A 56676-nucleotide genomic window follows, 5' to 3' on the forward strand; every position below is an offset into this window, starting at 1 on the left:
ATCACGCAGGGCACCACGGCAGCGAAGAAAGCATCCGCTCAAAAGCGAGTGTGACTTTTGGAAAACGGACATTTTAACTTTGCTAAAAGCGGACATTTCTACTTTGCTGTTACACACCCTACGTTTCTCACTATTTGACTGGCATTGGGACATTGCCCGAAATTACCCTGCCCACCCTACGATTGACGAGCGACGCTCAAGTGACCGGCATTAACCAGGCGGCTCGCCTTTTTTCGCGCAAATGAAGACCAGCAGCGCAGACATGACGAACACCAAGCCCATATAGCTGAAGGCGCGCTCCGGCAGCAGCCAGACCGATGCGGCAACCAGCAGCACAAAATAGCCGCCGAAGACCAGCCAGCCCTGCCAGGTCTGCGGCAATCCCCAGCCCCACCCGTGCCCTGGTGGTTTGCGTGGAAACCAGTATTCCTGCTTCATGATCGTTATCCAGAATGCTCAGGGGTCTCCCAGGCCTTGGCATGCTCCACCGCCCTGCCCCAGCGCGCCATCAGTTCCAGGCGCCGGCCGGCATCCATCGCGGGCTCGAAACGCCTTTCGACCTGCCACTGGCCGGCAATACCTTCCACGGTGTCCCAGTAGCCGACCGCCAGTCCCGCCAGGTAGGCCGCGCCCAGCGCGGTCGTCTCCAGCACCTGTGGGCGCACCACCGGGATGCCGAGCAGGTCGGCCTGGAACTGCATCAGCATGTCATTGCGTGCAGCGCCACCATCGGCGCGCAGTTCCAGCACCGGGCAGCCCGCATCCTGCTGCATCGCCCCCAGCAGTTCGGCGCTCTGGTAGGCGATCGCTTCGACCGCGGCGCGGGCGATGTGGGCGGCGGTGGTCCCGCGCGTCATGCCGACGATGGCCCCGCGTGCATACGGGTCCCAGTGCGGCGCGCCAAGGCCGGTGAAGGCCGGCACCAGCATCACGCCGCCGCTGTCCGGCACACTCATGGCCAGCGGTTCGACATCGATGGATTGCCGGATGATGCCGAGGCCGTCGCGCAGCCATTGCACGGTGGCGCCGCCCATGAAGACGCTTCCTTCGAGCAGGTAGCTGGTCGCCCCATGGACCGTCCAGCCGACGGTGGACAGCAGGCGCTGGTGCGAGACTGGCGGCGTATCGCCGGCGTTCATCAGCATGAAACAGCCGGTGCCGTAGGTGTTCTTGACCAGGCCCTTGCGGTGGCAGGCCTGGCCGAAGGTGGCAGCCTGCTGGTCGCCGGCGATGCCGGCAATGGGGATCGGGTAGCCGAGCCATTCTTGCGCCGCCAGGCCAACCACTTCCGAGCTGCCAACGACCTCGGGCAGGACAGTTGCGGGAATGTCGAACAAGGCCAGCAATGCCTCGTCCCAGCGCAGCGTGTGGATGTTGAACAGCATCGTGCGCGAGGCATTGCTGGTGTCGGTGACGTGGCGTCCGCACAGGCGATACACCAGCCAGCTGTCGACCGTGCCGAAGGCCAGCTCGCCACGCTCCGCGCGTGCCCGCGCACCGGGCACGTGGTCCAGCAGCCATTGCAGCTTGGTGGCGGAAAAATAGGCGTCGAGTTCGAGGCCGGTGCGCGCCTGGATATCCGCCGCCCTGCCCTCCATCCGCAGGCGGTCGCAGGCATCGGCGGTGCGCCGGTCCTGCCAGACGATGGCGCGGGCCACCGGTTCGCCAGTGGCGCGGTCCCACAAGACCGTGGTCTCGCGCTGGTTGGCGATGCCGATGGCGGCGACCTGGGAGGCCTCGATGCGCGCTTCGCGTAATGCATCGCGGGCGCAGGCGAGCTGGGTATGCCAGATGTCGAGCGCATCGTGCTCGACCCATCCGGGCTGGGGGAAATGCTGGGGATATTCCTGCTGGCTGCAGGCGACCGGCCGGCCATGGTGGTCGAACACGATCGCGCGCGAACTGGTGGTGCCCTGGTCGAGGGCAAGGATGTATTTCTGCATCAATGACTCACCGGGGGCGCAGCCCGCGAGGGGCTGCAAAATTCAATGTAAAGCAGGCCGATAGGCCGGATTCTGTGTAGCGGTTTCCCTTGCGAGTCCCCGCCTGGACAGCCATTCCTCTAGGCGCTGGATTACTCCAGCGCTCAAGCTTCCTACCCGCACGCTCCGCGAGCAACATCAACGCGTGCCTATTTGGAATTGCTCCGAGTGGAGGTTACCGCGTTTCACCGTAACTTAATACGCTCGTCTCTGTGGCCCTATTCCTCGCCTTATACCACCCCGCTTGCGCTTGGCGGCTTTCAGCGGACGGCCGTTAACCGTCACCCTGCTCTATGGAGTCCGGACCTTCCTCCCGCCGACACCCGAAAGTGCCAGCCAGCGGCTGCCTGGCCTGCTTCACGGGGGGCATTGTAACCGATTGGGGGTGCTCACCACCCGGCTCAGGGCGATCTTATGGTCTGCCAGCAAAATTGGGTCTCCGCCTGCGCGGGGATGACGTGCAAAGGTAGCGGACTATAAAAGCGCTGGTAGCCTCCCGCCTGAAAAGCCGTCGCCTATCCCTCCGCTGCCCCCACCTTTTCTGAAATTTTGTGTCGCCATTTCAAAAGCCCCCGCCGACCGGCTCGCATAGAATCAAACGTTACCCAAACTGCAAGGATGACCGAACCATGACGCACCCTTCCCGCACCGGCGGCCAGATCCTGGTCGATGCACTCGCGATCCACGGCGTGGATACCGCCTTCGGCGTACCCGGCGAAAGCTATCTCGACGTGCTGGACGCGCTGCATGATTCGGATATCCGCTTCGTGATCAACCGCCAGGAAGGCGGCGCGGCCTTCATGGCCGAGGCCTACGGCAAACTCACCGGCAAGCCGGGTATCTGCTTCGTCACCCGCGGCCCGGGCGCCACCAATGCCTCGATCGGCGTGCACACCGCCTACCAGGATTCGACCCCGATGATCCTGTTCATCGGCCAGGTCGGCAATGACTTCATCGACCGCGAAGCCTTCCAGGAAATCGACTACCGCCGCATGTTCGGCGAGATGGCCAAGTGGGTCGCGCAGATCGACCGCGCCGACCGCATTCCCGAATACCTCGCGCGCGCCTTCCAGGTCGCAACCAGCGGCCGGCCCGGCCCGGTGGTGCTGGCACTACCGGAAGACATGCTGATCACCGAAGCCGCAGTCGCCGACACCCGCCGCTACCAACCAGTGCAGGCTTCGCCGTCGCAGGCGCAAATCGATACGCTGCGCGCAATGCTGGTGGAAGCCACGCGTCCGGTGCTGCTGCTCGGAGGCGGCACCTGGAACGAACAGGCTTGCGCCGACCTGGCGCGCTTCGCCGAAGCGAATCACCTGCCGGTGGGCTGCAGCTTCCGCTTCCAGGACCTGATGGACAACGCGCACCCGAACTACATCGGCGACGTCGGCATCGGCATCAACCCGAAGCTGGCCGCACGGGTGGCGGAAGCGGACCTGGTGATCGCCATCGGCCCGCGCCTGGGCGAGATGACCACCGGCGGCTATACGCTGCTGGCCTCCCCCGTGCCGCGCCAGCGCCTGGTGCATATCCATGCGGATGCCGAAGAACTGGGCAGCGTCTACCAGGCCGATCTGATGATCGCCAGCGGCGCGCCGCAGGCCTGCGCCATGCTGGCGGCGATGGCACCGGTCGATGCCGCGGCATGGGCCGGCAGCGTCCCTGAAGCGAAGCAGGAGCTGGCCGCCTTCCAGGCCCAGCCGCCGATCTTCCGCGAGGGCGGCGCGCCGCTCGATTTGTGGCAGGTGGTGCAGGACCTGATGGCCGTGCTGCCGCGCGACGCCATCATCACCAACGGCGCCGGCAACTATGCTTCGTGGGCGCACCGCTTCTACCGCTACGGCGGCATGCGCACCCAGCTCGCGCCGACCAATGGCGCCATGGGCTATGGCGTGCCGTCCGGCGTCGCGGCCAAGATCGTCCATCCGGAACGCGCAGTCGTGACCTTCGCCGGCGATGGCGAATTCATGATGACGGGCCAGGAACTTGCCACCGCAGTGCAGTACAAGGCAGGCGTGGTGATCCTGGTGTTTAACAACAGCATGTTCGGCACCATTCGCATGCACCAGGAAAAGACCTATCCGGGCCGTGTATCGGGTACCGAGCTTCACAATCCGGATTTCGCCGCATTGGCGCGCGCCTACGGCGGCCATGGCGAGGTGGTCGAGACGACCGAAGCATTCGCGCCCGCCCTGCAGCGCGCGCTGGCGCATGCAAAGGAGCAGCAACTGCCGGCCCTGATCGAACTGCGCTACGACGGCAATTTGATTACGCCGAACGCGACGCTGGAAACCATCCGCAAGGCGGCGGAAGCGGCCAAGGCTGGCCGCTGATTGCTGGCTGAGTGACCGCTGTTTCGGTTGGCGGCCAGCCAGGGAATCGTAGGGTGGGCGGATTCCGCCCACGCGTTCAAATCACGGTGACGCTGCCCGCACGGCTGTTCAAACCCTAACTATCACCGCGGGGGCAAGGTAGTTCAGGCCAGTGGCCTGAACTACGAATTGCCCACCCTACGGCTTAGCGACAGCTCTCAGTAGCCGGTATTAGCGACCAAACGTTTACTGCTGCTCCAGGCCCAGCTCGGCCGGCAGCGGGATCGGTTTATCGAAGAAACTGACCGGTTCGCCCGATGGGTTGGTCAGGAAGGTGGCGACGAGGGCGATGAAGGCCCACACAATAATATTGCGCAAGGTTGCGGCGCTGCCATCGGCGGCGTTGTCGCCGTAGATGAGCCGCTTCAGGAAGTTCGTGATTTTCACGGTGGCCCCGTTGTTCGTTATGGTTGGTTTTCTCTCTGCGCTCAATTTAACGCAACTCGCCAACGAATTCCAGAACCGCACTGTTGAGTAACCTATCGGTTTCATCAATAACGCAACAAGAAATTCCTTCGATGCATCTTTAAGTGTCGATCCAGAGCCTCGGAGGAAGAATCTTGCTGCTCTGGTAAAATATTCGCACCTTTTTTCATCGCCGGAATCCTCCGGCATGCGCGCAGGAATCGCTACCCCCACTATGTTTAGTTTCTTCAAAAGAAAGAAGCCGGAGACCCAGGTTCCCGAGCCGGCCATTGAAGCCGCGCCCGCACCTGCTCCGGTTGCTGTTCCCGCAGTGGTCGCAGCACCTTCCCCGGCCCCCGCACCCGCACCGATGTTCGTTCCCGGCGCGCTCGACACCCCCGCATTCGATGGCAGCCCATCCGACGTTGCCGAACTGTTCCCGGAAACCGCCGAGCGCCCGACCACCGAAGCCGAGAAAAAGCAGTCCTGGATGACGCGCCTGAAGGCCGGCCTGTCCAAGACCTCGAGCAACCTGTCGCTGCTGTTCGTCGGCGCGCGCATCGATGAAGACCTGTACGAGGAACTCGAATCGGCGCTGCTGATGTCGGATGCCGGCATGGACGCCACCGATTACCTGCTCACCTCCCTGCGCCGCAAGGTCAAGGAAGAGAAGCTGGTCGACGCCGCCGCCGTCAAGGTCGCGCTCAAGGAGCTGTTGATCGAGCTCTTGAAACCGCTGCAAAAGCCGCTGGAACTCGGCCGCCACGATCCGCTCGTGATGATGATCTCGGGCGTGAACGGCGCCGGCAAGACCACCACCATCGGCAAGCTGGCCAAGCACATGCAGCGCTTCGACCAGTCGGTGCTGCTGGCCGCGGGCGATACCTTCCGCGCCGCCGCCCGCGAGCAACTGATGGTCTGGGGCCAGCGCAACAACGTCACCGTGATCTCGCAGGCCTCGGGCGACCCGGCCGCCGTGGCCTTCGATGCGGTCCAGTCGGGCAAGGCGCGCGGAACGGATGTGGTCATGGTCGATACGGCCGGCCGCCTGCCGACCCAACTGCACCTGATGGAAGAACTCAAGAAGATCAAGCGCGTCATCGGCAAGGGCATGGATGGCGCCCCGCACGAGCTGCTGCTGGTCATCGACGGCAACACCGGCCAGAACGCGCTGGCGCAGGTGAAAGCCTTCGACGATGCGCTGCAGCTCACCGGCCTGGTGATCACCAAGCTCGATGGCACCGCCAAGGGCGGCGTGCTGGCCGCGATTGCGCGTACCCGCCCGGTGCCGGTATATTTCATCGGCGTGGGCGAGAAGCTGGACGACCTGCAGCCCTTCGATGCCGAAGAATTCGTCGAAGCGCTGTTGGGATAAGCTCAGATGATCGAATTCCAGTCCGTCTCCAAACAGTATTCCACCGATGCGTTCGCCCTGCGCGACGTCACCATCAACATCGCCAAGGGCGAGCTGGTCTACCTGGCAGGCCCGTCCGGCGCCGGCAAGTCGACCCTGATGAAAATGGTGGCCGCGGTCGAGCGTCCCACCAGTGGCACCGTGACCGTCAACGGCCAGGACATCGGCCGCATCCGCAAGGCCGGCATCCCGTTCTTGCGCCGTAACCTGGGACTGATCTTCCAGCACCAGCGCCTGCTCAACGACCGCAATATCCTGGCCAACGTGATGCTGCCGCTGCTGGTCACCGGCGCGCCCCGGGCCCAGGCCGAAGGCCGCGCCCGCGCGGCCCTCGACAAGGTCGGCCTGGCTGACCGCACCAAAGCGCTGCCGCTGGAATTATCCGGCGGCGAGCAGCAGCGCGTGGCGATCGCCCGCGCCATCGTCAACCGCCCGCAGATTATCCTGGCCGACGAACCGACCGCGAACCTCGACCGCGCCGCGGCCGACCGCGTGCTCGACGCGCTGCGTGCCTTCAACGCCGTCGGCGTGACCTGCGTGATCTCGACCCACGACGAGCAGGTGCTCGATACGGCGGGACGCGTGATCCGTCTCGAACACGGCATGCTGGCCTACGCCGGCCGCACCGGAGGTGCGGCATGAGCCCGTGGATCCGCCAGCACCGCTTCGCCCTGCGCGCGGCGCTGTCCAGCGTGCGCAAGGCGCCCGGCAGCTTCCTGTTCAACGTGCTGGTCGTCGCGCTTGCGCTGACCCTGCCCTTCGCCGGCATCACCCTGCTCGACAACGTGCGGCCGCTGTCCCAGCAGCTGTCGGTCGATCCGGAGATCAGCCTGTTCATGAAGCTCGACGCCCCGCGCCAGCAGGCCAGCGCGCTGGCGCCGCAGATCCGCAGCATCGCGGCCGGCGCCGGCAAGGCGAAGGTCGATTTCGTGGCGCGCGAGGATGCGCTGGTGTCGCTGAAACAGAAAAGCGGCTTGAGCGACGTGCTCGACACCCTGGGCGAGAACCCGCTGCCGGACAGCTATGTGCTCAAGCTCGAAGGTTTTACCGGCAGCGCCGCCGGCGGGGTCGATGCGATAGTCGAGCAGTTGCGCGCGCTGCCCGGCGTGGAAACCGTGCAGGTCGACTCGGCCTGGGTCAAGCGCCTGGCCGCCCTGCTGGCGATCCTGCGCCTGGCCCTGCTGCTGCTGGCCGTGACGCTCGGCATCGTGGTGATCGCGGTGGTGTTCAATACCATCCGCCTGCAGGTGCTGACCCAGAAGGAAGAGATCGCGGTCTCGAAACTGCTGGGCGCGACCGATAATTTCATCCACCGCCCCTTCTATTACACCGGCGCCCTGCTCGGCCTGTGCTCCGGCGCGGTGGCGCTTGGCGCGGTGATGCTGGGACTGGTGCCGCTGAACGGGGCGATTGCAGAATTCGCCCGGCTGTACGCGTCCGAATTCCAGCTGGCGCCGCTCGGCGGCCTGGAAATCGGCGGCCTGCTGGCCATCAGCGCCGGCCTGGGCCTGATCGGCGCCATGCTGTCGGTGCAGCGTCATCTGGCGCGCGTGCAGTAAGTTTGCTTTTGTGACGCGGGCGGGGTATCAGGCCAGTGGCCTATCGCCATTCACCAAGAGCCGCTAGCGACCCGTAGGGTGGGCAAGGTAATTCAGGGCATTGCCCTGAATTACCTTGCCCACGCGTTCAAATGACGGTGCTGCAGCCCGTGCGCCGGCTCATATTGCAACTATCACCGCGTGGGCGTTTGTCATTCCGGGCATTGCCCGAAATGACCCCGCCCACCCTACGATTTACGGCATAGCCGCCCATCCCTACGATGAGACGCGCCCTAATCCTACAGGCCTTGCCCGCCCTAAGTGCGCCATTCAACAGAAGCCTGCGCCAAGCCCTCTTACCCTGTCTTCTGGGACTTTCCAGCGCTTTCAAGCTTACTTTTGAGTTGCATCAATCAAATAGCAAGCGTGTGCTCTACAGTTGTAACATCACGATTTTTAATTCCTGCGAGCAATACTTTAGCCAAACTTAATCGACTCCGGCAAACCGATGGGTCGCCTAGCACTCGCCCCGGTAGAGTGCTAATATATGGCTTGAAGACTGTGAAAATCAAGTGAAGCATCCCCGTAACAGACAGTAAAGTTGGTGTCCCGCGACATGGGTCCGTGGCACATTGGGATGCAGCAAGACTACTACGAGGAAAAAATATGTCCGCACAATCCGCACTGGTTCCAGCTGGCAGTCGTGCCCTGAACCTGGGTTTTACCGGCAATCTTGGCAATATCGACGCCTATATCTCGGCCGTCAACCGCCTGCCGATGCTGACCCACGAGGAAGAACAATCGCTGGCAAAGCGGCTGCGCGACGACAATGACCTGGACGCCGCGCAAAAGCTGGTGCTGTCGCACCTGCGCCTGGTGGTCTCGATCGCACGCGGCTACCTCGGCTATGGCCTGCCGCACGCCGACCTGATCCAGGAAGGCAATATCGGCCTGATGAAAGCGGTCAAGCGTTTCGACCCGAACCAGGGTGTGCGTCTCGTGTCGTACGCGATGCACTGGATCAAGGCCGAGATGCACGAATACATCCTGAAGAACTGGCGCCTGGTGAAGGTCGCCACGACCAAGGCCCAGCGCAAGCTGTTCTTCAACCTGCGCAGCAACAAGGTCGGCCTCGATGCGATGACCCCGAGCCAGGTCGACGACCTGGCGAAGATGCTGGACGTCAAGCGTGAAGAAGTGATCGAGATGGAAACCCGCCTGTCGGGCCGCGACATCGCCCTCGAATCGCCGACCGACGACGATGACGACAAGTTCGCCCCGATCGCCTACCTGTCCTCGGACAAGCAGGAGCCGACCAAGGTGTTGGAAGCCGAGGCCGTCACCCGCCTGCAGTCCGAAGGCCTGGAATCGGCGCTTGGCAAACTCGATCCGCGTTCGCGCCGCATCATCGAAGCGCGCTGGCTGGCCAACGACGACGGTTCGGGCGCCACGCTGCACACGCTGGCCGAAGAGTTCGGCGTGTCGGCAGAGCGTATCCGCCAGATCGAATCGGCTGCGCTGAAGAAAATGAAAGGTGCGCTGGCGGCGTTTATCTAAGCCCTCGGTACCCGCAAAACAGAAACCCCGCTCCGGCGGGGTTTTTCATTGGTACGCCACGAAGCGCTAGCGCTGCGCCATCAGCGTGACGAATTCGCCAGGTAGCGCCGTGCTCGACAACATATTCGCCGCCATCGTCAAGGTGGCGTTGATCCGGTTGGACGAGGACGTCGTCGGATCCTCGATCGCAATCCGCATCTGCTCGTCGCGCGTCACGAACACATAGGGCGTGACGGCGACCAGCTGTACCCTGCCAATGCTGCCCACGCTGGCATACATGCGGTTGCCCCACATGCTCAGCTGCATGGACTGGCCGTTCGACAGGGTATAGCTTCCCTTGATGCCGTCGAACTCTTCCTGCCAGACGTTATGGCGCAGCGGCGGCAAGACGATGCGTTCCGCCGGCGGGGTGATCCGGACCTGTCCTGGCGGTGGTAGATCCTGCGCAATGGCGGCCCCCGACAGGGCGACGACCACTGCGGCAAATGCAATTGTCTTCATGATTGGCTCCTCATCACAGCCCACAATCCGTGGGCCGTCATTTGAGTATAGGAAGGGCCAAGGCAGAAGCGAGGATTATCTTGAACAACAGTTTGTCGGCTACAAGGGGTGCTGCTTACCTGCTGCCAGCAGCAGGTAAGCAGCACCCCGCTGGCTTCAGCCAGCGGAGTCTGCGCGGCCCGGCGTCAAGGCGTGGGTTACAGAAGCCGGAGGCTAAAGGGCTGGCATGGGCCTTGCTCAGGCACCGAAGGCGCCGTCAATCGTGTGCATCGCCCCAGTCACAAAGCCGGCCTCCGGCCCTGCCAGCCAGGCTACCATTGCTGCGACCTCGTCAGGGCGGCCGTGGCGCTTGATCGCCATGAAGCTGTGCATCAGGTCCTTCATCGGGCCGTCTGCCGGGTTCGCTTCGGTGTCGATCGGTCCCGGCTGCACGACGTTGATCGTGATGCCGCGTGGACCGAAATCGCGCGCCAGCCCGCGCGCCATGCCTTGCAATGCGGATTTGGTCAGGGCATACGACGCCAGGCCAGGCATGGGCATGCGGTCGCCGTTGACCGATCCGATCACGATGATCCGGCCGCCTTCCGGCATCTTGCGCACGGCTTCCACCGACGCGTGGTACGGCGCCTGGACATTGATGCGGAACATGCGGTCGACCGCATCAGGATCCTGTTCCAGTGCGTCGCCGAAGATGGCAATGCCAGAATTGACCACTAGCACATCCAATGGACCGCTATCGCGGACCCGGGCGATGACCGCGTCCCGGTCGGCACTGTCGGTCGAGAAAGCGGTGCTTCCCGTTTCCCTGGCGACAAGCTCGGCTGCTTCCGGAGAACCCGAGTAAGTGAACGCCACCTTCGCGCCATCCGCAGCAAAGCGCCGCACGATCGCCGCACCAATACCACGGCTACCACCCAGCACCAGCACCGATTTGTTGGAAAAATCTGTCATGACCACTCCTTTTCGATTAATGTAGCGCATGATACAATAAACTCCATCGCAGCTGTCAAGGACTTTTGTAGCCATGACTACAAATATAAAATCACAGCGTGGCCGACCGCGCCAGTTCAACCCGGATGAAGCAGTCGCCACCGCCCAACGTCTGTTCCATGAGAAAGGCTATGACGCCGTGAGCGTAGCGGACCTGACCAAGGCACTCGGCATCAACCCGCCCAGCTTCTACGCTGCCTTCGGCAGCAAGGCCGGCCTGTACGCACGAATCCTCGATCGCTACGCCGTCACTGGGGCGATTCCCTTGCGGCAGATCCTGGGGACGGCCCGGCCCCTGGCCGAAGCTTTGGCAGAAGTATTGGAGGAGGCAGCACGCTGCTATGCCGCGGATGCGAGCGCCACCGGTTGCATGGTGTTGGAGGGTACGCGCTGCAACGACCCGGAAGCGCGCGAGGCCGCCCACGGTTTCCATCTCGCTGCCCAGGCATTCATCCGTAACACCATCGCCGAACAGCATCCGCAGGAAGCGGATCGGGTGGCGGATTTCGTGTGCACCACCATGGCCGGACTCTCGGCCAGCGCGAGGCATGGGCAAGGGCTGGAGCGGCTGCTCGCGACTGCGCGCATGGCTGGCAAGGCGCTGGCGCAGGCCATTCCGGCCTGAATTGGCTGGCTGAAGCAGACCGCGAGAGGTGAGCTGTCATCGCTTAAAGCGTCGTGCAAGGTCATGCCCTACCGTTCGAGCGCGGGGCCATGGGCCGATTGCAGACCGATAACTGCATACCCCGTTCTCCAGCGCCAGGGCGGTGACGATACCGAGGACGGGAGCGCGGCGCTTTCCTCCTGGCGCTCCGGCAGATCCCGGTCGCCCCGGATAGAATGGTTCTTCCATCCGGCATAAAAAGGAAAACCCGATGACCGATCAATCGACCTACGTCCCGCCCAAGGTGTGGACGCCGCCGGCCGCTTCCGGCGGCACCTTCGCCAACATCAACCGCCCCGTCGCGGGTCCCACCCACGAGGCCGGACTGCCGGTCGGCAAGCATCCGCTGCAGCTGTATTCGCTGGGCACGCCGAACGGCGTGAAGGTGACCATCATGCTGGAAGAGCTGATCGCGCTCGGTTATGTGCAGGCCGAGTACGATGCCTGGCTCATCCGCATCAACGAGGGCGCGCAGTTCTCGAGCGGCTTCGTGGAGATCAACCCGAACTCGAAGATCCCGGCTCTGGTCGACCGCAGCGGGCCGCAGCCGGTGCGGGTGTTCGAATCGGGATCGATCCTGGTCTACCTGGCGGAGAAGTTCGGCGCCTTCTTGCCGAAGGAAGGCGTGGCGCGCGCCGAGACCATGAACTGGCTGTTCTGGCAGATGGGGTCGGCGCCTTTCGTGGGCGGCGGATTCGGCCATTTCTATGCCTATGCGCCGGAGAAACTGCAGTATCCGATCGACCGCTATGCGATGGAAACCAAGCGCCAGCTCGACGTGCTGGATCGGCAGCTGGCCGAGCACCCGTATGTCGCCGGCAGCGACTATACGATCGCCGACATGGCGATCTGGCCGTGGTACGGCGGCATGGTGCGCGGCGAGCTGTACGAGGCGGGCGAGTTCCTGGCGGTGCACGAGTACAAGCACGTGCGGCGCTGGGCGGACGAGATCGCGGCGCGTCCGGCTGTCATTCGTGGGTGCAAGGTGAACCGGGTGCGGGGCAAGCCGGAGGAACAGGTGGCGGAGCGGCACGACGCGGCTGACCTTGATTGATTACGGTACTGCAGCCCTTGCGGCTGTGCTTACTGCAACTATCACCGCGTGGGCGGAGGACCCGCCCACCCTACGGGTCTCGTAATCTGCGGCATGAGGGCATGTGTGACGATGTTCGAAAATTTCGACTGTATATCCACACATTATCCGTTTTTCAATCTTGCTGCTTCCGCACATAATGACTCCATCGAATCCCAACCGCCGCAGCCAGCGGCCACTACAAGGAGCATGTCATGAGCAATCCAAAACTCGAAGTCCTGACCCCGCATAACTCGCAGCTGATCATCATCGACCACCAGCCGCAGATGGCCTTCGGCGTGCAGTCGATCGACCGCCAGACCCTGAAGAACAACGTGGTCGGCCTGGCCAAGGCGGCCAAGGCCTTCGGCATCCCGACCATCATCACCACCGTCGAGACCGACTCGTTCTCGGGCAAGACCTACCCCGAAATCCTGGACGTGTTCCCCGGCCACCCGATCCTCGAGCGCACCTCGATGAATTCCTGGGACGACCAGAAAGTGCGCGACGCACTTGCAGCAAACGGCCGCAAGAAAATCATCGTGGCCGGGCTGTGGACGGAAGTGTGCAACACCACCTTCGCCCTTTGCGCGATGCTGGAGGGCGACTACGAGATCTACATGGTGGCCGACGCCTCGGGCGGCACCTCGAAGGACGCCCACGATTTCGCCATGCAGCGCATGGTGCAGGCCGGCGTGGTCCCGGTCACCTGGCAGCAGGTGCTGCTCGAATGGCAGCGCGACTGGAAGAACCGCGACACCTACGACGCCGTGATGAAGATCGTCACCGAGCATTCGGGCGCCTACGGCATGGGCGTCGACTACGCCTACACGATGGTGCACAAGGCCCCGGCCCGCAACCAGGGCAGCAACGAAGTGCTGGCTCCCGTCCCTGCGCCGGTCCGTTAAGCGAGGAGTCGACGCCATGCACGCACAGTCCACCGCAGCACCGCTTATCCTGGTCAACGGCGCTTTCGCCACCTTGGACAGCAAGCAGCCGCAAGCCAGCGCGGTTGCCATCCAGGACGGCCGCTTCCTGGCCGTCGGCGATACCGAACACGTGATGCGGCACCAGCAAGCAGGCAGCCAGGTCATCGACCTGAATGGCCGCACCGCGATCCCGGGCCTGAACGACTCGCACCTGCACCTGATCCGCGGTGGACTGAACTACAACCTCGAACTGCGCTGGGAAGGCGTGCCTTCCCTCGCCGATGCACTGCGCATGCTGAAGGAACAGGCCGAGCGCACCCCGAACCCGCAATGGGTGCGCGTAGTGGGGGGCTGGAACGAATTCCAGTTCGCGGAAAAGCGCATGCCGACGCTGGAAGAGATCAACGCCGCGGCGCCCGACACGCCGGTCTTCATCCTGCACCTGTACGACCGCGCCCTGCTCAACCGCGCCGCCCTGCGCGCCGTCGGCTACACCAAGGACACGCCGAACCCGCCCGGCGGCGAGATCCAGCGCGATGCTCTGGGGAACCCGACCGGCATGCTGATCGCGCGTCCCAACGCGATGATCCTGTACGCCACCCTGGCCAAGGGCCCGAGCCTGCCCTACGACTTGCAGGTGAATTCCACGCGCCAGTTCATGCGTGAGCTGAACCGCCTTGGCATCACCAGCGCAATCGATGCCGGCGGCGGCTTCCAGAATTATCCCGACGATTACGCCGTCGTCGAGGAACTCGACCGCAACAAGCAGCTGACCATCCGCATCGCCTACAACCTGTTCACCCAGAACAAGGGCGGCGAGCTGGAAGACTTCCAGCGCTGGACCGGCATGGTCACGCCGGGCCAGGGCAGCGACTACTACCGCCACAACGGCGCCGGCGAGATGCTGGTGTTCTCGGCGGCCGACTTCGAGGACTTCCTGGAGCCGCGTCCCGAGCTGGCCGCCGGCATGGAAGACGAGCTGGAAAAGGTGGTGCGCCACCTGGTGGAGAACCGCTGGCCCTTCCGCCTGCACGCCACCTATGACGAATCGATCACCCGCATGCTCGAGGTGTTCGAGAAGGTCGACCGCGAGATTCCCTTCAATGGCCTGCACTGGATGTTCGACCATTGCGAGACCATCAGCGAGCGCAATATCGAGCGCGTGAGGGCGCTGGGCGGCGGCATCGCCATCCAGCACCGCATGGCCTTCCAGGGCGAGTATTTCGTCGACCGCTACGGCGCGCAAGCCGCCAGCGCCACGCCGCCGGTGAAGCAGATGCTGGCGAGCGGCGTGCCGGTCGGCGCCGGCACCGACGCCACCCGCGTGGCCAGCTACAACCCGTGGACCGCGCTGTACTGGCTGGTAACCGGGCGCACCGTCGGCGGCCTGCCGCTGTACGGCGACAACGGCCTGCTGCCGCGCAGCGTGGCACTGGAACTGTGGACCGCGGGCAGCGCCTGGTTCTCGAACGAGCAGGGACGCAAAGGCCGCATCCAGGAAGGCATGCTGGCCGACCTGGCGGTGCTGTCGAACGACTTCTTCAGCGTGGACGACGAAGCCATCAAGTCGATCGAGTCGGTGCTGACCGTGGTCGGTGGCAAGGTGGTATTTGGCGCCGCCGAATTCACGAACTTGGGACCGCCGCCGATACCCGTGCTGCCCGAGTGGTCGCCGGTGAACAAGGTGCCCGGCCACTGGCGCCGTTCGGCACCCCAGCCGCAGCAACAGATCGCCCTGCCCCACCAGTGCGGCGGACCCTGCGGCGTGCACGCACACCAGCATGACCGCGCCCGCAAGTCGACGGTGCCGGTGGCGAACTTCGGCGGCTTCTGGGGCGCGCTCGGTTGCAGCTGCTTCGCATTCTGAGGGGATGAAGATGACGACGCTGACAAGTACCCCCATGACGACGCCGCAATTCCAGCGCCTGCAGGGTTCTACCATGGGTTTCATGGCCGGCTATGTCGACACGCTCGGCTTCATCGCCCTGTTCGGCCTGTTCACGGCCCACGTCACCGGCAACTTCGTGCTGATCGCGGTGTCGCTGGCCGACCCGGCGCAGACGCCTTCGCTGCTCAAGCTGCTCGCCTTCCCGGCCTTCATCTTGGGCGTGGCGGCGGCCCGGCTGCTGGTGGTGCGCTGCGAGCGGCGCGGCACGCCGGCCGTCAAGCCCTCCTACCTGCTGCAACTGGTGCTGCTGCTGGGCTTCATGGTCTGCGGCATGCTGGCCGAGCCGGTTGGCGACAGCGCCGGACCGCTGGCGATGGCGGCCGGCCTGCTGGGCGCCGCCGCGATGGGCGCGCATAGCGCGGCCAGCAAGCTGCTGCTGACCCACCTGGCGCCGACCTCGATGATGACCGGGAACGTCACCCAGCTCGTGATCGACACGGTCGACCGCCTGCGCGGCGCCGCCGACGCGGCGACCCGTGCGCGCTGCGCCAAGTTCTTCTGGCCCGTGCTGGCTTTTGCGTTGGGCTGCGCCGCCGCGGCCTTTGCCTATCTCGCCGTGGGCTTCGTGGCCTTGATGGCGCCGGTGGCGATCCTGTGCCTGCACCTGTGCCTGCCGGAGCCGGCAGCAGCATGACCCAGACCATGAGCAAAAACCGGCTGGAAGCCTTCAGCGACGGCGTGATTGCGATCATCATCACCATCATGGTGCTCGAACTGAAACCGCCGCATTCGACCGACGCCGCCGGCCTGGCCGACGTGCTGCCCGGCTGGCTGCGCTATGCGCTCAGCTTCGTGTACGTCGGGATCTACTGGATCAACCACCATGCGCTGCTCGACCGGGTAGCGAAAGTAGACGGCGCCGCCCTGTGGGCCAACCTGCACCTGCTGTTCTGGATGTCGCTGATTCCCTATGTGACGGCGTGGGCCGGCGAGCATCCGATGGCGCCGGCGCCGGTCGCGCTGTACGGCGTGGTGCTGCTGCTTTGTTCGATCTCGTTCATGCTGCTGTCATGGCGCCTCGATATCGACGCCGGCGGCCATGCGATGGCCTGGGGCAGCCGCAAGAACCGGGTCTCGATCGCCCTGTATGCGCTGGCGATCCTGCTGTCGCTGTGGTACGCGCCGCTCGGCGCCGTCATCCACGTGCTGCTGGCGCTGCTGTGGCTGATGCCGGAGGTGGGTGCGCCCCGCAGCGCGTGACTCAAACTGACCGTCAAGCCGACAGGTGTTCGATCAGGATGGTGGTGCCGACCAGGATCAGCACCACGCCCCCGACCCGCTCGGCATTGCGCCCGACCACGGCGCCCAGGCGCTGCCCGAGCAGCACACCGATGGTGACCATGACCGTGGTGGAGACGCCGATCGCCAGCGCCGCGTGCACGATCGAGACGTCGACGAAGGCCAGCCCTACCCCGACCGCCATCGCATCGATGCTGGTCGCCACCGCGGTGAGCACCAGCACCACCAGCTTCTGCGAGCCGGCGGCTTCTTCCTCTTCGTCTTCGCCGAACGACAGCCAGATCATGCGGCCGCCCAGTCCGAGCAGCAGCACGAAGGCAATCCAGTGGTCCCATTGGCGGATGGCGTCGGCGGCGAGCGAACCGAGCGCCCAGCCGATCACCGGAGTGATGGTCTCGATGCAGCCGAACAGCAGGCCGATGCGCAGCGCCTGCGGGAAGGTCGGCTTGCGCAGCGCGGCGCCCTTGGCGATCGCCGCGGCAAAGGCGTCGGTCGACATCGCGAGGGCGAGGAACAGGAGTGCGGTATAGGTCATGGGATTTTCGGTCGGGCGCACAGACGACGGCGCATCCGCGCGCCCGACAATGGCGCGGATGGGCCGATGGTCTCGCCAACCGCAAGGCGCCCGCGCCACGGTCCGGACGGACCGAGTATGTTGACACGGGCACTTCCGCGAGGCGCGGAAGCAGGCTACTCCCCAAAGGGTGCGGTCATTCTAGAAGGAAACCTTGATTGGCGCAACGTGCAAACCTTCCCGACGGTCGCGCAACATGTAGGGTGGTCGGCTTTGCCGAGCGCGCGTTCAAGCGGCGTGTGCATCGCCACTGAGCAGGCCGGACTTGAACGCGCGGTCGTTCGTAACTCAGGCCACTGGCCTGAGTTACCCCGACCACCCTACGTCAATTCACCCAGGCAGGGCTGCTGTGGCGCACGCTCCAGCAAAAAGCGCCGCCGCATCATCCCCATCATCTCGCCCGCCGGCACCGGCCGCGCAATGTAATAGCCCTGCACCTCGTTGCAGTCGAGTCCCTGCAGGATGGCCAGCTGCTCCGCGGTCTCGACGCCCTCGGCCACCACCGACATGCCCAGCGCGTGGGCCATCGAGACGATCGCCTGGAAGAACACCTTGCCCTCTTTCGAATTACCCAGCTCCATGGTGAAGGCGCGGTCGACCTTCAGCACGTCCATCTTCAGGCGCTGCAGCTGCGACAGCGACGAATAGCCGGTGCCGAAATCGTCGACGTGCAGCTTGACGCCGAGCGCGCGCAGCGAGGCCAGTTCGGCCAGGATGTCGTCCTGGTCGCCCATCATGGCCGACTCGGTGATCTCGACTTCGATCAGGCTGGCCGGCACGCGGTACTTCGACAGGGCGGCGCTGAGCTGGCGCACGACGCCGCCGTGCAGGAACTGCTTGGGCGAGACGTTGATCGACACCGGCACCAGCGCCACGCCGGCCGCGCGCCAGGCGGCCAGCTGGGCGCAGGCCTTGTCGATCACGACTTCGCCGATGCGTACGATCAGGCCAGTGCTTTCGGCCAGCGGGATGAATTCTCCCGGCGAGACCAGGCCCAGTTCCGGATGCCGCCAGCGGATCAGCGCCTCCATGCTCAGCAGCTCGCCGCTGCGGGCATCCACGCGCGGCTGGTAGAACAGCATGAACTGGTCGCGTTCGAGCGCTTCCAGCATGTGCTGTTTCAGGCGCGCGCGCGAACTGAGGGTGTTCGATAGCGCCGGATCGAAGAAGCGGTACTGGCCCTTGCCGTCGTTCTTCCCGGCGTACATGGCGATGTCGCTGTGGCGCACCAGGGTCTCGGCATCCAGGCCGTCGCGCGGGTACATGCTGATGCCGATCGATGCGCCCACCGCGTGCAGCTCATCACCCACCATGAAGGGCACGCCGAAGGCTTCGACGATGCGTGCGGCCACCGAGGCGGCCTGGCGCTCGCCATCCACCGGGTGCAGCAGCACCAGGAATTCGTCGCCGCCGAAGCGCGCGACCTTGTCCGTCGGGCGCAGCAGCGACAGCAGGCGCCCGGCCGCCGACTTGAGCAGTGCGTCGCCCACCGCATGGCCGTGCGAGTCGTTCACGTGCTTGAATTCGTCGAGGTCGATGAACAGCAGCGCCAGCCCGGCGCCAGTGTCCTGGGCCTGGGCCAGCATCGCCGGCATCGCGTTCAGGAAGGCGTGGCGGGTGGCCAGGCCGGTCAGGGCGTCGATGTTGGCCATGCGCTCGAGCTGCCCTTCGTGTTCCTTGCGCTCGCTGATGTCCTGCAGCGTCACTGCCAGGCCGTTGCCCACCCGGACCAGGCGCCGGTGGCCCCAGCTGATGTTCAGGCGGTTATCGCTCGGCATGCGGCGGTCGTCTTCGTAGAAGCCGGCCTCCATCGCCTTGCGGTAGGTTTCCATCAGCTGTTCGCCGAACAGCCCGGAATCGATCTGCGACAGGCTGCGTCCGACCAGGGCACTGCGGGTCATCCCGTAGAAGAAGGCGCCGCGCTCGTTGCAGTCGACGATGCGGAAGTCTTCGATGCGGCCATCGCGCCCGCGCACGGCAGCCGCCATATAAAAACCGTCCTTGCCGCTTTCGGTGGCGGTGCGGTAGGCGCGCTGCACTTCGTCCTGTTCGCGTTCGCGCAGCACGGCGCGGCGCGCCAGCACGGCCCCGAGCGCGCCGAGCAGCACCAGGCAGACGCTGGCGGCAATGGCGCGGTCGCGGCTCTCGCGCCAGTAGCTGCCCGCGGTGTCGAGCGCCGCGTGGTGCGACAATGCGACCAGTGCCACCAGCGGATAGGCCGCCGAATGGCGCCAGCCAAGTACGCGCGCCTGGCCGTCGCCGAAACCAGCCTGGCCTTGCACCAGCTGCACGCCGGGCTCGCCCGACCACAGGCTGCTGCCCGGCGGCAGCACCTTGCCGGCGCCCTCGAGCCAGGATGCCCCGCCGCTGCGCTGTTCGATCCGCAGCGGCCCGTCCAGGCCGGCCAGCGCCACCACGCCGTCCTCGCCCAGGGTCGCGGGACTGATGAAGGAGGTGAAATAGCGCGCATCGACCGCCATCAGCACGATGCCGTCGAATTCGTCGTCCCCGGTATCGAGGCGGCGCGTGAACAGCACCAGGTCGCCGCCGTCGCCGAGCTGCGGCGGCGCCGCATCGATGCGCAGCGCGGTCGAGATGTGGTGGCTGTGCTGGACGAAGTACGGGGTGCTTGAAAAGTCGCTGCCGATCAGCGCATGGCGGGTCGAGGCGCGCACGATGCCGCTGCGGTCGACCACGGCGACGGTGCCAAAGGCGCTGTCGGTGAACATGCCGTTGCGCCGCAGTGCATCGAGCAGGCCGGTGTCGCGCGCGCTGTCGCGCCCGTTCTCCCAGCTGAACTTGAGCTGCATGGTGATCTGGTCCATCTGCCCGACCGAGCGCGTGATGTACTGCTCATAGGCCTCGGCATAGGCGCTGGCGTCCTTGCGCGCCTGGGTATCGGCGCGTTCGTGCTCGGCGTTCGCGCGCACGACAGTGGCGATCCACAGGGCGGCGCACAGCAACAGGGCCAGGACCGGCCAGATAAAGACGAGGTAGCGGTTGGTGCGGGAGGGGGCGTGGCCAGGGTGGGAGCTCATGCAGGTTGTTTCATTTAAGCAATGTGCCGACAGTGTAGCTGGCAATCATGTCATTCCCGTGACAGGCCACCGCCAAAGGCGGTTCAGGCCGGGGACAGCATATAGCCCGCGCCGCGTACCGTCTTGATCACGGATTTGGCGCGTCCCAGCGCCTTGCGCAACCGCAGCACGTGCACGTCTACCGTGCGCTGGTCGAGCGTGTCGTGGGCATCCCACAGCTGCTCGATCAGCTGGGCGCGCGAAAATACCTGGCCCGGGTGGCAGAGCAGGAAGCGCAGCAGCCGGTATTCGGCGTGGCGTACCTCGACCTTGTGGTTGCCGACCCGGACGCTGCAGCTGAGCGGGTCGAGCACCAGGCGGCCGGAGCGCAGCAGGCGCTCTTCCAGCGCGTCGTCGGGCGGCTGGGGAATGAAGGCGGGTGGTGGCGGCAGCGCGGCGCGCTCTGCGTCGGCGCGCCCGGCGGCCAGCAGGATCACGGGACGCTCGCGCAGGCGGCGATCGCCGCGCAGGCGCGCCAGCATGCGCATGCCGCCGTCCTGGCGCAGCATCGATTCCTGGAGCAGCAGTTCGGGGCGTTCGCGCCCGATGAAATCCCAGGCATGCGCCAGGCTCGGGACGCTATGCCAGATCCACTCGTCTTCGTGCAGCGCGTACTTGAGCAGCTCGGCGATGGCCGGCTTGTCGTCGACCACGAGGACGATGGTGTTAGCCATGATAGGGGGAGTCCAAAGAAAATCCGGCAGCCAGGCTGCCGGAATCGTTACAGGTCGAACCGATTAGTAGATCGCCTTGCCCGATGCATCCTTGAGCTGGGCTTTCCAGTTGGCCTGGACCAGCTTGACAACCGATGCCGGCATCGGCACGTAGTCCAGTTCAGCGGCAGCCGGGGCGCCGTTCTTGAAGGCCCAGTCGAAGAACTTCAGGACTTCGGCGCCTTTGTTGCCGTCGGCCTGGGTGCGGTGCATCAGGATGTAGGACACGCCGGTGATCGGCCAGCTCTGCTTGCCTGCCTGGTCGGTCAGCACCACGCCGAAGCCCGGGGTCTTGGTCCACTCGGCGCCGGCGGCGGCGGCCTTGAAGGCGTCGTCGTCAGGCTGCAGGAAAACGCCGTCCTTGTTCTTCATCTGGGTGTGCGACAGCTTGTTCTTCTTGGCGTAGGCCCACTCGACATAGCCGATCGAACCCTTGATGCGCTGCACGTTGGCGGCGACGCCTTCGTTACCCTTGCCGCCCACGCCCACGGCCCACTTCACGCTGGTGCCGGCGCCGACGGTGCCCTTCCAGTCGGCGCTGGTCTTGGACAGGTAGTCGGTGAACAGGAAGGAGGTGCCCGAGCTGTCGGCGCGGTGCACGACGGTGATATCAAGGTCCGGCAGCTTCACGCCCGGGTTCAGCGCGGCGATCGGCTGCGCATTCCACTTGGTGATCTTGCCCAGGTAGATGTCGGCGATGACCGGGCCGGTCAGCTTCAGCTGGCCAGGGGTGACGCCCTCGACGTTGACCACGGTGACCACGCCACCCATGATCGCAGGGAATTGCATCAGGCCATCCGATTCCAGGTCTTCCGCCTTGAGCGGCATGTCCGATGCGCCGAAGTCCACGGTCTTGGCCTTGATCTGCTTGATGCCGGCACCCGAGCCGACCGATTGGTAGTTCAGGCCGTTGCCGGTGGCTGCCTTGTACGACTCGGCCCACTTGGCGTAGATCGGGTAGGGGAAGGTCGCGCCGGCGCCGGTCATGTCAGCGGCGTACGAGGTCGACATCGCGAACACGGCAGCAGTGGTGGCAGCTGCGGCAAGGATCTTCTTGAACATGGGCTTGTTATTCCTATTCCTGGTTGAGGGAGTGTGTCTTGGACCACGCAGCAAAGTCTAGACCCCGAATGTGACGGGTTTATGACTCGATCGACACGTCCGTGCGCGCCCTGCGCGCCGTGGTTTGCTATGATGGGCATTCCAAAAAAACAACTGGATGACTCGCATGCGCCCCCTGCTCCGTGTGTTCACCCTTGCCGCTTCCGTGGCCTGCCTCGGTTCGCTGCTCGGCGGCTGCGCCACCACCCACGATCGCCTGCCAGAGGCGCGCTACACCATGACCGAGCGCCAGACCCTGCCGCTGGCCGAGCGCCTCTCGATCACCTACGAAGGCGCCGAAGACAGCCGCTGCCCGGACAATGCGCGCTGCATCTGGCCGGGCCGCCTGAGCTACCGCTTCACCATGCGCATCGGCAGCGTGGCGCAGGCCTTCTACCTGGTGCCGGGCCAGCCTGGCTATATGCCGCCGGCGCTGCGCGGCTCGCGCATCGAACTCGACCACCTGACGCCGCCACCGCCGCGCGGCATGGCCGGGACGGCCGTCGCACCGGGGCCGGTGATGTATCCAGTCACCTTCAACATGTACGCGCAGTAGGCGCACCGTTTCGGGATCGACCCCATGAAGGCGACTGCGGGCGCTTGCGCCCTGGCTTTGTCCATTGTCTTGCATGCACCTTCGGCACTGGCGAAGACGCCGGTTGCCACCGGCACCGGCGGCGCAGTCGCCACCATCAGCGAGCAAGCCTCGCAATCGGCCCTCGGCATCCTGAACGCCGGCGGCAATGCCATCGATGCAGCGGTGGCCGCGGCCGCGACGCTGGGCGTCACCGACCCGTTCAGCTGCGGCATCGGCGGCGGCGGTTTCATGGTGATCTACCTGGCCAGGGACAAGCGCGTGATCACCATCGATCATCGCGAAACCGCGCCCGCCAGCTTCACGCCGGCGGCCTTCCTGGAAAACGGCAAGCCGGTCGACTTCGACACCGCGGTTGCCAGCGGCGCCTCGGTCGGCGTGCCGGGCACGGTGCGCGGCTGGCACGAGGCGCTGGAACGCTATGGCACGATGCGCTTCAGGCAGGTGCTGGCACCGGCGATCAAGGTGGCCGACAAGGGCTATACGGTGACTGAAATATTCAGTCATTTGACGGCCCAAAATGAAAGAAAATTTCAGCTTTATGCGCCGACCAGTGCGCTCTACCTGCGCAAGGGCAAGGCGCTGCAGCCTGGCGCCCTCATCCGCAACCCGGGCATGGCCAGGGCCTACCGCGAGATCGCCTCTGGCGGCGTGGAAGCCTTCTATGAAGGCCCGATCGCTCGCGCCATCGTCGACGCCGTCAACAAACCGCCGCTCGCACCCGGCAAGAGCGCACGCGCCGGCCGCATGACGATGGCGGATCTCGCCAACTACGAAGCGCGCATCCGCCAGCCGCTGCGCACGACCTACCGCGGCTACGAGATCTTTGGCATGCCGCTGCCGAGCAGCGGCGGCGCAACGGTCGCGCAAGCCCTCAACATTCTCGAGGGCTTCGATTTGAAGGGGATGCCGCGCGCCAGGGCCGAGCACCTTTACCTGGAGGCGAGCCGCCTGGCCTTCGCCGACCGCAACGCCTACCTGGCCGACCCGGAATACATCGACGCGCCGGTCGCCGGCATCCTGTCGAAGGAGTACGCAGCGCAGCGCCGCAGCTTGATCGGCGCGCAGGCGGCGCGCAAGGTGAGCGCCGGCGACCCGTACTCCTACCAGAACGACCAGAGCGTGCCGCTGCGCCCACCCGCTGTAAAAATGCAGCGCGAGAACGCGCACACCACGCACCTGACGGTGTCGGACAAGGACGGCAATGTCGTGTCCTACACCTTCACCATCGAGTCCTGGGGCGGCAGCGGCATCGTGGTGCCGGGCTACGGCTTCTTGCTGAATAACGAATTGACCGATTTCGACTTTTCGGGCCCGCACCCGAACGTGCCGGAAGCCGGAAAACGCCCGCGCTCGAGCATGGCGCCGACCATTGCGCTCAAGGACGGCAAGCCCGCCTTCACCATCGGCAGCCCGGGCGGCTCGACCATCATCACGACGGTATTGCAGACGATCTTCAACTACATCGACCTCGGCATGCCGATGGACCAGGCGCTGGATGCGCCGCGCCTGTCCGAGTGCAACTGCGAGGCGACTTCGATCGAGCCGGGCTTCGCCGGCAGCGAGCAGGCGCGCGCGCTGGAGAAGTTCGGGCACCGCTGGGACGCGGCGGTGGAGGAAATCGGCGCGGCCAATGCGCTGGTGTTCAACCCGGACGGCACGGTGACGGCCGTGAGCGAGGGCAAGCGCCACGGGGTCGGCTCGGCGCTGGTGCAGCGGCGCGGGCATTGAGCAAGGCGATTCGCGGGCGCGGTGAGTTTTCGTGACCCTGTGGACGGACTCGATGGCTATACTCATCGGTTTCCCCTGGAGACCTCATGAAATCGATACTCGCCGCAAGCGCACTGGCCCTCGGCCTTTTGCTGGCCACGCCGCCAGCCCTGGCCCAAGCGCCGGCCGCCGACAAGCAGCAGATCGACGCCATCGTCGAGACCTTCCGCACCTCGATCATCAAGAAGGACACGGCCGCCTTCATGCAGCTGTTCCTGCATGAGGCCATCACCTGGACCGGGGTGGTCACCGACACGAGCATCGAGCGCCTGTACGCCAACCGTCCGGATCCCAAGCTGAAGCGGCCCGCGAAATACAGGAACAGCTCCCCGCGCAAGTTCATCGAGAACATCGCCAAGGACCACGAGCAGATTGAGGAAACCTTCGCCAACCTGCGCATCGACGGCGACGGCGACGTGGCCCAGGTCTGGTTCGACTACAGCTTCGTTGCGAGCGACTACAAGCAGAACTGGGGCAAGGAAAGCTGGCAGCTGGTGCGCACCGACGCCGGCTGGAAGATCGCCGCCGTGGTGTGGTCGATGGAATTCAATCCGGTGCCGCCCGCGCCGAAAAGCAGCGTGAAATAAGGCTGCCTGCGCATCCCGACGGCTGGTTTCGCGGCCGCCTGTTGCACTACACTGTCGTCACGGCTGGCAGCGCGCCACAGCTCGCGGCGCTGTGCCCGACCGCACATACCAACAATAACGGAGACAACGCATGAGCAACTTCATTACCCTGTTGCCCACCCTCTTGATCGCGGCGCTCGCGCTGATCATGTTCGGGCTGGGCCTGTCCCTCACCCTTGGCGACTTCCGCCGCCTGCTTGGCCACCCGAAGGCCGTCATCCTCGCGCTGGTGCTGCAGGCGGCCGTGCTGCCGGCGATCTGCTACGGCCTGATCGTGCTGCTGGACGTGGCGCCGATCTACGCGGTCGGCCTGATGCTGCTTGCGGCTTCGCCGGGCGGCGTGTCGGCCAACCTGTTCAGCCACCTGTTCGGCGGTAACGTGGCGATGAACATCTCGCTCACCGCGATCAACACGGTGCTGTCGATCGTCAGCCTTCCGCTGATCGCCAATTTCGCGATCGACACCTTCGCCAAGAGCGGCCAGGTGGTGCCGATGCAGACCGGGAAGGTGATCGAGGTGATCGGCATCGTCCTGGTCCCGGTGGCCATCGGCATGCTGGTGAAAAGCCGGGCGCCCGATTTTGCCGCACGCATGGACAAGCCGATGAAGCGCTTCTCGATGGCCGTGCTGGCCGCGCTGGCGGTGGTGGCGATCGCCAAGGAATGGGACGCGCTGGTGGTTTCCTTCGCCTCGATCGGCCTGGCGGTCATCCTCTTCAACATCGCCAGCCTGGGCCTGGGCTACACCGTGCCGCGCATGATGGGCCTGGACAAGCCGAACGCCATCGCGATCGGCTACGAGATCGGCATCCACAATTCGACGCTGGCGATTTTCGTGGCGGTGTCGGTGCTGGGCGACTTCCAGCTGATGCTGCCGGCGGCGATCTACTCGGTCAGCATGTACGTGTTTGCGACTGCCTTCGGGTTGATCGTGCTGGGCAAGAAGCGGCACGCCGGCGCGGCGGCGCCGACGTCTGCCTGAGCATACAACTTAGTCCATCCGCCGCGCCGGAAAGGCAAACGGCGAAGCGTCCATCATGCGCAATCCGCGCATGACGGCGACCGCCGCGATCGCAAGGCTGGCGACCGCCGCAACCGGCATCGCCGGCAGCCCGCTCACGGCCCGGAGCGCAAATCCGAAGGCGATGCTTGCGCCGATCGACGCTCCCAGCAATACCAGTGGCCCGAGCACGGTGGACGGCGCACGTAGGGCGTGATTGCGCAGTGGGGCCTCCATGATCGGCAGTGCCAGGCAGCAAATGCTGGCCACTCGTGCCAGCGTGGCCGCATCCGCCCCGCCCAGCGCAGCCAGCAGCAGGGCTGTGCCCGTGGCCAATGCCCAGCCCATGAACGCCTGCAGCAGCAAGCTTCGGCCCAGGTGATGGTTGAATGGCGCCTGCGCCCCCGGCATCGCGGGGGCCAGCCGCACGAGTGCCTGCTCATCCGGATACGCGCCCACCAACTCGTTCAGGCGCAAAGTGGTCGCGACGGGAAGGAACATCAGGGTGGACGCAAAGAGCCAGCCGATATCCCTCACCGCCTCCCCGCCTGTGCGCCATGTGGTGAAGATGGCCAGGACGAGCAAAACGCCGGCAAACAGTCCCAGCCCCAGCAGCAGCTCGCCGAAGTGATGGGCCGGACCGAGCGCATGCAGCACCAGCCGGCGGCTATCGCGGCGTGCGCAATCGCGGCGCAGCGAAGCGGCATACCAGCCCCTGCTTTGTGCGCCGGCTAGCGCCTGCAGCATCGGATCAGGCTTGCCAGGTTCGGCAATGATGCGGACGCGCCGTTCGATCATGCGCCAATGGCGGTCTCCTCCTTCGGGAAAAATCGCGCGTACCGCCACGGCGATCAACCCGCCACAGGCGAGCAGTACCAATGCCACGATCGATGGAGGGGACAAGGTCGCGTGGGCCGATTCCGACAGGTCACCGAGGAAGACCGCGCCAACGCACGCTACGAGGATCATCGCTCCGCCAGCCTGGTGCCCTGCCGCGCTCAGGGCGCTGCCGACCGTGCAGAGCATGATCCAGAGCAGCCACATGCCAACTGTTCCATTGCTTGCATATGCGGTCAGGGCAATGCCCGCCATCGCGACGAACCATACCAGGCAGGCCAGTTCAACCAGGCGCCGCCGCACTCCCGGAACCAGCTTGGCGTTTGCTGGTGAATTGAGTTTGAGGGCGCCCGGTATGAAGCGCCATGTCCACGTCACCAGGACCACGCCCCATGCCATGCACCAGGCCAGTACCATTGTGGCTCCCAGGCCTTGCACGTACCAGACTGGGGCGCCGATAGCGATGGCGATGAACAAACCGCCCCAGCGCACGATCCCGGAATCGAATGCACTGGTATGCGACAAGGCCGCGCGCCACAACACGCGATAGTCATTCACCCGCGCGTTCATTGCGTCACCTTGATGAACAGGTCTTCCAGGCTGACCGGCTCGGCCAGCTGGCCGCCCACCGCGCCGCGCGCGCCCTCGAGCAGGTCGTCGAGCGGGCCTTGCAGCGTGATGCGGCCGTCCTTGAGGAAGGCGACGTCCAGCGCCACCCGTTCCAGGTCGGTCAGGATGTGGGTCGAGAACACCACCGTGGTGCCGCGCTCGATGACGCCGTCCACCAGTTCGGCCAGGAAGGCACGCCGGCCGGCTGGGTCGAGCGCGGATACCGGCTCGTCCAGCACCAGCAGTTCCGGGTCATGCGCCAGTGCGCGGATGATCGACAGGCGCTGCTGCTCGCCGCCCGAGAGCCGCCCGATCGGCTTGTTCAGCATCAGGGCATTGAAGCCCCAGCGCTCGAGCAGCGCGTCGACCTTGACCGCGTTCCAGCGCGGGTACATGGCCTTGAAATAGTCCAGCAGCTGCAGCGGCGTCATCCACTCGAACAGCCCGGACTTCTGCGGCACGTAGCCGACGCGGGCACGGGTGGCGTCGGACAGCGCGGCGACGTCTTCGCCGAACAGGCGCACGCTGCCGCCATCGAGTTCGCGCAGGCCGAGCAGGCATTCCATCAGCGTGGATTTACCGGCGCCGTTGCGCCCTAACAGGCCGATGACCTGGCCCTGCTGGATTTGCCAGTCAAGGCCGCTCAGGACGATGGCGCTGCCAAAATACTTCGATACGTCGCGCATCTGGATGATGGGTGCGGTCACGATGCTTCCTTCAGGATGTGGGTGAAAAGGGCAAGGACGGTGTCGGGGTCGAGTTCCAGCTCGCGTGCCTCGCGCGCGGCGCGCTCCAGGGTCGGGCGCAGCAGGGCTTCACGGCCGGCGCTGCCCTGCGTGGCGCGCGGACGGTCGGCGACCATCATGCCCAGGCCGCGGCGGCGCTCGACCAGCCCCTCGACTTCGAGCAGTCCATAGGCCTTGGAGACGGTCATCGGGTTCACGGCCAGCGCCTGCGCGACATCGCGTACCGAGGGCAGCGCGTCGCCGGGGGTCATCTGGCCGCCGGCCACGAGGCGGCGGACCTGGTCGATCAGCTGGCGGTAGATCGGATCGGCCGAACCGGGCGTGATCGAAAACATCTGGGGTAAGTGGGTCGGCATGGGGCTTCTGCGTATATGTGTATTAATTGAGTAATACACTACGCTTGCTCCAATGAACCGTCAAGTCCTTCCCTGAATTTTATGCATCGAAGGTTTGGCCAGGTGCAACGAATTTATGACATCATCCTGCAGGCCGCATTAAGGTCTTGCACCAGCGTCGCCGCATTCCACAACATCGAAGAAGAACAAGATATGCCGCCCAGCGCAGACACGGTCACCGGTTCCAGCGCGGAACTTCTCGCCAACCCGGAAGTACGCTTCAGGGAACTGTTCGAGCAGGCGCCGACCAGCTTCCAGCTCCTGACGCCGGCAGGCTATACGGTACGTGTCAACAAGGGCTGGGAGGAGCTCTGGCACATCTTCGAAGGCAGCCCGCTGTACCGCCACGTGCTGAGCACCGAATACAACGTCCTGCGCGACCCGCAGCTGCAGGCGGCGGGCATCACTCCCTATCTGGAACGCGCCATGGCCGGCGAGTCGGTCGCAGTGCCCGCCATGCTGTACGACACCGCCGCCCTTGGCCAGCCGGGGCGCGCGCGCTGGGTGACCTCGCGTGCCCACCCGATCAAGGATAGCGAGGGCCGGATCGTCGAGGTCATGCTGATGCACGAGGATATTACCGACCGCGTGAACGCCGAAACCGTTCTGCGCGAGAGCGAACAGCGCTTCCGCTCGCTGGCGATGGCGACCTCGCAGATCATCTGGACCCATACCGGGGACGGCGCGATCACCGAGGATTCGCCGTCGTGGCGTGCCTTTACCGGGCAGACCTGCGAAGAGTTGAAGGAACACGGATTCTTTGGCGCGTTGCACCCGGATGACCGCGCACGCACCGAGCAGGTATGGACGCACTGCGTGGCGACACGTTCGGTGTACGAGACCACCTACCGCCTGCGCCGCGCCGATGGCGCCTACCGCTGGATGTCGGTCAAGGGCGTCCCGATCCTGGGGCCGGAAGGCGCCGTGCGCGAATGGATCGGCGCCAACCGTGACATCCACGACAGCGTGATGGAACAGGAAGGACTGGCCCACAGCCTGGACCGCGAACAGCGCCAGTCGGCCCTGCTGGCCAAGGTTGCCGGCGCCGCGCGCACGCTGCAGACCATGCTCTCGAGCCGCAAGATTGCCGCTGCGCTGGAGCAGGAGGTATGCGCCATCCTTGGCGTCGGGCGGGCGACGGTGTCGCTGGGCGACGACGACGGCCAGGCGCAGCAGGACAACGAAGGAGCACCAGGCGCCCAGGGCGCGGTCTTGTCCGTGCCGCTGATCGACCGCAAGGGCCGGCAGTTCGGCCGGCTGCAGGTCGCCGGCAAGGCCGCGGGCGAATTCGAGGAGCAGGATGAAGCCATCCTGGTGCAGCTGGCCGCGATCGCGGCGGCCGGCTTCGACAATGCGCAGCTGTATGCATCGCTGCGCGAGCAGGACCGGCGCAAGGACGAATTCCTCGCCATGCTGGCGCACGAACTGCGCAACCCGCTGGCGCCGATCGCCACCGCGGCCGAGCTGCTGAAGATGGCGGCCAGTCCGGACCACATCCGCTCCTCGAGCGAAGTGATCAGCCGGCAGGTGCGCCATATGACCTCGCTGGTGGACGACCTGCTCGACGTCTCGCGCGTGACGCGCGGGCTGATCACGCTGGACAAGTCCCGGGTCGCCGTGGAGTCGCTGGTGTCCAGCGCGGTCGAGCAGTCGCGGCCCCTGGTCGCGGCGCGCGCGCACGCGCTGTCGGTCGAGATCTACGCCCCAGGCGCACAGGTCGACGGCGACGCGACGCGGCTGGTGCAGGTCATCACCAACCTGCTCAACAACGCCGCGAAATACACGCCGCGCGGCGGCACCATCCTGCTGCAGGTGGCGCGCCGCGATGCCGGCGTGGATATTTGCGTGACCGACAATGGCATCGGGATCGACGGCAGCTTGCTGCCACAAGTGTTCGACCTGTTCACCCAGGCCGAGCGCACGCCGGACCGCTCGCAGGGCGGATTGGGGATCGGCCTGGCGCTGGTGCGGAATATGGTGGCGCTGCACGGGGGTGAAGTGTGCGCGCGCAGCGAGGGGCTGGGGAAAGGTAGTACGTTTACGGTGTCGCTGCCGCTGGCCTGAGACTCGTAGGGTGGGCGGGTTTCCCGCCCGCGCGTTCAATCGGTGGTTGAAAATCGGCGCGTCACATCAAACGTGATTTGAACGCGTGGGCAAGGAACTTGCCCACCCTACGATCCAACAATATGCCGATCGAGCGATTCTCTTAGCAACGCACGAAAAAAGAGCCGGGCAAGCCCGGCTCTCTTTACGTCTGCTACAGATTACAGGTGCGGCGTAATCAGCGGCATCAGGTCGTCGAACGTACGGCCCGAGCCGTTTTCGCCGATCGCGTGCATCTTCCACTCGCCGCCATGGCGGTACAGCTTGGCCATGATCTGCGCGGTGTGCGAACCTTGCACCGACAGGTTGAAGCGCGCCACTTCCTGGTTGTTGCCGGCGTTGATCAGGCGGCAGTAGGCGTTTTCGACGGTCGAGAAGTTCTGGCCGGTGAAGCTGTTCACCGTGAAGACCAGCGACTTCACCGTGGCCGGGACGCGCCCCAGGTCGACCGAGATCTGCTCGTCGTCGCCGTCGCCGGCGCCGGTGCGGTTGTCGCCGGTGTGGGTGATGCTGCCGTCCTTGCTTTTCAGCTGGCGGAACCAGACGGTATCCACCGGGCGGTTCGATTCATCGAACATCACGACCGATGCGTCGAGGTCGACCGCGTCGCCCTTGCCGCCGCCGAAGCCGAAGAAGCCCTTCGACTTGGCCACATCCCAGCCCAGGCCCATGGTCACGCGCGACATTGCGCCGCCGGCTTCCTTGTCGAGCGAGATCTTCTGGCCTTTTTGCAGATTAACTGACATATCTATTTTCTCCTTTAGCGCGCAGGCTGCTGCATCCAGGCTTTGAATGCATTGCGGTTGCGCGAACATACGTAGACCTTACCTTTGCCCGAGAAGCGCAATACCATGCCCTCGCCGCTGGTCTGGCTGTTGATCAGGTTACCCAGGAAGCCGCCGCTGGTGCCGGTCGTGATCGAGATCTCGTAGCGCAGTGTGCTGTCCCAGCACACCACGTGGGCGTTATCGATGATCGCGTCCTTGCCCGGCTCGACGTCCAGCACCGACATCGACCCGAAACCCGACACCACCACCTGGCCGCTGCCGCCCGTCTCGGTGACGAAGAAGCCGCCACTTTGCGCGAACAGGGCATTGCCGATGTTCTGGGTGCGCACCTTCAGCTCGACGCCGTTGGTGGCCGCGACGAAGGCGCCGTCGCTGATGATGTAGTTGTTCGGGCCGACGTCGACCACCTGCATCGCGCCCGGCAGGGTCGGCGACAGCAGGCAGTCGCCATCGCCGCGGGTCGCCTCGATGTGCTGCTGGAAGAACGACTCGCCGTTGGCGAAGGTGCGCATCAGCGCGCTGCCGAGGCCACCCTTCATCTTGCCCTTCAGGTCGAGCGTTGATTCCATCATCACCATCGCATCCGACTCGCAATAGATGGTTTCGCCGCGTCGCATCGAGACATGCAGGAAGGGATCGACATCCCCGGTCACGGTAAATACTGGCATTTGGACTCCCTGGTTTTCGAATGCGGCCCGCGCTTCACGCCGGCCGCATACCTGTTTATTTCAACTGGATTAAACGTTCACGCCGTAGTTCTTGGCGAGTGGCCCGAGGCCGCCCGCGAAGCCCTGGCCGATCGCGCGGAACTTCCAGTCGGCGCCGTTGCGATAGATCTCGCCGAAGATCATCGCGGCTTCGGTCGAGCTGTCTTCGGACAGGTCGTAGCGGGCGATCTCGCTGTTGTTGCCGGCATTGACGCAGCGGATGAAGGCCTTGCCGACCATGCCGAAATTCTGGCGGCGGGCTTCGGCGTCGTGGATGGTCACGCCCAGCACGACCTTGTCGACGTCCGCCGGCACCTTGGTCAGGTCGATCGACACGCTTTCGTCGTCGCCTTCGCCCTGGCCGGTGGTGTTGTCGCCCGAGTGGACCACGGAACCGTCGGTCGACTTCAGGTTGTTGTAGAAAATGAAGTCGCTATCCGAACGCACTTTGCCCGACGAATTGAGCAGGAACACCGCGCCGTCGAGGTCGAACGCTGCGCCATCGGTGGCGCGGGTATCCCAACCGAGGCCGACTTTGAGTTGGGTCAGGCCAGGAGCTTCTTTCGACAGGTTGACGTTGCCGCCTTTTTGCAGACTGATTGCCATGATTGTGACTCTCCAAAAATAGTACTACTTGTGAACACCGGGGTAGACGCAGGGCGAGCTGGTGTTCTGCCACTCGCCTTGCGGTTCGCTACATACGCACGCGTCTTGTGTAGGGTGGTCGGCTCGGCCGACCGCGCGTTCAACCGGCGCGTGCGCTACTGCTCATCTGTTACCTTTCACCGCGTGGGCCTTCGTAATTCCGGGCACTGCCCGAAATTACCCCGCCCACCCTACGATGAACCGTTATGCTGCCGCTTTCTCCGAGGCCGAACCGTTCAGCTTCTTGTGCTGCAGCGAGCTCCACAGCGAAGCCGCGATGAAGGCCACACCGATCAGGCCCGTGAACAGCTCAGGCACGTGGTACTTCATACTCACCAGCATGATCACTGCCAGGATACCGATCGCGTAGTGCGCGCCGTGCTCCAGGTAGACGTATTCGTCCAGCGTGCCCTGGCGCACCAGGTAGACCGTCATCGAGCGCACGAACATCGCGCCGATTGCCAGGCCCAGCATGATGATCACGACGTCCTGGGTGATGGCAAACGCGCCGATCACGCCGTCGAAGGAGAACGATGCGTCCAGCACTTCGAGGTACAGGAAGCCGCCGATACCGCCGCGCTTGACCATGTCGCCCACATTGCTGTTCTCATCGGATTCGCTCTTCTCCAGCAGGCTGCTGAGCATATCCACACCGATATACACCACGATGCCCCACAGGCCTGCCATCAGCACGACCATCTTCTGCGCTTCTTCAACCCAGCCCATGGCGAACATCAGCGCGCCCAGGGCCACCAGCACGGCGATCGACGAGACCTTGCCGAGCGAGCTGATCTTGCGCTCGAAGTTGCCGAGCCAGTGGGCTTCTTTTTCATCATCCAGCAGGAAGTTCAGGAAAACCAGCAGCAGGAACATGCCGCCGAAGGCCGCCACTTCCGCATGGTGGTTGGTCAGGTGGATCGAGAAGCCTTTCGGGTCGGTCAGCGCCAGGTTCCACACTTCCGTCATGCCGAGGTCAGCCGCGACTGCGACGATCACCAGCGGGAATACCAGGCGCATGCCGAACACGGCGATGATCATGCCCAGGCCCAGGAACAGCTTGAGCCAGAACTCGTTCCAGCCCTTCAGGACTGACGCGTTGACCACTGCGTTGTCGAAGGACAGCGAGACTTCCATGACCGACAGGATGGCGGTGACGCCGAGTGCGGTCAGCATGCCGGAGATGCCGGCATGGTCGTATCCCCACCAGCCCGCCAGTGCCATACAGACCGCGGTTACGACAAATGACCAGGTAAAGTGTTTCATGCTGGATTTCCCCTTTTGTTAAAGTGATTCATATATCGGTTCCTATTGTTGTTGAATTCGCAGGGCGCAGTGTATGCCCCTGCAGCATATTGAAAAAGCGAAGATAATCGAAGAATTACTTCACAAAAACAGAAGTCATGAATCACAGTCCCCAAAACTTCCGCCATCTTTACTACTTCTGGGTCGTCGCCAAGGAAGGCAGCATCACCCGCGCCGCCGAACGCCTGGGCCTGGCAATCCAGACCGTCAGCACCCAACTATCGCAGCTCGAGCAGGCCATGGGCAAGGCCTTGTTCACCCAGCAGGGCCGGCGCCTGAATCTTACCGAGGCCGGGCGGCTGGCGCTATCCTACGCCGACCAGATCTTCCTGCTCGGCGAACAGATGCAGGAAGCCATGGCCGAATCGGACAGCACCCGCATCCGCCTGACGGTCGGGATTTCCGATTCCCTGCCGAAGCTTACCGCCTATCGCCTGCTGGAGATCGCCACCCAGCTTCCGCGCCCGGTGCGGCTGGTCTGCTACGAAGGCGAATTCGACGAATTGCTTGCCGACCTGGCCCTGCACAAGCTCGACGTGGTGCTGACCGACCGCGCGGTGCGCTCGGGCACTACCCTGCGCGTCTTCAGCCATTTGCTGTCGGACAGCGAGACCATCGTGGTCGGCGCCCCGGCCCTGGCCACGGCCTACGGCGCCGGTTTCCCGCGCTCGCTGAATGGCGCGCCGTTCTTGCTGCCGACACGCAATAATGCCCTGCGCGGCAAGATCGACGAATGGTTCGAGCTGCAGGGCGTGCGTCCGGACGTGGTCGGCGAATTCGAGGACAACGCCCTGCTCACCACTTTCGGGCGGCGCGGCCTGGGCCTGTTCTTCGCCCCGGCCGCCCTGGCCCATGACGTCGAAGAACAGTTCGGTGCGCTGCAACTGGGGCGCGTACCCCAGGTGCGCGAGCACTTTTATGCCGTGTCGAACGAGCGCAAGATCAAGCATCCGGCCATCGAGGCCATCCTCTCGGCGGTGCACCAGGGCGTGCTCGCCACTACATGAGCTGTACAATGGGCCCCTGCTTTGCCTTTCTTTTAACTTAACTCTCTTCAATGGAAAACCTTTTATTCGTCGTTCTCGCCCTGTTCCTGGTGGCGCTGAACGGCTTCTACGTGGCGGCGGAATTCTCCATCGTCACGTTACGCAAGACGCGCGTGCGCGCGATTGCCAAGACCAGCGGCCTGCGCGGACGCATCCTGGGCAAGGTCCACAACCAGCTCGACGCCTACCTCTCCGCCTGCCAGCTCGGCATTACCCTCGCCTCGCTTGGCCTGGGCTGGGTCGGCGAACCGGCCTTCGCCAGCCTGCTCGAACCCCTGTTTGCCATGCTGGGCGTCACCTCGCCCGAGCTGATCCACGGCGTGTCCTTCGTGGTGGCCTTCTCGGTCATCTCCTTCCTGCACATCGTCGTCGGCGAGCTGGCCCCCAAGACGCTCGCGATCCGCCTGCCCGAAGTGGTGGCGCTGTGGACCGCCATCCCGCTGTATGCCTTCTACTGGTCGATGTACCCGGCCATTGCGCTGCTCAATGCCAGCGCCAACCTGGTGCTGCGCATCGCCGGCCTGGCCGGCGCCGGCAGCCACGAGACCCATTACTCCACCGACGAGCTCAAACTGATCCTGCGCACCAGCACGCCGGGCGAGAAATTCACCACCGACGAGCGCAACATCCTGGCGCAGTCGCTCGACTTCAGCCAGCTGGCCGTGTCCGACCTGATGCGCCCGATCAACGAGGTGAGCGCGCTGTACGCCGGCCGCACCCACGAAGAAAACATGGAGACGGTGCGCCGCAACCGCTTCTCGCGTTACCCGTATTTCGACGAGGAAGGCGAGGAAGTGCTGGGCGTGATCCACCTGAAAGACCTGTTCTTCGCCCAGCAGGCCGGGCGCCCGGTGGTGGGCCTGAAGCAGCACCTGCGCCCGGTCGAGACGATCTCGGCGCGCACCCCGGCGCAGGACATTTTCCGGCGCTTCCGCGGCGGCGCGCCGCATTTCGCGCTGATCGGCGAAAAGGGCAAGCGCCCGGTCGGCTTCATCACGCTCGACAACCTGCTGGGTGCGATGGTCGGCGAAATCCGCGACGAATTCCGCATGAACGAGAACGACTGGCTCAAGCAGGCCGACGGCACCTGGATCGGCAAGGCCAGCCTGCCGATCTTCTCGCTCGAACGCCTGCTCGGGATCGACATCGACAATGAAGAGATGGGCCTGGAAGACGTCGAATCGGTCGGCGGCCTGCTGATGGAAAAGCTGGGCGACATCCCGAAACAGGGCCAGCGCATAGAATTCCCGCATTTCGACGTGGTGGTCAAAAAGATGAACGGGCCGCGCATCCTGCTGGTGAAGGTGCTGCCGCGGCGCGACCGCGCCACCGATGATGACGACCATGACTGAACACTTGTTGCGTATACAACATCGACATAGCATAATTGTAAATCTTAAATAGAGCACCGAAACATTTCTCGGTTACATAAGGAGCAAGAATGACGGTGCAGGTCCGAAACAACGTGCGGGTCTCAGGCAATGGCGGCGCCACCATGGTGTTTTCCCACGGCTTTGGATGCGACCAGGCGATGTGGCGCTTCATGGCGCCCGCGTTTGTAGACCGCTTCCGCGTCATTAACTACGACCTGGTGGGAAGCGGGCGCTCGGACCTGTCGGCCTACGACCGCACCCGATACGACACGCTGCACGGCTATGCCGACGACCTGCTGGAAATTCTCGACGAATTTGCGACCGGCCCCGTGATCACGGTAGGCCATTCGGTGAGCAGCATGATCGGGATGCTGGCCACCATCAAAGCGCCGGAACGTTTCTTGGCCCAGGTGATGGTGGCGCCGTCGGCCTGCTATATCAACGATGGCGCCGGCTATGTCGGCGGCTTCGATCGTGCCGACATCGACGAGCTGCTGGAAACCATGGAAGCGAATTTCATCGGCTGGTCGGGCAGCCTGGCGCCCGCGATCATGGGTGCGCCAACCCAGCCCGCACTGCGCGACGAACTTACCGAAAGCTTTTGCCGCAACGATCCCGATATCGCGAAACATTTTGCGCGCGTGACCTTCCTGTCCGACCACCGCGCCGACGTGCCGCAGTCGACCACGCCAACCTTGATCCTGCAATGCAGCGAAGACCTGATCGCGCCCCGCAGCGCGGGCGACTTCCTGCACCGCTCCCTCCCGCGCAGCCGGTTGCACGTTATCGACAACATCGGACACTGCCCGCACCTGAGCGCTCCCACGGCCAGTTCGCGTGCCATGGACGCATTCCTGGCCGAGACGCTGGACTGACATGGCCGGCGCGCTCCCACCCGTCGAGGCACTCTACGAGAATGCCCCGTGTGGCCTGCTGGTGGCCGATCGCGACGGGTTGCTACAACATGTCAACGCCACTGCCAGCGGCTGGCTGGGATATGCGCCGGCTGAACTCGCCGGCAGGCTGCGTATCCAGGACCTCATGACGGTCGGGGCACGGGTATTCCACCATACCCACTGCCAGCCGGTGCTGCAGGTGCGGGGCTCGGTGGCGGAACTGCAGATCGACTTGCGCCACCGCGACGGCACCCGGCTGCCGATGCTGGTCAACATCGTGCGACGCGAGATTGCAGGAGAAGTGCGTGACGAGTGGGCACTGTTGGTGGCCTCGGAGCGCCAGTCCTACGAACGCGAACTGCGCAATGCGCGCAAGGCGGCCGAGGAAGCGCTGGAAGCCCGGCGCGGCGCCGAAGCCCAGCTGCAGGCGATCAATGCGACGCTGTCCGCGGCCGACCGCCGCAAGGACGAATTCCTCGCCACCCTGTCGCACGAACTGCGCAACCCGCTGGCGCCGATGCGCAGCGCGCTCGAAGTACTGAAGCTCAAATTCGCGCGCGAGCCGGAAAGCGACCGCCTGCTGGCCGTGTTCGAGCGCCAGCTGCACCACCTGACCCACCTGGTCGACGACCTGATGGAAGTGTCGCGCATTACCCAGGACAAGATGGAACTGCGGCGCGAGACGGTCGAACTCTCGGCCCTGGCACGCGCCGCCGTGTGCGATACCGCAGGAATGATGGACGGCGCCCGCCACCGGCTCGACCTCGACCTGCCCGCCACGCCGGTCATGGTCGATGCCGACCCGACCCGGATCAACCAGGTGATCGTCAACCTGCTGACCAACGCCGCCAAGTACACCCCGGACGGCGGCGCCATCGCGCTCAGCCTGCACGTTGACGCCGGCGCCGCCGTGCTGGCCGTGCGCGACTCCGGCATCGGCCTGCCGGTGCATGCGCTGGCCACGGTGTTCGACATGTTCTCGCAGCTGGAGCCGGCACTCGAGCGCTCCAAGGGCGGGCTGGGGATCGGCCTGGCGCTGGTGCGCGGCATCGTCGAGCTGCACGGGGGCGAGATCAGCGCCCACAGCGAGGGCGAAGGCCAGGGCAGCTGCTTCACCGTGCGCCTGCCGCTGGTGGCGGGCGCTCCCTGCGAGGCCGCAACGATGGCCGGTGTGGACAGCCCCGCGGCGGTGCCGGCCGCGTCCCGCATCCTGGTGGTGGACGACAATGCCGACGCTGCCGAGATGCTGCTGATGGCGCTCGAACTGTTCGGCTGCGAAGCCCGCGCAGTCCACAGCGCCACTGCGGCACTGGAAATGGCGCGTGAGTTCGCACCCGACATCGCCCTGCTCGACATCGGCCTGCCGGACCTGAACGGCTACGAACTGGCGCGCCGACTGCGCGCGCTGGAAGGCGGCAGCCGCATGACCCTGATCGCCGCCACCGGCTGGGGCCAGGAAAAAGACCGCCAGCGCGCCTTCGATGCCGGTTTCGACCACCACCTCACCAAGCCGATCGATTTCGAGCGCCTGCGCAGCGTGCTCGGGCCGGCTGGCGCCGCAGAGGGCGTGTAGCGCTATTGCACGCTGCTCTTGAGGCTATATTTTTCAATCCGATAACGCAGGGCGTCGCGCGACAAGCCCAGCATTTTTGCCGCCTGCGTCACGTTTCCTTCGGACTTCCCAAGGGCAGCGACCAGGTACTGGCGTTCGATGCCTTGCAGGTTCAAGGCCTGCTCCACGTCCGCTCCAGCCGCGAGGGCGGCAGGCGCGCTACGCTCGTTTCCGGCCGACGCCGGCGGCAGCAGGAGATCTTCCGCGGTAACGGCATCGCGCTGCGCCATCACCGCGATCTGTTCCAGCATATTGCGCAGTTCACGCACGTTCCCCGGCCAGTGCCAGTCGAGCAGGGCCTGCCGGGCGTCGGCGGTGAAAAACAGTTCCCGCTTGCGGTAACGCGCTCCGTGCATTGCCAGGAACGCGTTGGCCAGCAGCAGGATGTCTCCCGTGCGCGCGCGCAAGGGAGGAATGGGGAGGTGCACCATCTTCAGCCGGTAATACAGGTCTGACCGGAACATGCCTTCCGCTACCCGCTGCTGCAAGTCCTGGTTCGTCGCCGTAATCACACGGAAGTTGATACAGTACTCGCGCAGGCCGCCGAGGCGGCGCACTTTCTTCTCTTCCAGTACCTTCAACAACTTGATCTGCACTCCCAGCTCGAGTTCCCCGATTTCATCCAGAAACAGGGTGCCGCCTTCGGCAGCTTCGATCAAGCCATACTTCCTTGCACGCGCATCGGTAAATGCCCCACGTTCATACCCGAACAGCTCGGCTTCGAGCATTTGTGGCGGAATGGATGCGCAATTGAGTTCGATAAAAGGCTGGGCCTTGCGCGCTCCCTCGAAATGCACTGCCCTGGCCACGAGTTCCTTGCCGGTCCCCGTCTCACCGGTAATCAGCACCGTGGGCAGGTCGTTGTCGAGCAAGGAGCACTCGGCCTCTGCCAGGCGCCGGATGTTTTCCTTCAGCGCAAGCATCTGCGGCGATTCGCCCAACAGGTTCCCGAGTTCGCTTTTGCTGGCTTCCCGGGCCTGGATGTAATCCAATGTTTTCTCTACGCGCTCTTGTCCCACGACCCGGTCGAGAAGCAGTTTGAGCTCGCCGAGCACGACCGGCTTGGCCAAGTAGTCGAAGGCGCCCAGTTTCATCGACTGCACGGCAACTTCGACGGTTGCGTGGCCGGTGAGCATGATTACTTTGATCGACGGAATCTTGATGCGAAGTTTCGACAGCACTTCCAGCCCATTCATCTTGGGGAGGTGAAAGTCGAGCAACACCACATCGGGCAGGAAGGTATCGAGCCGCGCGATGCCCGTTTCTCCCGAATCCACCGCCACTGCTTCATAACCGTGTCGCTCCAGGTAGGCCTTGATATTCTTGGCCAGGACCAGTTCGTCTTCAATGATCAGTATGGCGCGCGTCATCGGTCACACCGTCAAGAGATAAAGGGTAATGACGGTGCCCTTGCCCCAGGCACTTTCGATATGCACGCGCCCGCCAAACCGCTTGACAGTGCGCCGGACAAGCGTCAGGCCCACGCCGAGTCCCTTGGTCTTGGTCGTGAAAAACGGCTGGCAGATTCTGCCGAGGTCTTCAGGGGCGATGCCGGAACCGGTGTCCCCGATCTCGATGCCGACTTCCCTGTGTCGTCCATTGCTGTGGGTGGCGATGGCGATGGCCCCGCCTTGCGGAGGCATCGCCTCCAGTGCATTGCAGATCAGGTTGTTCAATACCTGCATGAGCAAGGGGGCATTTCCCCGTATCTCGAGGCACTCATCCGGCAGGGATACATCGATCGTGACCCGCCGGCGCTCGGCTTCCCGTGCGAAGCCGGCGATACATTGCGCGATAAGCGGCTGCAGCTTCACCACTTCGGTCCGGTAGTCAGGCAACTGGGAATAGGTCAGGAGCTCGCGGATCCACTGCTCGATGCGTTGGACTTCCGCGATGATATCGTCGGCGGCCTCGCCGCCAACGGCGCCCGGCGCGTCGTGCCACAACTCGGCGGACGACCTGATCGAGGACAGGGGGTTGCGTATTCCATGGGCCACCGCGGCAGCCATTTCCCCGAGCGCTCCCGTAGTTTCGGATTCGATCAGCTGCTCCTGCTGTGAACGGATCAGCTGGTCGGCGCGCCGGACGATCCAGAACAGGACCAGGTACAGGAAGATGCCGACGCCGGCGGAAATCATCCAGGTCCACACCGTCCCGGCCTCGATTGCCTGCGAAAGCGCGGAGGGAATGCGGTATACCTCGACGACGCCGATCACCGCATTGGTGCCGGCATCGCGCATCGGGATATACATCTCGACGAAGCGCATATGCGATTTCCCGAGATTCAGGTGCTCCGCCTTGGCCGTGGCTTCCACGCCGACTTCGCCGCTTTCGATCTCGAGATGTCCCTTCAGGGCTTCCGCCAGTTCGGGATTGTCGCCATATTTCCTGCCCTGCCCCAGGCCATGCTCGCTGGACCACAGCAGGGTGCTGTCCTTGCCATACACGTTTGCGCGTGCGACGTCGGGCATGGCGGCAACGTGCTTGAGGAATTCGACAAGTGCCTTGCTGGCCCCGGGCTGCTCGAGGGAATAGCCTCTTCCCAATTCGATCTTGACGATGTTCTGGACGAAATCCCTGGTCAGCTCGGCATCGCGCTGCAGCAGCCGATGGGTCAGGAAACGCGACATCAAGGCAGCCGAGACTGCCGAGGCCAGGCAGATCGCAATCAGGCTCAGCAACAAAAAACGACGCATGAGGTCGAACTGGCTGCCGGCCGAGGTGTCAATGCGATTCACGATGACGGCTTTCGCAAGGGTGAAACGGGCCTGATGACTCCGAAGCCGGACAAGGCCCGCATGCGCACAGCGACGTAAATACACGCGTTGACTCATCTTACGCCTGCTGTGGTCGCTATCGCATCCCTCCTCGGAAGTATTCTTCGACTGCGCTACACGACGCCAGCGCGGGGAGCAGCCGGACCAGCCAGCACCGGTCTTGCAAGAGCGCGCCAGGCCTGGTTGGGGGATATGGCCCAATGGGTGGGGGAAATCCCCAGCGCGCGTCCAGCCGAGCCAACGCAACTGTCACAGCAGGCCAGGAATGCCCCTCAGACGCCGTGACCCGGGCGTGGCACGCGACTTGCTCATGTTCCTGCCGTAGCCACTCACCACATCAGGAGACCCCCCATGTACGCCAATCAGCCTGCCGCATGCTCTCATCGTGCTCCGCAAATCCTGCAAGATCGAAGAAAATTGCTCCGCAACTCTATTTTTGCCTTGCTGGCAGTGGCCTTGCTGTCGGGGTTTGCGGGCGAGGCCAGCGCGGCGTCCTCCGACGGCTGCGAAGGCGGCGGATTTACGGTAGCGGGACTGCGGGCCCCACAGGACCGCGACCTCCCCATCGATGCACTCGGCAGTGGCGGTGTCATCACGGTGCGTGGAAAATACGTCGAGTTCGATATCGATAAAGCGAGCTTCGGCATCTTCAACTACACCCTGACCGGTGCGGCGAACCGCCTCGACATCACTGGCGGCAGGCGTACGCCGGTCTTCGACAGCAAGCTTCCGGACCACCGCGGCCTGGTGCTGACGGGTGCCGTTGAACTGGAACTGAAAGAAGAATCGCTGCAAATCCTGCGCGAGGGGCCGGGACTTACCATGAAAGTCCAGGCCAAGGATTGCGCCCAGGGAGGCGTGTTCCAGATGGAGCCGGAGCGTGCCGACCAGACGGCAACCATGTTCACCCATGTGCTGGCCGCGGAAGCGTTCTATTTCGATAACGGCAATTTCAGGCAACGCGAGGGCGACCGTGTCCCTTACAAGGAAACCTTCATTACTGTTCCGTCGCGTATCAATTTCGGGAACGATTTTTCGCGCAAGTTCGTAGGGCGCGACAGCGCCCAGGTGGCGGAGCGCATCGATGAATCGAGTTGCGTCAACCAGATACGCACGCGCACCGGCACCTTCGAAGAAGTCCGTCACTGCGGCCGCCTGTCGCGCTGGATGGTCGCCAGCGGCGGGCGCATGGGCCAGGTCATGGGCGAAGATGCCGTCGAGGTTGCACCACCGGCGACGACATGCATCAAGAAATGCCAGGCGCGGAACCGCGTTCGTGGGCAAGCCGTGGTATTGGGCTTCCCGTTCCCGGTTCCGTTCGAGCAGCGCCTGAAGCCACCTCTTCCCTGAACTGCGGACCAGCGCTGCCAGCGGACTGCCCGGTGCGCCGGGCAATGGACCGCCCTGACTGGCGTGGCATGAAAACCAGCACCAGTTAAGCGTGCCGCTAATCCCCTGGCGTGCACTTAAATCCGGCCCCGCGCCGGATTTTTTTTGGCATGCGTTTTTTCCATGAGAACACAGTGCGCCTGCGGCTTCGGATATCATGATGCATCTGACAACACCGGCTCGACAGCGCAGTTGAAGACTTCTGCATCGGAAGTCCCTACCTTGTTCGACGTCGACATTCAAGCAAGCAAAATAGTATGGATAGCCACCCAAGCAAAAAGCAGATTCACTGGAACCCGCGTCCACGCACGCGCCCCGGCCTGCACCTGAACACGGAAAAGCTGCCCCACCACCGGCCGGCGATCGCCCAGCTCCAGTTCACGGCGCACGCCATCATGGCAGCGGAGCGGATCGACGTCAGGGCCATTTCGGGTTTCGAGATCATCGGCAAATCGCCTTTCACGATCCGGCTTGCCGAAGGCGGTATCGCGGCGATCTTCCGCTATGGCGCCATCGTCTTCTTCAACGCCACCGAGGACGAGAAGGCACACCTGCTGCAAACCGTCTCGCCGCATGCGTCGGGCGCTGCCGACCTGAAGGTGGAGGAAACCGCCAGGGTCTGCGTGAGCCCGGACGAAGAAGAAGGCCCGTCGGGCCAGGACATCAAGATCAAGAACGCCGACCGCCTGCGGCTGCAGCTGATCGCCGAGGTCATGGCCAAGGCGACCATGCTGTCCTTCCAGGAACGCCGGGCCGCGCGCGACTTCGACCTGAGCGAGCCTCTGGCGCGCGACCTGGCGGAGGACGGACGCTTTTCCGCGAAACCGTCCGAGCTGCTCAAGACGGTCGGGAACATGCTGCTGGCCGAGAACCGCCTGAACGGCCGCGCCGGAGTGCTCGACCGGCCCGACCTGCTGTGGGACAACCCAGGGCTGTCGGGCCTGTACGCGCGGCTCGAGGGCGACTACGAGCTGCACGACCGCGCCGCGGCGCTGGACCGCAAGCTCACCACGCTGTCCCACACTTCCGAGACGCTGGTGGAAACCATGCGCTACCACAGCTCGCACCGGCTCGAGCAGGCAATCCTGCTGCTCATCTTTGTCGAGCTGTGCCTGGGGCTGTACGGGCATTTCGGGCGCTAGGCGCAATGCCGGTCACTTAAGAATCGCCGGTAAATCGTAGGTGGGCAATTTGTACTCAGGCCATTGGCCTGAGTTACCTTGCCCACGCGTTCAACCAGCGGTAGCACGGATGCGGCGCGGTTCTCCTGCGCTAACTATCACCGCGTTGGCGTTCGTCATTCCGGGCATTGCCCGAAATTACCCCGCCCACGCTACGAGTCAGCTGCGGCTCTCACGTGACCAGCATCGGCCACCAGGCCACATGCACTCCCCGACGCCCCGCCTTGTTCAGCACGCGGTCGGCTTCAGGCGCTCGACTTCCAGCCCGAACAGGGGACGCAGGCGGGTACCGGCGACGTTGCCGAAGAAGGCCGCCACCAGCCACAGCCAGCCATGCAGGCTGCCCGAGACGATGCCGCTGAAATAGGCGCCGATATTGCAGCCATACGCCAGGCGCGCACCGAAACCCAGCAGCAGGCCACCGGCCACCGCTGCAAGCAGCGAGCGCAGCGGCAGGCGCCACACCGGTGCATAGCGGCCCGCGAGCGCCGCCGCCGCCATCGCGCCGAGCACGATGCCGATGTCCATCACCGAAGTCCGGTCCTGCGAGATGGGCGCCGCCAGCGCGGCGGCATTCGCCTTGGTCGACCAGTAGGCCCAGCTCGCGGTGTCGATGCCGATGCTCGATGCCGCCTTGGCGCCCCACAGCGCGAAGGCCGAGGTCACGCCCCATGGCTTGCCCGACAGGGCCAGCGTGGCGAAGTTGAGCACCACCAGTGCAAGCGCGCCGGCCACCAGCGGCCACGGACCGTGCAGCCATGGCGAGGAATGCGCCGGCTGCAGGTGCGAGGCGACCAGCTGGCCATGGCGGCGCTTCTCGACCACGATCGTGATGATGGCGATCAGCGCGAACACGGCCCAGTTCAGCGCCAGCGCCGGCGCCACGCCCAGCGACTTGACCATCGAAATTGGCTCCAGTTGCGGCAGCGAAGACCAGAACGGCATGTAGGCGGTGGCGATCACCGAGCCGATGATGAAGAAGAGCAGCGTCACGATCATGCGCGTGCTGCCGCCACCCACCGTGTACAGCGTGCCCGAAGCACAACCGCCGCCCAGCTGCATGCCGATGCCGAAGATGAAGGCGCCCACGATCACCGAGGTGCCCGCCGGCGAGACCAGCCCGCTGACCGGTGTGCCGAACAGCGTGCCTGCCGACAGGGCCGGGAAGAACAGCGCCACGCCGACAGCGAGCATCAGCATCTGCGCGCGCAGGCCGGCGCCGCGGCCGTCGGCAATGAAGACCCGCCAGGCGGAAGTGAAGCCGAAGGCCGCATGGTAGAGCGCGAGGCCGAGCAGTGCGCCGACCACGAACAGCGCGGACTGGCGCCAGCCGACGCTATTGGCCAGGTACCACGCGCCCAGAACGATCATGACCAAGGCCACGCCGAGCGGCGCCGGGTTGATGGCGTGACGGGGAAGGACCGGGGAAGCTGGATGGATCATGCTGGTAGCGCCTGCTGGAGAGAGGCCGTCATTCTCGCGCGTTTCCCGGTTTCCTGCAGGGGCTGGCGTGGATGTCCCATGAAAAACGGCCCTCTCGGGGTAATGCTGTTCAGCTAGCATGAAAATGTAGGGTGGCCGGCTTCGCCGGCCGCGCGTTCAAATCGCCGATGCTCTGTGGCAGATCACATCGAAGCTGGACTGGCGTGGATGTCCCATGAAAAACGGCCCTCTCGGGGCCGTTTTTTTGTCGCACAAGGCGGCAATCAGTTGCTCAGGTCTTCTTTGGCAAAATACTTGCGCGCGTATTCCAGCAGTTCGCCATCGCTTGGGTGGTCCACCGTCTCGACGCTGACGACCTTGTCGGCGATCCCGGCATGGCTCTTGTTGAGATGCTTGATGAAGTGGAGCTTTTCCTGGCCTGGACCGACGATCAGGATCTCCTTCGACGGCATCAGCGCTGCGGCCACGTCGTCCATGTAGCCGGTGCTCTCGACGGCGCGGTTGTTGCCTGGGACGCCATCCTTCTTGTGTTGCGAGGTCGTCTTGATGACTTCGGACTCGGCCGCATTGCGGCTGAAATGGATGACATGGGCCTCGGTCTGGTCGAGCCAGACGATTGCGTGGTTTAACGACATAATGATTTCCTGACGTGGGGGGCTTGCGCAGACCGTGGAACCGGCCCGGCAATGAGGGAGGGAGCAGCAATGCGCTTTTGCTTTGAAAGCAAGTAGCCGGAGTGTGCGCTGTACTGCATGATCGATCTGTACGGAAGCGAACAGAGGCGATCGACGCCAGCGCCTGCGCGGGCTCGGTGAGATTTCGAGGAATTTGAAGTGGCCGCGGTCTGTATCCAGGGCCTTGTTCAATCACCCCTGGAATCGTGCACCATGACCTACCGTGAAGTGGAAGCGACCAGATTAAGCTCGATGGGATGACGAGGTAGCGCAATCCTGTACTCCAGGATGCGATTATCGAGCCATTGCCGGTCGTCGTTGCGGCAGCACAGCGGGAATGAGAGCATCCGGCAATCGCGAACACCGATTGCCCGACTCACCCTCCTCGCCCAGCTGATGATGAACATCCAGACCTTGCATATCGCCCTGGCATTCCTTGCCGCCCTGCCGGCGCTGGGAGGAGAGACGCCGCTGTTTCGCATGACCTCCCATGCGGGAGCACCTGCCGGCTGGAACCAGCCCGCCATGGTTTTCCAAGAGACCGAACGGCGCGACACATCGTCGACGGTCGAAGCGGTGCAGGTCTCGGGAAGTGCGGCCGCAAAATCGATGTTCCTGCTGCGCGGGAGCTGCGCCCTCATGAAGGAACGGAACAAGCAGGGATTCGTCATCGTGCCGCTGTCCAGGCAACCCGTTCGTTTCGCCGTCCAATTCGTATCCGACGAGAAGGCCGGTGGCGCGCTTGACCGAGCGATAGCCGAAGGCGCCGTGACCTCGGCAGCCCGATGCGAACTGGTCGAGTCGATGCTGGCGCGCTAGCCGCGCGCTGCGCGCTTCACTTGCCCTTGCTGCGCGGCCTGCCGCGCGGCGGCAAGGCAAAGACATCGGCCACCAGGGTGCTCTCGCCGATTTGCCGGCTCGGCGATGCCGCATCGTGCACCACCAGCAGCGCTTCCGTGCTGCCGCCGTCGCAGCTGAACAAGGCCATGCCTTCCGGATGATCGACGCCCTGGCCGAAAGGCAGGTCCAGCACCCGCTCCAGTGCGTCGGCCGGCACCACGCATTCGCTGGCGGGGGCCGCGCCGCCGCGCCAGCACAGCACCGACACCGGCCCGTCCAGGTCCATGGTCGGCCCGGCCAGCACCAGCAGGTCCTTGCCGCGGATGCACATGTCGCGGATGCCGAGTCCCTTCAGGTCGAGGAAATGCTTGCGGTACAGCTTTCCCTCGTCATCGACCGGCGCCAGGCGCAGCCAGCCTTCTTCTGCGTCGTCCACCAGCGCCACTTCGATGATCACCGCCCATCCGCGCAGCACCGGGCCGCGCAGGCCCAGCAGCAGGTGCTTGCCGGCGATGGCGAGTCCCTCGATGTCGAAGCCGTTGTCCTTGCCGGGAATGGCGAGGAAGGGGCCGAGGTGCTCGTCGTCCTTCAGCAGCGCGGTCAGCTCGTTGCCGTGGGCGTCGCAGCGCAGCATCGCCGCAGAGCGGCGCTTGTCCTTGTGGGTGCTGGCGCGCGCCAGCGAGGGTGCGCCGTCTTCCTCGACGACCGGGATGCGTCCCAGCAGGTAGCGGTTGCCGTCGGTGCTGACCGAGGCCAGGCGCTTGTGGGCCTTCTTCACCCCGTCGCCCTCCTTCGGCTGCTTGCGGCGCAGGCTGTGCGAGCCGGTCACCCACAGGTATTTGCCGTCGCTGGCCAGGCCCTCGATATCGGCCTCGTTGATGTCGTCCGGCGTCTCGCCATGCGGCGGCATCGGCAGGGCAAAATAATCGTGCAGTGCATATTGCCGGTGGCCCTGGGTAAAGCTGCTGCGGCCGGAGCTGTCCTCCTCGCACAGGCTCAAGCGTTCGATGCTGATGGATTCGTCGTTGGCGACCCAGAGCGTCTGCCCCATGCGCAGCACGACCGACAGGCCGTCGCGCAATTCCTTGCCGGGACAGAGGTCATCGCGTTCGGGGTGGAATTCGAGCAGGACGATGTTCGAGGGATGCATGGGCTTCCTTTTATCGGCGCTTAACGGCAGGGAGTTCGAATGGGGAACGATACCACGCCGTGCCCGGAATGCCCGCCACCGATGGGCTGACGCCGGCCGGCGTGCGGCAGGCTCCCCGGGAGCGTCGCACACGGATGGCAGCCCTGCTGGACAGCTTGCGCTATGCTGTACCACAAGGGATCATTCGGGTATCGAAACGACGGGGCCGGGCACGATGTAACGAGCCTGTCATATTTGGCAACGACACTGGCATTCTCATATGAATTCGCGGCGCAAAATGGACAAGAAAGTGAAAGACGAAGAATCGGAAGCCACGCCGCTGATCGATCGCGGCGCCCAGTTCCTGAACCGTGAACTTTCCCTCCTTGAATTCAACCGCCGCGTGCTGGCCCAGGCCGAGGACGAGCGGGTGCCGCTGCTGGAACGGCTGCGCTTCCTGTGCATCGTCAGCAGCAATCTGGACGAGTTCTTCGAAGTCCGGGTTGCCAGCCTGCTGGCCCAGCATGCGATCGAACGCGGCCTGGAACGGATGCCCGAACCCCTGGCCGCCACCCTACTGCGCGCCAGCGAGGAATGCCGCCGCCTGATCGCCCGCCAGTATGGCCTGCTGAACAGCGAGATCCTGCCGCGCCTGTCGGAAAACGGTATCCACATGCTGCGCCGGAGCGACCGCAATCCGGCCCAGAAGGCCTGGGTGAAGCAGTATTTCGACAAGGAAGTCAGGCCGCTGCTCACGCCCGTCGGCCTCGATCCGGCCCACCCCTTCCCGCGCGTGATCAACAAGAGCCTGAACTTCATCGTCGAGCTGTCGGGCAAGGATGCGTTCGGGCGCGGCACTGCGATCGCCATCATGAAGGTGCCGCGGGTGCTGCCGCGCGTGATTCGCCTGCCGGACGAATTGTCGGACCAGAAAGGCGCCTCCTATTGCCTGCTGTCCTCGGTGATCCAGGCCCACTTGCCCGAGCTGTTTACCGGACGCGAAGTGGTCGCCTCGTCGCAGTTCCGGGTCACGCGCAACAGCGATTTGTGGGTGGACGAAGAAGAAGTCAAGAACCTGCGCCAGGCGCTGCAAAGCGAACTGCACAGCCGCCAGTACGGCTTTGCCGTGCGGCTCGAGGTCGGCCTCGACTGCCCGGCCCACTTGTCCGGCTTCCTCAGCCAGCAGTTCGGCATCGACGACAGCCGCGTGTTCGCGGTAGACGGCCCGGTCAACATGGGCCGGCTGCTCGAAATCGTCAATACCAGTTCCCAGCCCGAACTCAAGTTCGCACCCTACGCGCCCGGCTTCCCCGCCAAGCTCAACCCGAACGATATCTTCGGCACCCTGGCCCGCCAGGACGTGCTGCTGCACCATCCGTTCCAGTCGTTCCAGCCGGTGCTCGATTTCATCCACGCCGCCTCGAGCGACCCCAATGTGGTGGCGATCAAGCAGACCATCTACCGGGCGGGCATGAATTCCGAGCTGGTGGAAGCCCTGATCAGCGCCGCCCAGCGCGGTAAGGAAGTCACGGTCATCGTCGAACTGATGGCGCGCTTCGACGAAGAGGCGAACATCAACTGGGCCGAGAAGCTCGAAGCGGCCGGCGCCCAGGTCGTCTACGGCGTGGTCGGCCTCAAGACCCATGCGAAAATGGCCCTGGTGCTGCGGCGCGAGGCGAGCGGCCTGCGCCGCTACGCCCACCTGGGCACCGGCAACTACAACCCGGCCACGGCGCGCCATTATTCCGACATCGGCCTGCTGACCTCCGACGCCTCGCTGACGGCCGACGTCAACGAAGTCTTCATCCACCTGACCAGCATGACCAAGCCCAAGCAGCTCAGCTGCATGTGGCTGGCGCCGTTCTCGCTGCAAAAGGAACTGGTGCGCGCCATCCTGCAGGAAGGGGCGATCGCGCGCGAGGGCAAGCCGGGCCGCATCATCGCCAAGATGAATTCGCTGACCGACGAAACCGTGATCCGCGCGCTGTACGATGCCTCCTGCGACGGCGTGAAGATCGACCTCATCGTGCGCGGGGCCTGCTCGCTACGCCCGGGCGTGCCGGGCCTGTCGGCCAACATCAAGGTGCGCTCGATCGTCGGGCGCTTCCTGGAGCACACGCGGATTTTCTATTTCCGCAACAACCTCAAGCACGACATCTACCTCAGCAGCGCCGACTGGATGAACCGCAACCTGCTGCGCCGGATCGAAATCACTTTCCCGGTCAGCTCCCCCGCGCTGAAGAAGCGCCTGCTGCGCGAAGGCCTGCAGCCCTACCTGAACGACAACGTCAGCGCCTGGGAACTGGACAGCAACGGCCAATACCGGCGCCGCAAGCCGCGCTCCGGGCAAAAGCCCTATGAAGCACAGAAGGCGCTGATGGAGATGCTCGGCGCAAGCGCCAGCGAAGACCCCCAAAAGGAGAACGAACATGGACCTGATCCTGTGGCGCCACGCCGAAGCCGAAGCCGGGGAGCCTGACGCCAAGCGGGCGCTGACCTCGAAGGGCAGCCGCCACGCGGCGCGGGTGGGGGCCTGGCTGGCGCAGCAATTGCCGGAGCAATGCCGCGTGCTGGTGAGTCCGGCCAAGCGCTGCCTGCAGACCGCGGACGGGCTCGGGCGCCGCTACACGGTCCACGAAGCGCTGGACACGGACTCCACGCCCGAACGCATGCTGGAAACCTGCGGCTGGCCGGACCACCGTTTCCCTGCCCTGCTGATCGGCCACCAGCCGCAGCTGGGCGAACTGGCGGCCCTGATCCTGGCGGGCACCAAGCAACCGTGGAAGATCCGCAAGGCCAGCGTGCTGTGGATCAAGGGCTCGGACGCGGAGGACAATTTGCCCTTCATCCGGCTGGCGGTGGGTCCGGAGCTGATCGGCAAGCTGCGCTGAGGGGCAGGCTTCGCTGCAACCCAAGGCTGTTTAATTAGTGAAAAATCCGTTACGTGGCCAATGCCGGTCGATGAGTGAGGACCGTAGGGTGGGCGGGGTAATTCTGGCCAATGGCCGGAATTACGAACGCCCACGCGGTGATAGTTGCAATATGAGCCGGCGCACGGGCTGCAGCACTGTAGTTTGAACGCGTGGGCAAGGTAAATCAGGGCAATGCCCTGATTTACGAATAGCCCACCCTACGAATAACCGGCGGCTCTTGGCTGATCGGCATTCAGCTCACGCTTCCCTGAACTGGAACACCAGGCCAGCCTCTTCCCACGCCTCAGTTTCGCGGTCCAGCCAGTAGCGCATGGTCGGGTGGACCCGCAGCCAGTCCGGCGCCAGCTCGACGTCGATCCGGTTTTTCATGCGCAGCCTGAAGCCACCGAGTTCATCGTCGACGCGGGCGTGCATGCAGGCCACCGCCAGCCGCAGCGCCAGCACCATGCGCACCAGGGCCGGCTCGGACAAGGCCTCGCGGATTTTGCGCAGGTTACCTTTCTGGCCCAGCACGAGCGTGGCCATCAGGCGTTGCTCGCGGGTGGTGAACCCCGGCAGGTCGACGTGCTCGACGAGGTAGGCGCCGTGTTTGTGCGCCCCCGAGTGCGATACCGCCAGGCCGATTTCATGCAGCATGCAGGCCCAGCCCAGGTAGTGCAGGCAACTCTCATCGCTGGCGCCCAACTGGCCATACAGGTGCAGGGCGATGCTTGCGGTGCGCCGCGCGCGCGAGGCGTCGACGCCGAAGCGCTCCATGCAGGCTACGATCGCCAGGTCGCGCCGGTCGTGCTGCTGGGCGCGCATTTCCAGGTCCGACAAGGCGCCAAGGCGTAGCCCGGCGTTGACGGTGCCAACCCGTTCGATACCGAACTCCTGCATGGCCCCGAGCAGGATACTGACTCCTCCCAGCACCGCCACCACCCGATCGCGCTTCAAGCCCGGCAGCTCGACCCGGTCGACCTCGCCGAACCCAACCAGGGCATCGCGCAGCGCACCCACGCCGGCCAGCGACATCGTGCCGTCGCCGAGCCCATTGCGTGCGATGGCGTCGGCCATGGCGCGCATCGTGCCCGACGACCCGTAGACGGCACTCCAGCCCTGCGCAAGGTAGGCCGGTGCGATATCTTCGAACATCGCGCGCGCCATCATGGTGGCGGCGTCGAACCTGGCGGCGTCGATGCACCCGTCCGGGAAGAAATTCGATGCCTGCGGCTGGGTGCCGATGCTGAAGGACTCGACCAGCACGATTTCGTCGCCGGTGCCGGCAATGACCTCGGTCGAGCCGCCGCCGATATCGATGACCAGCCGCTGTTCATTGGGGTCGGCCAGCGCCCGCGCCGCGCCCATGTAGACCAGCCTGCCCTCTTCTTCGCCGGAAATGACTTCGATCGGATAGCCGATCGCCTTGGCCGCGAGCGGCAGCACCGCGGGCGCATTGCGCGCCACGCGCAGGGTATTGGTGGCTACCACGCGCACACTGTCGAGCCGGTATTGGCCCAGGATGTCGGCAAATCCGGCCAGGCTGCGCAGCGCTGCTTCGATCGCCTCGGCGGTCAGGTTGTTGCTGGCGTCGAGGCCGGCGGCCAGACGCACCGGATCGCGCGCGCTGCGCACGATGCGCATCTCGCCATCGATTGGCTCGCCGATGTGCAGGCGAAAACTGTTCGACCCGAGGTCGACTGCTGCAAACATATGGGTTGCTTTCAAAAGGTTGACAGGCAGAGTGTACAGCCGCCGGCGCGACGCCGGATACACGGATGGGGTAGGATGAAACAGCATGACTACTCCGACTCCACGTGAACGCACTGACCGCGCTCATGCATAAATACTGCGAAAGGACCGATATGGAAACCGAACTGAAGTTACAAGTTCCGCCCGCCCAGCTCGACCAGATACGCCAGCACCCGATGCTGGCCGCACAAGCCTTTGACGGCGCACACGAACACCAACTGGTCGACACCTATTACGACACCGCCGGGCACGACCTGTGGAAGCGGGGCCTGACGCTGCGCGTGCGCGAATCCGCCGGCGCCTGGATCCAGACCGTCAAGACCGCGGCCGCCACCTCGCCCGGCTTGCACGAAAGGGGCGAATGGGAATGCGCGCTGCCCAATGCTACGCCACAACCGGCCCTCCTGGCGCGCCAGATCAAACCAGCGGCGCTGTCCACGCTGCTGTCCCGTGTCGAGGCCGGGCAACTGGAGCCGATCTTCCGCAATGTCACCCGCCGTACCAGCTGGCTCCTGAAGTGGCCCGATGGCGACGAAGTGGAATGCGTGCTCGACTCCGGGCGGATCGAATCGGGCGGCAACCATGCCGAGATCGCTGAACTCGAGCTGGAAATCAAGCACGGCTCGTCGACCCACCTGTTCGAACTGGCGTTGGCGCTGCATGCCGACATTCCCTTGCGCATGTCGAACGACAGCAAGGCGGCGCGCGGCTTTGCCATGCTGAGCGAAGTAGCGGCGCACTCGGTGAAGGCGCAGCCGGTCAAGCTCGGACGCCATGCCACCCTCGAGGATACCTTCCAGCAGATCGGCCTGAACTGCCTGCGCCAGATGGAGGCGAATGTGCCGGGCGTGCTGCAGAAAGATGTCGAAAGCCTGCACCAGATGCGCGTCGGCTTGCGGCGCCTGCGGGCCCTAATCGACATGTTCGAGGAACTGGCCCCGGCGCCCGCCCAGATTGCCGAAGGACTCGACTGGCTGGCCGAAGCGCTGGGCGCCACGCGCGACTGGGACGTGCTGGCCGACTCGACGCTGGCGCGGATTCACGGCATCGATCCCGGCGCCCTGCGCCTGGCAGCGCGCGCCAGGGCCGACAAGCTGCACCAGGCAATGCTGCAGACCCTGCATTCAGCCCGTTTCACAGAGGTTTTGCTGAGCGTGAACGGCTGGCTGCACGGGCGGCAGTGGCGTGACGAAACAACATTGCCAGCGAAGTCGCCGCTGGCCAATCCTGCGGCCAAGGCCTGCCTTCCCCTGCTGCGCAAAGCCGAAAAGCGCCTGAGCCGCCGTATAGCCGGCTTCGACGGCGAGGAGCCGCACCAGCGCCACCGGATCCGCATCGCCGCCAAGAAGGCCCGGTACGGCGCGGAATTCTTCCGCGACCTGCTGCCTGCCAAGGAGGTCAAGCGCTATGTGGCGCGGCTGTCCGAGCTGCAGGATCACCTGGGCCTGCTGAACGATTTCGCCGTGGCCGGCCAACTGCTGCCGGAACTTCAAAAAGGCAATGGAGAACTGGGACGCCAGGCGGCCTATGCACGCGGCTACCTGGTCGCGGCATCCGAGGCCGACAGCAGCGAGCTGGCTGCTTCGCTGAAGGCGGTGGCCAAGCTGCGCCTGCCGCGTTAATGTGCAAGCTTGGCCGCTTCGGGATGCCGGTCGGCTAAAACGAAGTTGTAGGGTGGGCGGGGTGATTTCGGGCAATGCCCGAATGACAAACGCCCACGCGGTGATAGTTAGAGGTGGAACAGCCGCACGGGCTGCATCACCGTGGTTTGACCGCGTGGGCGGGAGACCCGCCCACCCTTGTATCTTGATCGTATTGATGGTTAGCTACTATCAATAGAGGTGAAGAGTAGCTTGGGCCCACCCTTAAGGCTCGACCTTGGAAGGTAGATCAAGCCCTTCACCTCGTTCCCACACCATACCAAACACTGGACGGTAGCCTAGGGCAATGACCCTGCATGCACAAGGAGAGTGGGTGTGTTGATCGAGAACACAAGGAGAAGACGATGTTTTACTTGGGCGTGGATGTTGCCAAAGCCAAGCTTGACTGCATGCTGCTCGATACGTCGAACAGCAAACTGAAATCGAAATCTATTCCAAACACGGCTGCCGGCTTTGCCCAGCTGTTGGAGTGGCTGGTCAAACAAAAAGTAGCCAAGCCACATGTGGTGATGGAACCAACTGGGATGTATCACGAGAACGCTGCGTTGGCACTAGCTGATGCAGGCCTGGTGGTTTCGCTGGTCAATCCGGCCCAGCTGCGCGCATTCGCCCACGCTCTGGGTGTGAAGACCAAGACCGACAAGGCAGATAGCGCCGTGTTGGCACGCTATGGCGCCACACAAAATCCTATGCCGTGGCAGCCGCCATCGGCATCGGCTCGAAGGCTCAAGGCACTGCTGACGCGGCGCGATGCTGTCGCCGATGATCTTCAACGCGAACTCAACCGCCAGGAAGCGAACGATTTCAGCCCAGCGCCTGAGGCGGTAGGTGAGTCGATTGCGCAGTCGATCGCCTTTTTAAAGGCCGAGCTCAAGAGACTGGAAACAATGATCGCTGCGCATATCGACAATGATCCCGATCTGCGCAACAAGAAAGAACTGCTCGAGTCCATTCCTGGCGTTGGACCACGAGTCTCGGGCCACATGACGGCTCTATTTGCGGGACGAACGTTCGAACGCGCCGAACAGCTGGCAGCTTACCTTGGCTTAGTGCCGGTTGAGTGGCAATCTGGCTCGTCGGTGCGTGGCAGGCCACGCATGTCCAAGGCTGGCCCCGCTTACTTGCGCAAAGTGCTTTACATGCCAGCTGTCGTGGCACGGCGCTGCAATCCACATATCAAGGCTCTCAACGACCGACTACTTGCCAAAGGCAAGTCGAAGATGGCAGTGATCGGTGCAGCTATGCGTAAGCTGGCACACCTTTGCTTCGGTGTCGTCCACACCGGCAAACCCTACGATCCGAAATTCGCGATCTAGGGCTTGACGATGAAGACGGTACCTACGATCGAACGAGCTCACCGATTCGCACCGGCAGCTTTCAGCCCTATTTCGCGCCCTCCTGGCGCTCCATCCCGATCAGCATCAGCTTGGCGGCTGCCAGGACGACGAAGGTGATCGCGAACAGGATCAGCCCTAGTGCGTAGAGCGAGGAGACGTGGAGGGCTTTCTCGGCCTCCCCGAACTCGTTGGCGAGCGTCGATGAAATCGAACTGCCGGCAGCGAACATCGACCAGGACAGGCGGTGCGCGTTCCCGATCACGAAGGTGACCGCCATGGTTTCGCCGAGCGCCCGCCCCAGCCCCAGCATCACTCCTCCTACCACACCGTTGCGGGTATAGGGCAGCACGACCTTGCAGGCGACTTCCCATTTCGTACAGCCCAGCCCATAGGCCGATTCCTTCAGCACTGCAGGCACGATCTCGAAGACGTCGCGCATGACCGAGGCGATGAAG

General features: G+C 64.4%; 50 protein-coding genes, 1 other RNA gene and 1 riboswitch (1 of these 52 only partly in view). Of the genes, 27 read left to right on the forward strand and 24 right to left on the reverse strand.

Annotated elements, in window-relative coordinates; genetic code table 11:
• Window positions 1-210: 210 nt before the first annotated feature.
• From HGB41_RS21435 to rnpB, 3 genes are all read right to left on the reverse strand, one after another.
• Complete coding sequence (locus HGB41_RS21435; protein ID WP_171088323.1) at window positions 211-438, reverse strand: hypothetical protein; 228 nt, start codon at window positions 436-438, stop codon at window positions 211-213.
• A gap of 5 nt (window positions 439-443) precedes the next feature.
• On the reverse strand, window positions 444-1943 hold the full coding sequence (glpK, locus tag HGB41_RS21440) for a glycerol kinase GlpK (protein WP_171088325.1): 1500 nt from the start codon (window positions 1941-1943) through the stop codon (window positions 444-446).
• A 45-nt stretch (window positions 1944-1988) separates the two neighbouring features.
• An RNA gene (gene rnpB, locus HGB41_RS21445) (RNase P RNA component class A) lies at window positions 1989-2341 on the reverse strand.
• A 270-nt stretch (window positions 2342-2611) separates the two neighbouring features.
• Between rnpB and HGB41_RS21450 the strand changes: the two genes are divergently transcribed.
• Window positions 2612-4315: a thiamine pyrophosphate-binding protein gene (locus HGB41_RS21450; RefSeq protein ID WP_171088327.1), complete on the forward strand. Its 1704-nt coding sequence runs from the start codon at window positions 2612-2614 to the stop codon at window positions 4313-4315.
• A 225-nt stretch (window positions 4316-4540) separates the two neighbouring features.
• Here HGB41_RS21450 and HGB41_RS21455 read toward each other — a convergent pair whose 3' ends face one another.
• A complete protein-coding gene (locus HGB41_RS21455; RefSeq protein WP_171088328.1) occupies window positions 4541-4741 on the reverse strand; it encodes a hypothetical protein in 201 nt (66 codons plus the stop codon).
• A gap of 253 nt (window positions 4742-4994) precedes the next feature.
• Here HGB41_RS21455 and ftsY point away from each other — a divergent pair, with 253 nt between their 5' ends.
• From ftsY to rpoH, 4 genes are all read left to right on the forward strand, one after another.
• The gene (ftsY, locus tag HGB41_RS21460; protein WP_171088330.1) at window positions 4995-6134 is read left to right on the forward strand and encodes a signal recognition particle-docking protein FtsY; all 1140 of its coding nucleotides are present in this window, start codon (window positions 4995-4997) and stop codon (window positions 6132-6134) included.
• A 6-nt stretch (window positions 6135-6140) separates the two neighbouring features.
• Window positions 6141-6815, forward strand: coding sequence for a cell division ATP-binding protein FtsE (locus HGB41_RS21465; protein ID WP_171088332.1), 675 nt, complete (start codon window positions 6141-6143; stop codon window positions 6813-6815).
• Complete coding sequence (ftsX, locus tag HGB41_RS21470) at window positions 6812-7732, forward strand: permease-like cell division protein FtsX (protein ID WP_171088334.1); 921 nt, start codon at window positions 6812-6814, stop codon at window positions 7730-7732. The genes HGB41_RS21465 and ftsX overlap by 4 nt, the downstream gene beginning before the upstream one ends.
• Window positions 7733-8377: 645 nt before the next feature.
• The gene (gene rpoH, locus HGB41_RS21475; RefSeq protein ID WP_171088336.1) at window positions 8378-9268 is read left to right on the forward strand and encodes an RNA polymerase sigma factor RpoH; all 891 of its coding nucleotides are present in this window, start codon (window positions 8378-8380) and stop codon (window positions 9266-9268) included.
• Window positions 9269-9334: 66 nt separating this feature from the next.
• On the opposite strand, the gene HGB41_RS21480 is transcribed toward rpoH, so the two are convergent.
• Both HGB41_RS21480 and bdcA read right to left on the reverse strand, forming a co-directional pair.
• The gene (locus tag HGB41_RS21480) at window positions 9335-9769 is read right to left on the reverse strand and encodes a hypothetical protein (protein ID WP_171088338.1); all 435 of its coding nucleotides are present in this window, start codon (window positions 9767-9769) and stop codon (window positions 9335-9337) included.
• 237 nt (window positions 9770-10006) lie between these two features.
• Window positions 10007-10750, reverse strand: a complete 744-nt coding sequence (gene bdcA / locus HGB41_RS21485; protein ID WP_229423162.1) for an SDR family oxidoreductase — start codon at window positions 10748-10750, stop codon at window positions 10007-10009.
• Between the two features lie 43 nt (window positions 10751-10793).
• Here bdcA and HGB41_RS21490 point away from each other — a divergent pair, with 43 nt between their 5' ends.
• The 6 genes from HGB41_RS21490 (at window position 10794) to HGB41_RS21515 (ending at window position 16572) form a co-directional block, all read left to right on the forward strand.
• Complete coding sequence (locus HGB41_RS21490; RefSeq protein ID WP_171088340.1) at window positions 10794-11384, forward strand: TetR/AcrR family transcriptional regulator; 591 nt, start codon at window positions 10794-10796, stop codon at window positions 11382-11384.
• Between the two features lie 250 nt (window positions 11385-11634).
• The gene (yghU, locus tag HGB41_RS21495; RefSeq protein WP_171088342.1) at window positions 11635-12477 is read left to right on the forward strand and encodes a glutathione-dependent disulfide-bond oxidoreductase; all 843 of its coding nucleotides are present in this window, start codon (window positions 11635-11637) and stop codon (window positions 12475-12477) included.
• Window positions 12478-12710: 233 nt separating this feature from the next.
• Window positions 12711-13403, forward strand: coding sequence for a hydrolase (locus tag HGB41_RS21500; RefSeq protein WP_171088345.1), 693 nt, complete (start codon window positions 12711-12713; stop codon window positions 13401-13403).
• Window positions 13404-13419: 16 nt separating this feature from the next.
• Window positions 13420-15291, forward strand: a complete 1872-nt coding sequence (locus HGB41_RS21505) for an amidohydrolase (RefSeq protein ID WP_171088347.1) — start codon at window positions 13420-13422, stop codon at window positions 15289-15291.
• 10 nt (window positions 15292-15301) lie between these two features.
• Window positions 15302-16006 (forward strand): YoaK family protein, encoded by a 705-nt coding sequence (locus tag HGB41_RS21510; protein ID WP_229423163.1) that lies wholly within the window; start codon window positions 15302-15304, stop codon window positions 16004-16006.
• Entirely contained in the window at window positions 16003-16572 is a 570-nt protein-coding gene (locus tag HGB41_RS21515; RefSeq protein WP_371868569.1) for a TMEM175 family protein, read from the forward strand. Before HGB41_RS21510 ends, HGB41_RS21515 begins: the two co-directional genes overlap by 4 nt.
• A gap of 13 nt (window positions 16573-16585) precedes the next feature.
• Here the strand turns inward: HGB41_RS21515 and HGB41_RS21520 are convergent, their stop codons facing one another.
• From HGB41_RS21520 to pstS, 4 genes are all read right to left on the reverse strand, one after another.
• The gene (locus tag HGB41_RS21520) at window positions 16586-17146 is read right to left on the reverse strand and encodes a manganese efflux pump MntP (RefSeq protein WP_171088349.1); all 561 of its coding nucleotides are present in this window, start codon (window positions 17144-17146) and stop codon (window positions 16586-16588) included.
• 3 nt (window positions 17147-17149) lie between these two features.
• Window positions 17150-17322, reverse strand: a riboswitch (yybP-ykoY riboswitch).
• Window positions 17323-17505: 183 nt separating this feature from the next.
• Entirely contained in the window at window positions 17506-20223 is a 2718-nt protein-coding gene (locus HGB41_RS21525) for a bifunctional diguanylate cyclase/phosphodiesterase (RefSeq protein WP_171088351.1), read from the reverse strand.
• A gap of 83 nt (window positions 20224-20306) precedes the next feature.
• Window positions 20307-20936 carry a winged helix-turn-helix transcriptional regulator gene (locus tag HGB41_RS21530; RefSeq protein ID WP_171088354.1) on the reverse strand — a complete coding sequence of 210 codons (630 nt, stop codon included), beginning with the start codon at window positions 20934-20936 and terminating at the stop codon, window positions 20307-20309.
• A gap of 63 nt (window positions 20937-20999) precedes the next feature.
• On the reverse strand, window positions 21000-22037 hold the full coding sequence (pstS, locus tag HGB41_RS21535) for a phosphate ABC transporter substrate-binding protein PstS (RefSeq protein ID WP_171088356.1): 1038 nt from the start codon (window positions 22035-22037) through the stop codon (window positions 21000-21002).
• A 166-nt stretch (window positions 22038-22203) separates the two neighbouring features.
• On the opposite strand from pstS, the gene HGB41_RS21540 reads away from it, so the two are divergent.
• The 4 genes from HGB41_RS21540 to HGB41_RS21555 all read left to right on the forward strand — a co-directional run bounded on the left by HGB41_RS21540 (window position 22204) and on the right by HGB41_RS21555 (window position 26049).
• Window positions 22204-22632, forward strand: coding sequence for a hypothetical protein (locus tag HGB41_RS21540; protein WP_229423164.1), 429 nt, complete (start codon window positions 22204-22206; stop codon window positions 22630-22632).
• Between the two features lie 24 nt (window positions 22633-22656).
• Window positions 22657-24402, forward strand: coding sequence for a gamma-glutamyltransferase (gene ggt, locus HGB41_RS21545; protein WP_171088359.1), 1746 nt, complete (start codon window positions 22657-22659; stop codon window positions 24400-24402).
• An 86-nt stretch (window positions 24403-24488) separates the two neighbouring features.
• Window positions 24489-25028: a YybH family protein gene (locus tag HGB41_RS21550; protein ID WP_171088361.1), complete on the forward strand. Its 540-nt coding sequence runs from the start codon at window positions 24489-24491 to the stop codon at window positions 25026-25028.
• Window positions 25029-25158: 130 nt separating this feature from the next.
• A complete protein-coding gene (locus HGB41_RS21555; protein WP_171088362.1) occupies window positions 25159-26049 on the forward strand; it encodes a bile acid:sodium symporter family protein in 891 nt (296 codons plus the stop codon).
• Window positions 26050-26058: 9 nt separating this feature from the next.
• Here the strand turns inward: HGB41_RS21555 and HGB41_RS21560 are convergent, their stop codons facing one another.
• From HGB41_RS21560 to HGB41_RS21570, 3 genes are read right to left on the reverse strand one after another with little or no spacing between them, the layout of a single operon-like run.
• Window positions 26059-27474 carry a hypothetical protein gene (locus HGB41_RS21560; protein ID WP_171088363.1) on the reverse strand — a complete coding sequence of 472 codons (1416 nt, stop codon included), beginning with the start codon at window positions 27472-27474 and terminating at the stop codon, window positions 26059-26061.
• Window positions 27471-28220, reverse strand: coding sequence for an ABC transporter ATP-binding protein (locus tag HGB41_RS21565; protein ID WP_171088364.1), 750 nt, complete (start codon window positions 28218-28220; stop codon window positions 27471-27473). The genes HGB41_RS21560 and HGB41_RS21565 overlap by 4 nt, the downstream gene beginning before the upstream one ends.
• Window positions 28217-28615: a GntR family transcriptional regulator gene (locus tag HGB41_RS21570; protein WP_171088365.1), complete on the reverse strand. Its 399-nt coding sequence runs from the start codon at window positions 28613-28615 to the stop codon at window positions 28217-28219. Before HGB41_RS21570 ends, HGB41_RS21565 begins: the two co-directional genes overlap by 4 nt.
• A gap of 102 nt (window positions 28616-28717) precedes the next feature.
• Here HGB41_RS21570 and HGB41_RS21575 point away from each other — a divergent pair, with 102 nt between their 5' ends.
• Window positions 28718-30718, forward strand: coding sequence for a sensor histidine kinase (locus tag HGB41_RS21575; RefSeq protein ID WP_171088366.1), 2001 nt, complete (start codon window positions 28718-28720; stop codon window positions 30716-30718).
• Window positions 30719-30918: 200 nt separating this feature from the next.
• Here HGB41_RS21575 and HGB41_RS21580 read toward each other — a convergent pair whose 3' ends face one another.
• The 4 genes from HGB41_RS21580 to HGB41_RS21595 form a co-directional block, all read right to left on the reverse strand.
• The gene (locus HGB41_RS21580) at window positions 30919-31503 is read right to left on the reverse strand and encodes a TerD family protein (RefSeq protein WP_171088367.1); all 585 of its coding nucleotides are present in this window, start codon (window positions 31501-31503) and stop codon (window positions 30919-30921) included.
• A gap of 14 nt (window positions 31504-31517) precedes the next feature.
• Window positions 31518-32213 carry a TIGR00266 family protein gene (locus HGB41_RS21585; protein ID WP_171088368.1) on the reverse strand — a complete coding sequence of 232 codons (696 nt, stop codon included), beginning with the start codon at window positions 32211-32213 and terminating at the stop codon, window positions 31518-31520.
• 69 nt (window positions 32214-32282) lie between these two features.
• Window positions 32283-32858 carry a TerD family protein gene (locus HGB41_RS21590; protein ID WP_171088369.1) on the reverse strand — a complete coding sequence of 192 codons (576 nt, stop codon included), beginning with the start codon at window positions 32856-32858 and terminating at the stop codon, window positions 32283-32285.
• Between the two features lie 243 nt (window positions 32859-33101).
• A complete protein-coding gene (locus tag HGB41_RS21595) occupies window positions 33102-34160 on the reverse strand; it encodes a DUF475 domain-containing protein (protein ID WP_171088370.1) in 1059 nt (352 codons plus the stop codon).
• Window positions 34161-34297: 137 nt separating this feature from the next.
• Between HGB41_RS21595 and nhaR the strand changes: the two genes are divergently transcribed.
• From nhaR to HGB41_RS21615, 4 genes are all read left to right on the forward strand, one after another.
• Window positions 34298-35206, forward strand: coding sequence for a transcriptional activator NhaR (nhaR, locus tag HGB41_RS21600; protein WP_171088371.1), 909 nt, complete (start codon window positions 34298-34300; stop codon window positions 35204-35206).
• Window positions 35207-35256: 50 nt separating this feature from the next.
• Window positions 35257-36597: a hemolysin family protein gene (locus HGB41_RS21605; protein ID WP_171088372.1), complete on the forward strand. Its 1341-nt coding sequence runs from the start codon at window positions 35257-35259 to the stop codon at window positions 36595-36597.
• Between the two features lie 89 nt (window positions 36598-36686).
• Entirely contained in the window at window positions 36687-37493 is an 807-nt protein-coding gene (locus tag HGB41_RS21610; protein WP_171088373.1) for an alpha/beta fold hydrolase, read from the forward strand.
• Window position 37494: 1 nt separating this feature from the next.
• Window positions 37495-39087 (forward strand): hybrid sensor histidine kinase/response regulator, encoded by a 1593-nt coding sequence (locus tag HGB41_RS21615; RefSeq protein WP_171088374.1) that lies wholly within the window; start codon window positions 37495-37497, stop codon window positions 39085-39087.
• A 2-nt stretch (window positions 39088-39089) separates the two neighbouring features.
• Here the strand turns inward: HGB41_RS21615 and HGB41_RS21620 are convergent, their stop codons facing one another.
• Window positions 39090-40496 (reverse strand): sigma-54-dependent transcriptional regulator, encoded by a 1407-nt coding sequence (locus HGB41_RS21620; RefSeq protein WP_171088375.1) that lies wholly within the window; start codon window positions 40494-40496, stop codon window positions 39090-39092.
• 3 nt (window positions 40497-40499) lie between these two features.
• On the reverse strand, window positions 40500-41960 hold the full coding sequence (locus tag HGB41_RS21625; RefSeq protein ID WP_171088376.1) for an ATP-binding protein: 1461 nt from the start codon (window positions 41958-41960) through the stop codon (window positions 40500-40502).
• Between the two features lie 360 nt (window positions 41961-42320).
• On the opposite strand from HGB41_RS21625, the gene HGB41_RS21630 reads away from it, so the two are divergent.
• Window positions 42321-43253 (forward strand): hypothetical protein, encoded by a 933-nt coding sequence (locus tag HGB41_RS21630; protein WP_229423165.1) that lies wholly within the window; start codon window positions 42321-42323, stop codon window positions 43251-43253.
• Window positions 43254-43549: 296 nt separating this feature from the next.
• On the forward strand, window positions 43550-44434 hold the full coding sequence (locus HGB41_RS21635) for an RMD1 family protein (protein WP_171088377.1): 885 nt from the start codon (window positions 43550-43552) through the stop codon (window positions 44432-44434).
• Between the two features lie 267 nt (window positions 44435-44701).
• Here the strand turns inward: HGB41_RS21635 and HGB41_RS21640 are convergent, their stop codons facing one another.
• Both HGB41_RS21640 and HGB41_RS21645 read right to left on the reverse strand, forming a co-directional pair.
• Window positions 44702-45916 carry a YeeE/YedE family protein gene (locus tag HGB41_RS21640; RefSeq protein ID WP_171088378.1) on the reverse strand — a complete coding sequence of 405 codons (1215 nt, stop codon included), beginning with the start codon at window positions 45914-45916 and terminating at the stop codon, window positions 44702-44704.
• Between the two features lie 263 nt (window positions 45917-46179).
• Entirely contained in the window at window positions 46180-46551 is a 372-nt protein-coding gene (locus HGB41_RS21645) for a translational machinery protein (protein ID WP_171088379.1), read from the reverse strand.
• A 435-nt stretch (window positions 46552-46986) separates the two neighbouring features.
• Between HGB41_RS21645 and HGB41_RS21650 the strand changes: the two genes are divergently transcribed.
• A complete protein-coding gene (locus tag HGB41_RS21650) occupies window positions 46987-47409 on the forward strand; it encodes a hypothetical protein (RefSeq protein ID WP_171088380.1) in 423 nt (140 codons plus the stop codon).
• A gap of 16 nt (window positions 47410-47425) precedes the next feature.
• Here HGB41_RS21650 and HGB41_RS21655 read toward each other — a convergent pair whose 3' ends face one another.
• A complete protein-coding gene (locus HGB41_RS21655; RefSeq protein ID WP_171088381.1) occupies window positions 47426-48580 on the reverse strand; it encodes a DUF3616 domain-containing protein in 1155 nt (384 codons plus the stop codon).
• Window positions 48581-48857: 277 nt separating this feature from the next.
• Here HGB41_RS21655 and ppk1 point away from each other — a divergent pair, with 277 nt between their 5' ends.
• Together ppk1 and HGB41_RS21665 are read left to right on the forward strand one after the other, a co-directional pair.
• A complete protein-coding gene (gene ppk1, locus HGB41_RS21660) occupies window positions 48858-51038 on the forward strand; it encodes a polyphosphate kinase 1 (protein WP_171088382.1) in 2181 nt (726 codons plus the stop codon).
• Window positions 50989-51450, forward strand: coding sequence for a SixA phosphatase family protein (locus HGB41_RS21665; RefSeq protein ID WP_171088383.1), 462 nt, complete (start codon window positions 50989-50991; stop codon window positions 51448-51450). The genes ppk1 and HGB41_RS21665 overlap by 50 nt, the downstream gene beginning before the upstream one ends.
• 279 nt (window positions 51451-51729) lie before the next feature.
• Here the strand turns inward: HGB41_RS21665 and HGB41_RS21670 are convergent, their stop codons facing one another.
• Window positions 51730-53184 carry a Ppx/GppA phosphatase family protein gene (locus tag HGB41_RS21670; RefSeq protein WP_171088384.1) on the reverse strand — a complete coding sequence of 485 codons (1455 nt, stop codon included), beginning with the start codon at window positions 53182-53184 and terminating at the stop codon, window positions 51730-51732.
• Window positions 53185-53336: 152 nt separating this feature from the next.
• Here HGB41_RS21670 and HGB41_RS21675 point away from each other — a divergent pair, with 152 nt between their 5' ends.
• Together HGB41_RS21675 and HGB41_RS21680 are read left to right on the forward strand one after the other, a co-directional pair.
• Complete coding sequence (locus tag HGB41_RS21675; protein ID WP_171088385.1) at window positions 53337-54845, forward strand: CYTH and CHAD domain-containing protein; 1509 nt, start codon at window positions 53337-53339, stop codon at window positions 54843-54845.
• Window positions 54846-55228: 383 nt separating this feature from the next.
• Window positions 55229-56200, forward strand: coding sequence for an IS110 family transposase (locus tag HGB41_RS21680; RefSeq protein ID WP_171088421.1), 972 nt, complete (start codon window positions 55229-55231; stop codon window positions 56198-56200).
• 67 nt (window positions 56201-56267) lie between these two features.
• On the opposite strand, the gene pstC is transcribed toward HGB41_RS21680, so the two are convergent.
• On the reverse strand, window positions 56268-56676 hold the 3' end of the coding sequence (gene pstC, locus HGB41_RS21685) for a phosphate ABC transporter permease subunit PstC (protein ID WP_371868571.1). Its footprint extends 524 nt past the window's final position; the window shows 409 of its 933 coding nt (coding positions 525-933); the start codon falls outside the window, past its right edge; the stop codon is at window positions 56268-56270.

Origin of the sequence: Telluria aromaticivorans (assembly GCF_013003915.1) — a bacterium.
GTDB classification, from domain to species: Bacteria; Pseudomonadota; Gammaproteobacteria; order Burkholderiales; family Burkholderiaceae_D; genus Telluria; species Telluria aromaticivorans.

Excerpts from the sequence above, each read along its gene's own strand:
- HGB41_RS21435 (WP_171088323.1), bottom strand. The coding sequence starts at position 438 with ATGAAGCAGGAATACTGGTTTCCACGCAAACCACCAGGGCACGGGTGG.
- glpK (WP_171088325.1), bottom strand. The coding sequence starts at position 1,943 with ATGCAGAAATACATCCTTGCCCTCGACCAGGGCACCACCAGTTCGCGC.
- HGB41_RS21450 (WP_171088327.1), top strand. The coding sequence starts at position 2,612 with ATGACGCACCCTTCCCGCACCGGCGGCCAGATCCTGGTCGATGCACTC.
- ftsY (WP_171088330.1), top strand. The coding sequence starts at position 4,995 with ATGTTTAGTTTCTTCAAAAGAAAGAAGCCGGAGACCCAGGTTCCCGAG.
- HGB41_RS21465 (WP_171088332.1), top strand. The coding sequence starts at position 6,141 with ATGATCGAATTCCAGTCCGTCTCCAAACAGTATTCCACCGATGCGTTC.
- ftsX (WP_171088334.1), top strand. The coding sequence starts at position 6,812 with ATGAGCCCGTGGATCCGCCAGCACCGCTTCGCCCTGCGCGCGGCGCTG.
- rpoH (WP_171088336.1), top strand. The coding sequence starts at position 8,378 with ATGTCCGCACAATCCGCACTGGTTCCAGCTGGCAGTCGTGCCCTGAAC.
- HGB41_RS21480 (WP_171088338.1), bottom strand. The coding sequence starts at position 9,769 with ATGAAGACAATTGCATTTGCCGCAGTGGTCGTCGCCCTGTCGGGGGCC.
- bdcA (WP_229423162.1), bottom strand. The coding sequence starts at position 10,750 with ATGCGCTACATTAATCGAAAAGGAGTGGTCATGACAGATTTTTCCAAC.
- HGB41_RS21490 (WP_171088340.1), top strand. The coding sequence starts at position 10,794 with ATGACTACAAATATAAAATCACAGCGTGGCCGACCGCGCCAGTTCAAC.
- yghU (WP_171088342.1), top strand. The coding sequence starts at position 11,635 with ATGACCGATCAATCGACCTACGTCCCGCCCAAGGTGTGGACGCCGCCG.
- HGB41_RS21500 (WP_171088345.1), top strand. The coding sequence starts at position 12,711 with ATGAGCAATCCAAAACTCGAAGTCCTGACCCCGCATAACTCGCAGCTG.
- HGB41_RS21505 (WP_171088347.1), top strand. The coding sequence starts at position 13,420 with ATGCACGCACAGTCCACCGCAGCACCGCTTATCCTGGTCAACGGCGCT.
- HGB41_RS21510 (WP_229423163.1), top strand. The coding sequence starts at position 15,302 with ATGACGACGCTGACAAGTACCCCCATGACGACGCCGCAATTCCAGCGC.
- HGB41_RS21515 (WP_371868569.1), top strand. The coding sequence starts at position 16,003 with ATGACCCAGACCATGAGCAAAAACCGGCTGGAAGCCTTCAGCGACGGC.
- HGB41_RS21520 (WP_171088349.1), bottom strand. The coding sequence starts at position 17,146 with ATGACCTATACCGCACTCCTGTTCCTCGCCCTCGCGATGTCGACCGAC.
- HGB41_RS21525 (WP_171088351.1), bottom strand. The coding sequence starts at position 20,223 with ATGAGCTCCCACCCTGGCCACGCCCCCTCCCGCACCAACCGCTACCTC.
- HGB41_RS21530 (WP_171088354.1), bottom strand. The coding sequence starts at position 20,936 with ATGGCTAACACCATCGTCCTCGTGGTCGACGACAAGCCGGCCATCGCC.
- pstS (WP_171088356.1), bottom strand. The coding sequence starts at position 22,037 with ATGTTCAAGAAGATCCTTGCCGCAGCTGCCACCACTGCTGCCGTGTTC.
- HGB41_RS21540 (WP_229423164.1), top strand. The coding sequence starts at position 22,204 with ATGCGCCCCCTGCTCCGTGTGTTCACCCTTGCCGCTTCCGTGGCCTGC.
- ggt (WP_171088359.1), top strand. The coding sequence starts at position 22,657 with ATGAAGGCGACTGCGGGCGCTTGCGCCCTGGCTTTGTCCATTGTCTTG.
- HGB41_RS21550 (WP_171088361.1), top strand. The coding sequence starts at position 24,489 with ATGAAATCGATACTCGCCGCAAGCGCACTGGCCCTCGGCCTTTTGCTG.
- HGB41_RS21555 (WP_171088362.1), top strand. The coding sequence starts at position 25,159 with ATGAGCAACTTCATTACCCTGTTGCCCACCCTCTTGATCGCGGCGCTC.
- HGB41_RS21560 (WP_171088363.1), bottom strand. The coding sequence starts at position 27,474 with ATGAACGCGCGGGTGAATGACTATCGCGTGTTGTGGCGCGCGGCCTTG.
- HGB41_RS21570 (WP_171088365.1), bottom strand. The coding sequence starts at position 28,615 with ATGCCGACCCACTTACCCCAGATGTTTTCGATCACGCCCGGTTCGGCC.
- HGB41_RS21580 (WP_171088367.1), bottom strand. The coding sequence starts at position 31,503 with ATGTCAGTTAATCTGCAAAAAGGCCAGAAGATCTCGCTCGACAAGGAA.
- HGB41_RS21585 (WP_171088368.1), bottom strand. The coding sequence starts at position 32,213 with ATGCCAGTATTTACCGTGACCGGGGATGTCGATCCCTTCCTGCATGTC.
- HGB41_RS21590 (WP_171088369.1), bottom strand. The coding sequence starts at position 32,858 with ATGGCAATCAGTCTGCAAAAAGGCGGCAACGTCAACCTGTCGAAAGAA.
- HGB41_RS21595 (WP_171088370.1), bottom strand. The coding sequence starts at position 34,160 with ATGAAACACTTTACCTGGTCATTTGTCGTAACCGCGGTCTGTATGGCA.
- nhaR (WP_171088371.1), top strand. The coding sequence starts at position 34,298 with ATGAATCACAGTCCCCAAAACTTCCGCCATCTTTACTACTTCTGGGTC.
- HGB41_RS21605 (WP_171088372.1), top strand. The coding sequence starts at position 35,257 with ATGGAAAACCTTTTATTCGTCGTTCTCGCCCTGTTCCTGGTGGCGCTG.
- HGB41_RS21610 (WP_171088373.1), top strand. The coding sequence starts at position 36,687 with ATGACGGTGCAGGTCCGAAACAACGTGCGGGTCTCAGGCAATGGCGGC.
- HGB41_RS21615 (WP_171088374.1), top strand. The coding sequence starts at position 37,495 with ATGGCCGGCGCGCTCCCACCCGTCGAGGCACTCTACGAGAATGCCCCG.
- HGB41_RS21620 (WP_171088375.1), bottom strand. The coding sequence starts at position 40,496 with ATGACGCGCGCCATACTGATCATTGAAGACGAACTGGTCCTGGCCAAG.
- HGB41_RS21625 (WP_171088376.1), bottom strand. The coding sequence starts at position 41,960 with ATGAGTCAACGCGTGTATTTACGTCGCTGTGCGCATGCGGGCCTTGTC.
- HGB41_RS21635 (WP_171088377.1), top strand. The coding sequence starts at position 43,550 with ATGGATAGCCACCCAAGCAAAAAGCAGATTCACTGGAACCCGCGTCCA.
- HGB41_RS21640 (WP_171088378.1), bottom strand. The coding sequence starts at position 45,916 with ATGATCCATCCAGCTTCCCCGGTCCTTCCCCGTCACGCCATCAACCCG.
- HGB41_RS21645 (WP_171088379.1), bottom strand. The coding sequence starts at position 46,551 with ATGTCGTTAAACCACGCAATCGTCTGGCTCGACCAGACCGAGGCCCAT.
- HGB41_RS21650 (WP_171088380.1), top strand. The coding sequence starts at position 46,987 with ATGATGAACATCCAGACCTTGCATATCGCCCTGGCATTCCTTGCCGCC.
- HGB41_RS21655 (WP_171088381.1), bottom strand. The coding sequence starts at position 48,580 with ATGCATCCCTCGAACATCGTCCTGCTCGAATTCCACCCCGAACGCGAT.
- ppk1 (WP_171088382.1), top strand. The coding sequence starts at position 48,858 with ATGGACAAGAAAGTGAAAGACGAAGAATCGGAAGCCACGCCGCTGATC.
- HGB41_RS21665 (WP_171088383.1), top strand. The coding sequence starts at position 50,989 with ATGGACCTGATCCTGTGGCGCCACGCCGAAGCCGAAGCCGGGGAGCCT.
- HGB41_RS21670 (WP_171088384.1), bottom strand. The coding sequence starts at position 53,184 with ATGTTTGCAGCAGTCGACCTCGGGTCGAACAGTTTTCGCCTGCACATC.
- HGB41_RS21675 (WP_171088385.1), top strand. The coding sequence starts at position 53,337 with ATGGAAACCGAACTGAAGTTACAAGTTCCGCCCGCCCAGCTCGACCAG.
- HGB41_RS21680 (WP_171088421.1), top strand. The coding sequence starts at position 55,229 with ATGTTTTACTTGGGCGTGGATGTTGCCAAAGCCAAGCTTGACTGCATG.